General features: G+C 67.6%; 43 protein-coding genes (1 of these 43 only partly in view). 23 read left to right on the forward strand and 20 right to left on the reverse strand.

Annotated elements, in window-relative coordinates; genetic code table 11:
- Both rho and trxA read right to left on the reverse strand, forming a co-directional pair.
- Nucleotides 1–1,576 carry the 5' portion of a transcription termination factor Rho gene (gene rho / locus AC13GI_RS16635; protein ID WP_482996863.1) on the reverse strand. The gene continues 203 nt to the left of window position 1, outside the view, so 1,576 of the gene's 1,779 nt are visible here — the first part of the coding sequence; its start codon is at nucleotides 1,574–1,576; its stop codon lies off the left edge, out of view.
- Nucleotides 1,577–1,805: 229 nt separating this feature from the next.
- On the reverse strand, nucleotides 1,806–2,135 hold the full coding sequence (trxA, locus tag AC13GI_RS16640) for a thioredoxin (protein ID WP_025878607.1): 330 nt from the start codon (nucleotides 2,133–2,135) through the stop codon (nucleotides 1,806–1,808).
- A gap of 512 nt (nucleotides 2,136–2,647) precedes the next feature.
- Here trxA and rhlB point away from each other — a divergent pair.
- The 6 genes from rhlB (at nucleotide 2,648) to rpoH (ending at nucleotide 8,934) form a co-directional block, all read left to right on the forward strand.
- Nucleotides 2,648–4,378: an ATP-dependent RNA helicase RhlB gene (rhlB, locus tag AC13GI_RS16645; RefSeq protein WP_099820456.1), complete on the forward strand. Its 1,731-nt coding sequence runs from the start codon at nucleotides 2,648–2,650 to the stop codon at nucleotides 4,376–4,378.
- Between the two features lie 204 nt (nucleotides 4,379–4,582).
- On the forward strand, nucleotides 4,583–5,269 hold the full coding sequence (ftsE, locus tag AC13GI_RS16650; RefSeq protein ID WP_025878609.1) for a cell division ATP-binding protein FtsE: 687 nt from the start codon (nucleotides 4,583–4,585) through the stop codon (nucleotides 5,267–5,269).
- 2 nt (nucleotides 5,270–5,271) lie between these two features.
- A complete protein-coding gene (gene ftsX, locus AC13GI_RS16655; RefSeq protein WP_099820457.1) occupies nucleotides 5,272–6,219 on the forward strand; it encodes a permease-like cell division protein FtsX in 948 nt (315 codons plus the stop codon).
- Between the two features lie 7 nt (nucleotides 6,220–6,226).
- Nucleotides 6,227–7,069 (forward strand): response regulator, encoded by an 843-nt coding sequence (locus tag AC13GI_RS16660; protein WP_025878611.1) that lies wholly within the window; start codon nucleotides 6,227–6,229, stop codon nucleotides 7,067–7,069.
- Nucleotides 7,070–7,078: 9 nt separating this feature from the next.
- Nucleotides 7,079–7,804, forward strand: a complete 726-nt coding sequence (ung, locus tag AC13GI_RS16665; RefSeq protein ID WP_482996864.1) for a uracil-DNA glycosylase — start codon at nucleotides 7,079–7,081, stop codon at nucleotides 7,802–7,804.
- 254 nt (nucleotides 7,805–8,058) lie between these two features.
- Nucleotides 8,059–8,934 carry an RNA polymerase sigma factor RpoH gene (gene rpoH / locus AC13GI_RS16670; RefSeq protein ID WP_025878613.1) on the forward strand — a complete coding sequence of 292 codons (876 nt, stop codon included), beginning with the start codon at nucleotides 8,059–8,061 and terminating at the stop codon, nucleotides 8,932–8,934.
- Between the two features lie 202 nt (nucleotides 8,935–9,136).
- On the opposite strand, the gene purD is transcribed toward rpoH, so the two are convergent.
- From purD to purH, 3 genes are read right to left on the reverse strand one after another with little or no spacing between them, the layout of a single operon-like run.
- On the reverse strand, nucleotides 9,137–10,420 hold the full coding sequence (purD, locus tag AC13GI_RS16675) for a phosphoribosylamine--glycine ligase (protein WP_482996865.1): 1,284 nt from the start codon (nucleotides 10,418–10,420) through the stop codon (nucleotides 9,137–9,139).
- 58 nt (nucleotides 10,421–10,478) lie between these two features.
- A complete protein-coding gene (locus AC13GI_RS16680) occupies nucleotides 10,479–11,357 on the reverse strand; it encodes a hypothetical protein (RefSeq protein ID WP_482996866.1) in 879 nt (292 codons plus the stop codon).
- A 17-nt stretch (nucleotides 11,358–11,374) separates the two neighbouring features.
- The gene (purH, locus tag AC13GI_RS16685; protein ID WP_099820463.1) at nucleotides 11,375–12,958 is read right to left on the reverse strand and encodes a bifunctional phosphoribosylaminoimidazolecarboxamide formyltransferase/IMP cyclohydrolase; all 1,584 of its coding nucleotides are present in this window, start codon (nucleotides 12,956–12,958) and stop codon (nucleotides 11,375–11,377) included.
- 213 nt (nucleotides 12,959–13,171) lie between these two features.
- Here purH and AC13GI_RS16690 point away from each other — a divergent pair, with 213 nt between their 5' ends.
- The 6 genes from AC13GI_RS16690 to AC13GI_RS16715 are packed head-to-tail and all read left to right on the forward strand — an operon-like array spanning nucleotide 13,172 to nucleotide 18,982.
- Nucleotides 13,172–13,789: a CDP-alcohol phosphatidyltransferase family protein gene (locus AC13GI_RS16690; RefSeq protein WP_380652947.1), complete on the forward strand. Its 618-nt coding sequence runs from the start codon at nucleotides 13,172–13,174 to the stop codon at nucleotides 13,787–13,789.
- A gap of 39 nt (nucleotides 13,790–13,828) precedes the next feature.
- Complete coding sequence (locus AC13GI_RS16695; RefSeq protein WP_099820465.1) at nucleotides 13,829–15,580, forward strand: bifunctional alpha/beta hydrolase/class I SAM-dependent methyltransferase; 1,752 nt, start codon at nucleotides 13,829–13,831, stop codon at nucleotides 15,578–15,580.
- Nucleotides 15,580–16,914: a phosphatase PAP2/dual specificity phosphatase family protein gene (locus tag AC13GI_RS16700; protein ID WP_482996867.1), complete on the forward strand. Its 1,335-nt coding sequence runs from the start codon at nucleotides 15,580–15,582 to the stop codon at nucleotides 16,912–16,914. The genes AC13GI_RS16695 and AC13GI_RS16700 overlap by 1 nt, the downstream gene beginning before the upstream one ends.
- The gene (locus tag AC13GI_RS16705; RefSeq protein ID WP_482996868.1) at nucleotides 16,911–17,348 is read left to right on the forward strand and encodes a hypothetical protein; all 438 of its coding nucleotides are present in this window, start codon (nucleotides 16,911–16,913) and stop codon (nucleotides 17,346–17,348) included. The genes AC13GI_RS16700 and AC13GI_RS16705 overlap by 4 nt, the downstream gene beginning before the upstream one ends.
- Nucleotides 17,349–17,360: 12 nt before the next feature.
- Nucleotides 17,361–17,990: a lysophospholipid acyltransferase family protein gene (locus tag AC13GI_RS16710; RefSeq protein WP_099820468.1), complete on the forward strand. Its 630-nt coding sequence runs from the start codon at nucleotides 17,361–17,363 to the stop codon at nucleotides 17,988–17,990.
- Nucleotides 17,987–18,982, forward strand: a complete 996-nt coding sequence (locus AC13GI_RS16715) for a phosphatidate cytidylyltransferase (RefSeq protein WP_099820469.1) — start codon at nucleotides 17,987–17,989, stop codon at nucleotides 18,980–18,982. The genes AC13GI_RS16710 and AC13GI_RS16715 overlap by 4 nt, the downstream gene beginning before the upstream one ends.
- 92 nt (nucleotides 18,983–19,074) lie before the next feature.
- Here the strand turns inward: AC13GI_RS16715 and fis are convergent, their stop codons facing one another.
- From fis to prmA, 3 genes are all read right to left on the reverse strand, one after another.
- Nucleotides 19,075–19,350, reverse strand: a complete 276-nt coding sequence (gene fis / locus AC13GI_RS16720) for a DNA-binding transcriptional regulator Fis (protein WP_006397198.1) — start codon at nucleotides 19,348–19,350, stop codon at nucleotides 19,075–19,077.
- A 115-nt stretch (nucleotides 19,351–19,465) separates the two neighbouring features.
- Nucleotides 19,466–20,215, reverse strand: a complete 750-nt coding sequence (locus AC13GI_RS16725) for a DUF3426 domain-containing protein (RefSeq protein WP_099820470.1) — start codon at nucleotides 20,213–20,215, stop codon at nucleotides 19,466–19,468.
- 42 nt (nucleotides 20,216–20,257) lie between these two features.
- Nucleotides 20,258–21,178: a 50S ribosomal protein L11 methyltransferase gene (gene prmA / locus AC13GI_RS16730; protein ID WP_380653013.1), complete on the reverse strand. Its 921-nt coding sequence runs from the start codon at nucleotides 21,176–21,178 to the stop codon at nucleotides 20,258–20,260.
- Between the two features lie 163 nt (nucleotides 21,179–21,341).
- Between prmA and AC13GI_RS16735 the strand changes: the two genes are divergently transcribed.
- Together AC13GI_RS16735 and AC13GI_RS16740 are read left to right on the forward strand one after the other, a co-directional pair.
- Nucleotides 21,342–22,307 (forward strand): hypothetical protein, encoded by a 966-nt coding sequence (locus tag AC13GI_RS16735; protein WP_482996869.1) that lies wholly within the window; start codon nucleotides 21,342–21,344, stop codon nucleotides 22,305–22,307.
- Nucleotides 22,304–22,678 carry a hypothetical protein gene (locus AC13GI_RS16740; protein ID WP_099820473.1) on the forward strand — a complete coding sequence of 125 codons (375 nt, stop codon included), beginning with the start codon at nucleotides 22,304–22,306 and terminating at the stop codon, nucleotides 22,676–22,678. Before AC13GI_RS16735 ends, AC13GI_RS16740 begins: the two co-directional genes overlap by 4 nt.
- A 136-nt stretch (nucleotides 22,679–22,814) precedes the next feature.
- On the opposite strand, the gene accC is transcribed toward AC13GI_RS16740, so the two are convergent.
- Genes accC through aroQ form a run of 4 tightly spaced genes read right to left on the reverse strand, consistent with a single transcriptional unit; the run spans nucleotide 22,815 to nucleotide 25,612 of the window.
- Entirely contained in the window at nucleotides 22,815–24,182 is a 1,368-nt protein-coding gene (gene accC / locus AC13GI_RS16745) for an acetyl-CoA carboxylase biotin carboxylase subunit (RefSeq protein ID WP_099820474.1), read from the reverse strand.
- A gap of 12 nt (nucleotides 24,183–24,194) precedes the next feature.
- The gene (gene accB / locus AC13GI_RS16750) at nucleotides 24,195–24,686 is read right to left on the reverse strand and encodes an acetyl-CoA carboxylase biotin carboxyl carrier protein (protein WP_180165303.1); all 492 of its coding nucleotides are present in this window, start codon (nucleotides 24,684–24,686) and stop codon (nucleotides 24,195–24,197) included.
- A 54-nt stretch (nucleotides 24,687–24,740) separates the two neighbouring features.
- Complete coding sequence (locus AC13GI_RS16755; protein WP_346579800.1) at nucleotides 24,741–25,163, reverse strand: lysozyme inhibitor LprI family protein; 423 nt, start codon at nucleotides 25,161–25,163, stop codon at nucleotides 24,741–24,743.
- Entirely contained in the window at nucleotides 25,160–25,612 is a 453-nt protein-coding gene (gene aroQ, locus AC13GI_RS16760) for a type II 3-dehydroquinate dehydratase (RefSeq protein WP_380652972.1), read from the reverse strand. Before aroQ ends, AC13GI_RS16755 begins: the two co-directional genes overlap by 4 nt.
- A gap of 292 nt (nucleotides 25,613–25,904) precedes the next feature.
- Here aroQ and AC13GI_RS16765 point away from each other — a divergent pair, with 292 nt between their 5' ends.
- On the forward strand, nucleotides 25,905–27,245 hold the full coding sequence (locus AC13GI_RS16765) for an acetamidase/formamidase family protein (RefSeq protein WP_482996870.1): 1,341 nt from the start codon (nucleotides 25,905–25,907) through the stop codon (nucleotides 27,243–27,245).
- A 46-nt stretch (nucleotides 27,246–27,291) separates the two neighbouring features.
- A complete protein-coding gene (locus tag AC13GI_RS16770; RefSeq protein WP_482996883.1) occupies nucleotides 27,292–28,119 on the forward strand; it encodes an isocitrate lyase/PEP mutase family protein in 828 nt (275 codons plus the stop codon).
- A gap of 11 nt (nucleotides 28,120–28,130) precedes the next feature.
- On the opposite strand, the gene AC13GI_RS16775 is transcribed toward AC13GI_RS16770, so the two are convergent.
- A complete protein-coding gene (locus AC13GI_RS16775) occupies nucleotides 28,131–28,532 on the reverse strand; it encodes a response regulator (protein WP_482996871.1) in 402 nt (133 codons plus the stop codon).
- Between the two features lie 190 nt (nucleotides 28,533–28,722).
- Between AC13GI_RS16775 and AC13GI_RS16780 the strand changes: the two genes are divergently transcribed.
- Together AC13GI_RS16780 and AC13GI_RS16785 are read left to right on the forward strand one after the other, a co-directional pair.
- Nucleotides 28,723–29,319: an NAD(P)H-dependent oxidoreductase gene (locus tag AC13GI_RS16780; RefSeq protein WP_482996872.1), complete on the forward strand. Its 597-nt coding sequence runs from the start codon at nucleotides 28,723–28,725 to the stop codon at nucleotides 29,317–29,319.
- Nucleotides 29,320–29,367: 48 nt separating this feature from the next.
- On the forward strand, nucleotides 29,368–29,931 hold the full coding sequence (locus AC13GI_RS16785; RefSeq protein WP_482996884.1) for a TetR/AcrR family transcriptional regulator: 564 nt from the start codon (nucleotides 29,368–29,370) through the stop codon (nucleotides 29,929–29,931).
- 20 nt (nucleotides 29,932–29,951) lie between these two features.
- Here AC13GI_RS16785 and AC13GI_RS16790 read toward each other — a convergent pair whose 3' ends face one another.
- Nucleotides 29,952–30,485, reverse strand: a complete 534-nt coding sequence (locus AC13GI_RS16790) for a hypothetical protein (RefSeq protein ID WP_482996873.1) — start codon at nucleotides 30,483–30,485, stop codon at nucleotides 29,952–29,954.
- Nucleotides 30,486–30,553: 68 nt separating this feature from the next.
- Nucleotides 30,554–31,351, reverse strand: a complete 798-nt coding sequence (locus tag AC13GI_RS16795; protein ID WP_482996874.1) for a D-alanyl-D-alanine carboxypeptidase family protein — start codon at nucleotides 31,349–31,351, stop codon at nucleotides 30,554–30,556.
- A gap of 83 nt (nucleotides 31,352–31,434) precedes the next feature.
- Between AC13GI_RS16795 and AC13GI_RS16800 the strand changes: the two genes are divergently transcribed.
- The gene (locus AC13GI_RS16800; protein ID WP_482996875.1) at nucleotides 31,435–31,989 is read left to right on the forward strand and encodes a GIY-YIG nuclease family protein; all 555 of its coding nucleotides are present in this window, start codon (nucleotides 31,435–31,437) and stop codon (nucleotides 31,987–31,989) included.
- A gap of 243 nt (nucleotides 31,990–32,232) precedes the next feature.
- Nucleotides 32,233–33,135, forward strand: a complete 903-nt coding sequence (locus AC13GI_RS16805) for a LysR substrate-binding domain-containing protein (RefSeq protein WP_482996876.1) — start codon at nucleotides 32,233–32,235, stop codon at nucleotides 33,133–33,135.
- Between the two features lie 36 nt (nucleotides 33,136–33,171).
- On the opposite strand, the gene AC13GI_RS16810 is transcribed toward AC13GI_RS16805, so the two are convergent.
- From AC13GI_RS16810 to AC13GI_RS16820, 3 genes are all read right to left on the reverse strand, one after another.
- A complete protein-coding gene (locus AC13GI_RS16810) occupies nucleotides 33,172–33,888 on the reverse strand; it encodes a transporter substrate-binding domain-containing protein (protein ID WP_482996877.1) in 717 nt (238 codons plus the stop codon).
- A gap of 61 nt (nucleotides 33,889–33,949) precedes the next feature.
- Complete coding sequence (locus AC13GI_RS16815; protein WP_099820487.1) at nucleotides 33,950–35,473, reverse strand: carotenoid oxygenase family protein; 1,524 nt, start codon at nucleotides 35,471–35,473, stop codon at nucleotides 33,950–33,952.
- A 26-nt stretch (nucleotides 35,474–35,499) separates the two neighbouring features.
- A complete protein-coding gene (locus AC13GI_RS16820; protein WP_482996878.1) occupies nucleotides 35,500–35,922 on the reverse strand; it encodes a DUF2141 domain-containing protein in 423 nt (140 codons plus the stop codon).
- A 148-nt stretch (nucleotides 35,923–36,070) separates the two neighbouring features.
- Here AC13GI_RS16820 and AC13GI_RS16825 point away from each other — a divergent pair, with 148 nt between their 5' ends.
- Together AC13GI_RS16825 and AC13GI_RS16830 are read left to right on the forward strand one after the other, a co-directional pair.
- Entirely contained in the window at nucleotides 36,071–37,171 is a 1,101-nt protein-coding gene (locus AC13GI_RS16825) for a sensor histidine kinase (RefSeq protein WP_482996879.1), read from the forward strand.
- Nucleotides 37,168–37,806 (forward strand): response regulator transcription factor, encoded by a 639-nt coding sequence (locus tag AC13GI_RS16830; protein WP_099820490.1) that lies wholly within the window; start codon nucleotides 37,168–37,170, stop codon nucleotides 37,804–37,806. The genes AC13GI_RS16825 and AC13GI_RS16830 overlap by 4 nt, the downstream gene beginning before the upstream one ends.
- 15 nt (nucleotides 37,807–37,821) lie before the next feature.
- Here the strand turns inward: AC13GI_RS16830 and AC13GI_RS16835 are convergent, their stop codons facing one another.
- Nucleotides 37,822–38,655 (reverse strand): arylamine N-acetyltransferase family protein, encoded by an 834-nt coding sequence (locus AC13GI_RS16835; protein ID WP_482996880.1) that lies wholly within the window; start codon nucleotides 38,653–38,655, stop codon nucleotides 37,822–37,824.
- 202 nt (nucleotides 38,656–38,857) lie between these two features.
- Between AC13GI_RS16835 and AC13GI_RS16840 the strand changes: the two genes are divergently transcribed.
- Entirely contained in the window at nucleotides 38,858–41,395 is a 2,538-nt protein-coding gene (locus AC13GI_RS16840; RefSeq protein WP_482996881.1) for a methyl-accepting chemotaxis protein, read from the forward strand.
- Nucleotides 41,396–41,481: 86 nt separating this feature from the next.
- Here the strand turns inward: AC13GI_RS16840 and AC13GI_RS16845 are convergent, their stop codons facing one another.
- Nucleotides 41,482–44,007: a PepSY domain-containing protein gene (locus AC13GI_RS16845; RefSeq protein ID WP_482996882.1), complete on the reverse strand. Its 2,526-nt coding sequence runs from the start codon at nucleotides 44,005–44,007 to the stop codon at nucleotides 41,482–41,484.
- Nucleotides 44,008–44,279 lie beyond the last annotated feature (272 nt).

Genomic DNA, 44,279 nt, shown 5'->3' on the forward strand with positions numbered 1-44,279 from the left:
TTTCAGCGATACGACGGCTCAGGTGCACTTCGCTGTTGCCGGTGCCCTTGAACTCTTCGTAGATCACCTCGTCCATCTTCGAGCCGGTATCGACCAGCGCGGTGGCGATGATGGTCAGGCTGCCGCCTTCTTCCACGTTGCGCGCGGCACCGAAGAAGCGCTTGGGGCGATGCAGGGCGTTGGCGTCCACGCCACCGGTCAGCACCTTGCCCGAGCTCGGCACGACGTTGTTGTAGGCACGCGCCAGGCGGGTGATCGAGTCGAGCAGGATCACCACGTCCTTCTTGTGCTCGACCAGGCGCTTGGCGCGCTCGATGACCATTTCGGCCACCTGCACGTGGCGCGCGGCCGGCTCGTCGAAGGTCGAGCTGATGACCTCGCCGCGCACGGTGCGCTGCATTTCGGTCACTTCTTCCGGGCGCTCGTCGATCAGCAGCACGATCAGGTGCACGTCCGGATGGTTGGTGGTGATGGCCGTGGCGACCTGCTGCATCATCATCGTCTTGCCGGCCTTCGGCTGGGAAACGATGAGCGAGCGCTGGCCCTTGCCCTGCGGTGCCATCAGGTCGAGGATGCGGCCGGTGATGTCTTCCGACGAACCGTTGCCGCGCTCCAGGGTGAAGCGGCGACGCGGGAACAGGGGGGTCAGGTTCTCGAACAGCACCTTGTTCTTCGACGCTTCCAGCGGCTCACCGTTGATGGTGTCCACGATCGACAGCGCGAAGTAGCGCTCGCCGTCCTTCGGGAAGCGGATGCGGCCGGACAGGTGGTCGCCGGTACGCAGGTTGAAGCGGCGGATCTGGCTGGGCGAAATGTAGGTGTCGTCCGGGCCGGCCAGGTAGCTGGCCTCGGCCGCGCGCAGGAAGCCGAAACCGTCCGGCAGGATTTCCAGCACGCCGTCGGCGGCAACGCCGTCGCCGTGGCGGGTCAGCACCTTCAGCAGGGCGAAGATCACGTCCTGCTTGCGGGCACGGGCCACACCTTCGGAAATCTGCAGCTGCTCGGCGATCTCCAGCAGCTTCTGGGCCGGCATGCGCTTGAGGTCGCTCAGCGAATAGACCGGGAAGCCTTCAGGCACGTTGGCGTGCGGACGCGGCACGAACGGCTGCTGTTCGCCGTTGTCGTTGGGCATGCCGTCGTCGCGGAAGCGACCGCCGTTGCCACCACCGCCGCCGCCGCCGCCATTGCGATCACGGTCGCGGCGGTTGCGGAAACGGTCACGGCGATTGCCCTGGCCCTGCTGGCCCTGCTGGCCGCCCTGGTTGTAGGGGTTCTGGTTCTGGCCGCCGCCCTGGTTGTTCTGCTGCGACTGCCGCGGCTGGCCGGATTCGCGGCCCTCGCCACCGTCGCCGCCGCCACTGCTGGCAGGGGCCTCGGCGGCGGGTGCGCTCGGCGCGGAAGGCGCTGCGGCCGGTGCCGGCGCTTCGGGCGCGGCTGCCAGCGGCAGGGCAGGCTGCGCCGGAGCGGCGCTGGTTTCGGCGGCGGCCGGAGCGGCAGCCTTGGTTACGCGGGCTTTGCGCACGCGCTTTTCGGCGGGCGCATCTGCGCTACCGGTTTCGGGAGTGTTATCGGACAAGAGCGTTATTCCTCGCTTGAAGGTGCGAGCGCCCGGCTGGGGCGGCGAACATTGGGAATGGGTCTGGAAGAAACTGCGTCCAGAAGATGCGGCACGCGAACGCGGCCGGATGTGCCGACACTATCATCGGCCCGCGGCGCCACGCAAGGGTCGCCGGATACGGTATTCAGTCAGGCGCCGGGGCGCCCGCCCGGCAGCCGTGGAAAACGGCTGCCGGTAACGCGCAGGATCAGGCCAGGGCCTTGTCCAGCAGGCCGGCCAGCTGGGCCTTGCCAACGGCACCAATCTGCTCGCCGACCTTCTCGCCGTCCTTGAAGACGACCAGGTAGGGAATCGAACGCACGTGGTACTTGGCGGCCAGCGCGCGGTTGTTGTCCACGTTGACCTTGGCGATCTTGGCGCGGCCCTGGTAGGCATCGGCCAGTTCGTCCAGCGCCGGCGCGATCATCTTGCAGGGGCCACACCATTCGGCCCAGAAATCGACCAGCACCGGTTCCTTGGAATTCAGTACGGCGCTATCAAAGTCGGCATCGCCGACGTGTACAACCTTGTCGCTCATCTTGGTTTCTCGTCTTGGATTGCACCCGGCCAGGCCGGAGGTGGGTGAACTGGGCCATGCCCGGTAGCGTGACCCTCGTCGTTGCCTCGCGGCGGACTGCCACGGTGCGTTCGGCGGGATGCCTGGACGCTCACGGCCGGCAGTGTACCCCTATCGCAGGGCGGGGACAGGTGCTGGCTGGAACCCAGCGTATCGTGACCGGGATGCAACCCGGTATGTGTCCGATTTCACTGTCCATGGCTGAAATGGGGGTGCTGGCGCGATACGCCATGGGGGCCGGCGCCGCTGTTCAAGCGCGGTACTGCGGGGTGAAGAGGCCCGTCTCCGTAAGCTCTGAGACGCCTGGTTCCGGTTTGCCGGCCCGAGTGCGGTAAACTGGGGCATTGTGCGGCGCGCGGACCCGAGGGGTCCCGGCCAGCCCGACCCGCCGCAGGGGCCGCAGTTTGCGACGGAGCCCCAGACAGATTTCAGTGCCGCCGCCCGCAGGCGCGTGGCCATACCAAGACGGACACATGAGCGACAAACCGCTGACCGATTTGACTTTTTCCTCCTTCGATCTGCATCCGGCCCTGCAGGCCGGTCTTGAAGGAGCCGGATTCACCCGCTGCACGCCCATCCAGGCGCTGACCCTGCCGGTCGCGCTGCCCGGTGGCGACGTCGCCGGCCAGGCCCAGACCGGCACCGGCAAGACGCTGGCCTTCCTGGTCGCTGTCGTGAACCGCCTGCTGACGCGCCCGGCGCTGGCCGATCGCAAGCCGGAAGATCCGCGCGCGCTGATCCTGGCCCCGACCCGCGAGCTGGCCATCCAGATCCACAAGGATGCGGTCAAGTTCGGTTCCGACCTCGGCCTGCGTTTCGCGCTGGTCTACGGCGGCGTGGATTACGACAAGCAGCGCGAGATCCTGCAGCAGGGCGTGGACGTGATCATCGCCACCCCCGGCCGCCTGATCGACTACGTCAAGCAGCACAAGGTGGTCTCGCTGCACGCCTGCGAGATCTGCGTGCTGGACGAAGCCGACCGCATGTTCGACCTGGGCTTCATCAAGGACATCCGCTTCCTGCTGCGCCGCATGCCGGAGCGTTCCACCCGCCAGACCCTGCTGTTCAGCGCCACCTTGAGCCACCGCGTGCTCGAGCTGGCCTATGAGCACATGAACGAGCCGCAGAAGCTGGTGGTCGAAGCCGAGACCATCACCGCCGCGCGCGTGCGCCAGCGCATCTACTTCCCCGCCGACGAAGAGAAGATCCCGCTGCTGCTGGGCCTGCTGTCGCGCAGCGAAGGCGCGCGCACCATGGTCTTCGTCAACACCAAGGTGTTCGTCGAGCGCGTGGCCCGTTCGCTGGAGCGTTCCGGCTACCGCGTCGGCGTGCTGTCCGGTGACGTGCCGCAGAAGAAGCGTGAGAGCCTGCTCAACCGCTTCCAGAAGGGCCAGCTGGAAATCCTGGTGGCGACCGACGTGGCCGCCCGCGGCCTGCACATCGACGGCATCAAGTACGTCTACAACTACGACCTGCCGTTCGATGCGGAAGACTACGTGCACCGCATCGGCCGTACCGCCCGCCTGGGCGAGGAAGGCGATGCGATCAGCTTCGCCTGCGAGCGTTACGCGATGGGCCTGCCGGACATCGAGGCCTACATCGAGCAGAAGATCCCGGTTGAAGCGGTCACCAGCGAGATCCTGACCTCGCTGCCGCGCCCGGAGCGTGCCGCCCCGGCACCGGGTGAGGAAGGCGACGAGAACGAAAGCGTCGGCCAGATCTTCCGCGAAGCACGCGAAGCGCGTGCCGCCGAGGAAGAGCGTCGTGGCGGCGGCCGCAGTGGCGGTCGTTCCGGCAGCGGTGCTGGCGCCGGGCGTGGTGGCCGTGATGGCGAGCGCAGCGGCGAACGCCGTCCGCGTGGCCCGCGCAAGCCGCGTGTGGAAGGCGAGCAGGTTGCCGCCGCAGCCGTCGAGGGTGCGGTGACGGCTGAAGCCGCTGCCGTGCAGGCCCCGCGTCCGCCGCGCGCTGACGCGGCGCCGGAAGCGGCGGTGGACGGCGAGCGCAAGCCGCGCAAGCGTCGTCGTCGTCGCCACGGCCGTCCGGTCGAGGGTGCCGAGGGCGTGGCAAGCAACGCCGGCAACGGCAGCAGCCCGGTCACCCCGGTGCAGGTCGTGGCCAAGCCGGTGCGCACCAGCGCCGATGCCGGCGACTCGTTCCTGACCCGTATCGGTCGCAAGATCCGCCGGATGCTGTCGGGCAACTGATCCGGTAGCACCCGACCGTTGGTCGGGCGACCAAGCCGGTAGCACCCGACCGTTGGTCGGGTGACCAAGCCGGTAGCACCCGACCGTTGGTCGGGTGGCCTTGAAAGGTGTGCCGACCAACGGTCGGCACCCACCAGCAACGGTCGGCACCCACCAGCGCCCCGGCATCTCCACGCCGTCGCGCCGGTCCTGCATAATCGGGGCATGAGTGTCCTGCGCTTCGACAATGTCAGCAAACAGTACGCCGGTGGCCACGAAGCCCTGACCGATGTCAGCTTCGAGGTCGCGCCGGGCGAAATGCTGTTCGTCACCGGTCACTCCGGGGCGGGCAAGAGCACCCTGCTCAAGTTGATCCACCTCGACGAGCGGCCCAGCCGCGGCGCGGTGATGTTCGACGAGCGCAACCTGCTGAAGGTGCGCGGCGGCGATGTGCCGCGGCATCGACGCGCGGTGGGCGCGGTCTACCAGGACCACCGCCTGCTGATGGACCGCTCCATCGCCGAGAACGTGGCCCTGCCGCTGATCCTGCGCGGCACCCGCCGTGGCGACATCAACAAGCGCGTGCGTTCGGTGCTCGAGCGCATGGGCCTGGGCCACCGCGAGAAGGCGCTGCCCTCGCAGCTGTCGGCCGGTGAGCAGCAGCGCGTCGGCATCGCCCGTGCGATCGTCGGCGAGCCCAAGCTGCTGGTGGCCGACGAACCGACCGGCAACCTCGACCCGACCCTGGCGGCGGAAATCATGTCCCTGTTCGCCGAGCTGCCCGCGCGCGGCACCAGCGTGCTGGTGGTCAGCCACGACCTGCCGCTGCTGCGCCACATGCGCAAGCGCGTGCTGATCCTCGACCACGGCCGGCTGGTGGACGACATCTCGCCGCAGGATCTGGCGGAGTAACCATGGCCAAGAACGAAAACACCGAAGCCGCTGCGCCGTCGCGCCTGGGCGTGTGGTTCCAGCATCACGTGCACAGCGTGGTGTTCAGCCTCGGTCGTGCCTGCCGCAAACCGTGGGCGACGCTGCTGACTGTGATGGTCATGGCGCTGGCCCTGGCGTTGCCGCTGGGCCTGTCGATCGCGCTGGACAACCTCAAGCAGTTCGCCGGCAGCGTGCAGCAGTCGCGCGACATCAACGTGTTCCTGAAGGCCGACGTCGACGGCCCCGGTGCGCTGCGCCTGGCCGGTGAGCTGCGCGATCGCCCGGACGTGGCCAGCGTCACCGTGCGCACGCCGGAACAGGGCCTGGAGGAACTGCGCCAGGCCGGTCTCGGCGAAGCCATCGACGCACTCAATGACAACCCGTTGCCCTCGCTGCTGGTGATCACTCCCGGCCAGGGCCAGGACGATGCGCGGCTGGCGCGCGCGCTGGAAAGCCTGCCCGGGGCGGACCTGGTCCAGCATGACGCGTTGTGGCGCCAGCGCCTGGACGCGTGGCTCGCGTTCGGCGCGCGGCTGGTGCAGGTGTTGTCGGTGCTGCTCGGCGCCGGTGCGGCGCTGGTGGTCGGCAACACCGTGCGCCTGGACATCCAGGCCCGCCGCGAGGAAATCGGCGTGCTGCAGCTGCTCGGCGCCAGCGATGGCTTCATCCGCCGCCCGTTCCTGTACCTGGGCGCCTGGTATGGCCTGGGCGCCGGCGCGGTCGCGCTGGGCCTGATCGGTATTGCCGGTGCCGCCCTGCGCGCGCCGCTGGCCGAACTGTCGCGCAGCTATGGCAGCCCGTTCGTGCTGCATGGGCTGGACCTGCTGCATGGCAGCCTGGTATTGCTCGGCACCTTGCTGCTGGGCTGGCTCGGTGCATGGCTGGTGACCGGCCACTTCCTCCGCCAGACCCGCCCGACCGACACCTGAGACCGGCATGCAACCGCAAGCGCTGAAGCACCTTGAAGGGCCCGCGACGCGGGTGATGGTGGTTGACGGTTCCAAGCTGGTGCGCAAGCTGATCGCCGACGTCCTGCAGCGTGATCTGCCGGGCGTGGAGGTGATCGGCTGCGACAGCATCGAAGACGCACAGCATGCGCTGGCGCAGGGCCCGGTCGATCTGGTCACCACTTCGTTGACCCTGCGCGATGGCGACGGCCTGGCGCTGGCACGGATGGTGCGCGAAGCCGCCGGGCAGGCCTATGTGCCGGTGATCGTGGTCTCCGGCGACGCCCAGCAGCACCTGGAGCAGCGCCGCTTCACCGAGTACGTCACCGATTACTTCGACAAATCGCTGGGCCACGAGGCCCTGGCGACGTTCGTGCGCGGCTACGTGCAGCCGCAGACCATTCCCGGCGCGACCATCCTCTACATCGAGGACAGCCGGGTGGTGGCCGAGGCGACCAAGCGCATGCTCGAGCGCCAGCAGCTCAACGTGATGCATGTGGTCAGCGCCGAAGAAGCGTTTACCCTGCTCACCGCCGAATCGCTGGGGCGCAGCCGCCATCGCATCGATCTGGTGCTGACCGATGTGACCCTGAAGGGGGAGCTGAGCGGCCGCGACGTGGTGCAGCGCGTGCGCGTGGACTTCGGCTACGGCAAGCGCCGGCTGCCGGTGCTGGTGATGACCGGCGATGGCAATCCGCACAACCAGACCGGTCTGCTGCAGGCTGGCGCCAACGACCTGGTGCTGAAGCCGATCGAAGAGCGGCTGCTGATCACCAAGGTGCTGTTCCAGCTGCGGCTGGCCCGGTTGAATGATGGACCCCTGTTGCGATGACGTGTTGCGATGATCGATGAAGTAGTGGACACCCCGGCGATCCAGCTGGAACCGAGCTGGAAACAGCGTGTGGGCGATTACCTGCTGCAGCCGCAGATGCGCGAGCTGTCCAGCTTCCTGCGGCAGCGCAAGGCCAGCGGTGCGGCGGTGTTCCCGCCCGGCCCGCAGATCTTCGCCGCGTTCGATGCCACCCCGTTCGATCAGGTGAAAGTGGTCATCCTCGGCCAGGACCCGTACCACGGCCGTGGACAGGCCCATGGCTTGAGTTTCTCGGTGCAGCCGGGCGTGCCGGTGCCGCCGTCGCTGTTGAACATCTACAAGGAGATCGAGGGCGACCTGGCCATTCCGCGCCCCGATCATGGCTGCCTGATTCCCTGGGCACAGCGCGGCGTGCTGCTGCTCAACGCGGTGCTGACGGTGGAAGAGGGCAAGGCCGGTGCCCACCAGGGGCGCGGCTGGGAAGGCTTCACCGATCACGTGGTGGACGTGCTCAACCGCGAGCGCGAGGGCCTGGTGTTCATGCTCTGGGGCGCCTATGCGCAGCAGAAGGGCAAGGTCATCGATACGGGCCGCCATCGCGTGCTGAAATCGCCGCATCCGTCGCCGCTGTCGGCCCACCGTGGCTTCCTCGGCTGCCGTCATTTCTCGATGGCCAACGAGTACCTGCAGCGCTGCGGGCAGGCCCCGATCGACTGGTCGCTGCCGCCGCGGGCGTCGCCGGCGCCATCGGGCTGAACGGCGGGCAACGCTGCCCGGCGATCGAGGGGCGAAACCGCTGCCTGTTCAGCTCCCTTTGACTCGGAATGGCCGTGTTTTCCGGGCCAGGGGATTGAATTGCAAGGGATTGTGTATCCCGAAAAGCGCGCTCGCCACTGTCATCAAATCGCGTTACGGTAGGGCTCTGTTTGGGACCAGTGTTTCATCAGTGGGATGCTGGAACTTTTTCCTCCTTTAGCAGTCCAAATCCCAGACTGCTAAGATGGGTGCCTATGAGCCAGAACACCTCTACTGCCCTTGTGGCAAACAATCTGCCGATTCCCAGTGCGCTCGGTTCGCTGGACGCCTACATCGGTGCCGTGCACCAGATCCCGGTGCTGTCGGTCGATAACGAACAGGACCTGGCCCGTCGCTTCCGCGACGGCAATGATCTGGACGCTGCCCGCGAGCTGGTGCATTCGCACCTGCGCTTCGTGGTGCACGTGGCCCGCGGTTACAACGGCTATGGCCTTGCGCTGGGCGACCTGATCCAGGAAGGCAACATCGGCCTGATGAAGGCGGTCAAGCGCTTCGACCCCGACATGGGCGTGCGCCTGGTGTCCTTCGCCGTGCATTGGATCCGTGCCGAGATGCACGAGTTCATCCTGAAGAACTGGCGCATCGTCAAGGTCGCCACGACCAAGGCACAGCGCAAGCTGTTCTTCAACCTGCGCAAGTCGAAGAAGCGGCTGGGCTGGATGAACGCTGCCGAAGTCAGCGCGGTGGCCAAGGACCTGAACGTGTCCGAGCGCGAAGTGCTGGAAATGGAATCGCGCCTGTCCGGCCGCGATATCGGTTTCGATGCGCCGACCGATGAAGACAACGACCACGCGCCGCCGTCGCCGGCTGCGTATCTGGTGGCCAATGACGAGGACCCGTCGATGGCCTACGAGCGCGAGGACAGCGAAGACAACCAGATGCAGCTGCTGCGCGAAGGCCTGGCGGAACTGGATGCGCGTTCGCGCGACATCATCCGCCGCCGCTGGCTGGATGCGGACAGCAAGGTGACGCTGCAGGAACTGGCGGACGAGTACGGCGTGTCCGCCGAGCGTATCCGCCAGGTCGAAGCGAACGCGCTGAAGAAGATGAAGGCGCTGTTCACCGCGTAAGGCGGCGAGGCGTTTGAGTGACGAAAAGGCCCGGCATTGCCGGGCCTTTTCTGTTTGTGGGGCTGTCATCCACGCATGGCGTGGATCTACCACGGGGCACACCCTGCATGAACGAATCGCAGCGTAGATCCACCCCATGTGTGGATGCGGCAAGATCCAGTAGATCCACGCCATGCGTGGATGTCCCGATGCCGCGTGGACCTCAACCCTCGCGCGCGATCGCCCGCCAGCCGATGTCGGTGCGGTGGAACTCGTTGGCCCAGCCCACCTTGGCCACGCCGGCATACGCGTTCGCCTGCGCGTCGCGCACGCTGTCGCCCAGTGCGGCCACGCACAGCACGCGGCCGCCGGCGCTGAGCACCTGGCCCTGCGCATCCAGCGTCGTGCCGGCATGGAACACCTTGGCCGTTGCCGGCACCTCATCCAGGCCGGAGATCACCTCACCGGTGATCGGCGATTCCGGGTACGGCTTCGCGGCCAGCACTACGCCCAGCGACGGGCGCGGATCCCACTGCGCGTCCACCTGGTCCAGGCGACCATCGATCGCCGCTTCCACCAGCTCCACCAGGTCCGACTGCAGGCGCAGCATCACCGGCTGCGTTTCCGGGTCGCCGAAACGCACATTGAACTCGATCACCTTCGGCGCACCGCTGGCATCGATCATCAGGCCCGCGTAGAGGAAGCCGGTGAACGGAATGCCATCGGCGATCATGCCCTGCACGGTCGGGTTGACCACCTCGCGCATCACCCGGGCATGCACCTCGGGCGTGACCACCGGCGCCGGCGAGTACGCGCCCATGCCGCCGGTATTCGGGCCGGTGTCGCCGTCGCCGACGCGCTTGTGATCCTGCGAGGTGGCCATCGGCAATGCATGCACGCCGTCGACCATCGAAATGAAGCTGGCTTCCTCGCCGTCGAGGAATTCCTCGATCACCACGCGCGCGCCGGCATCGCCGAAGGCGTTGCCCGAGAGCATGTCGCGCACTGCGTCTTCAGCCTCGGCCAGGGTCATCGCCACGATCACGCCCTTGCCGGCGGCCAGGCCGTCGGCCTTGACCACGATCGGTGCGCCCTTCTCGCGCAGGTAGGCCAGTGCCGCGTCCACCTCGGTGTGCACCGAATAGAACGCGGTGGGGATGTTGTGGCGGGCCAGGAAGTCCTTGGCGTAGGCCTTGCTGCCTTCCAGCTGCGCGGCGGCAGCCGTCGGCCCGAAGATGCGCAGGCCGGCGGCGCGGAAGCGGTCGACCACGCCGGCCACCAGCGGCACTTCCGGGCCGACCACGGTCAGCGCCACGCCTTCGGCCTGGGCCAGGGCGAGCAGGCCATCGATGTCGGTGACTTTCACCGCGACGTTGCGGCACTTGTCTTCGTTGGCGGTGCCGGCATTGCCGGGCGCTACGAGCACTTCAGTGACACGGGAGGACTGGGCCAGCTTCCATGCCAGGGCGTGTTCGCGGCCGCCAGAGCCGATGACAAGTACGTTCATCACGAGATTCCAGATTGCGTGGGAAGGGAAGGTCGATACCCCCGGCGGCGCGCGTGGTTCACTCGCAGCCTTCGCGTTGCAGCGACTCGGGGAAGGAGTAGGTCCAGGACTTCGGGTCGAGGGTGAAGCGATGTTCCTGCCGTACCTGCTTGCCGCCGCAGGTGCTGCCGGTTTCCTCGATCAGCAGCGGCCAGACGCGCGCGTTGCGGTCGCTGTCGTCGAAGCGCAGCGCGAAGTCGATGCTGAAGCGACGGGTGCGGCAGTCCTCGGCAGTGTCGGGGTCGGCGGCCGCGTCGACGTTCTCGCATTCGTACTGGGCGTCGTTGTCGATATGGCTGCGCACGTTGCCGGTGGCGACCAGTCCCTTCGGCCCCGGCAGGATCAGTGACTGCGAGAGCAGCGAGAAGCCCTGGCCGAACCAGCCATCCTCGACGCGGAAGCCGTAGAAATCGCTGCCAGCGCGGATGATGCTGGCGCTGCCGGGCTGACCGCCACTGCCGAAGCGCTCGCCGGTCAGTTCGCTCACGACTTCGAAGCCTTCGCCCTTGGGATGCAGCACGAAGAAGTCGATGGTTCCCGGGTCGATGTGCGCGCCATCGGCCAGCGCACCGCACACGGCCAGCAGCTGCTGCCAGCTGTCGCCGGTCACCACCGGCTGCTCGGCGCAGACCTGCCAGTCCACGGGACGGGTTTCGCCTTCCTGGGTCCAGGTGCCGCGCCACTCCCCCGACAGCTTGGCGTCCTTGCCGTAGCGCCCGGTCAGGAATGCCTGCAGCCGCGTAGTGCGGCTGACATGGGCGGTGGCCTCGGCGGCGGCGGCCTTTGCAGGCTCCGCCTGCGGGCCAGAGGTGGGCTCAGCGGCCGGCTTGCAGCCGGCCAGCAGGGCCGTGCCAACAAGGGCGAGCACGGCAAGCGGTTTCAAAGAGACTGCAGACATCCGTGTCGCTCCATCAATCAGTGGCGGAAGTGGCGGACGCCGGTGAACACCATCGCCAGGCCGTGCTCGTCGGCGGCGGCGATCACTTCGGCATCGCGCATCGAGCCGCCCGGCTGGATCACCGCCTTGATGCCGGCCGCGGCTGCAGCGTCGATGCCATCGCGGAACGGGAAGAACGCATCGGAGGCCATCACCGAACCCTCGACCACCAGGTTCGCATCGGCCGCCTTGATGCCGGCGATGCGCGCCGAGTACACGCGGCTCATCTGGCCGGCGCCGACACCGATGGTGCGGTTGTCCTTGGCGTAGACGATCGCGTTGGACTTCACGAACTTGGCGACCTTCCAGGCGAACAGCAGGTCGGTGAACTGCTTGTCGGTCGGCGCCAGCTTGCTGACCACCTTCAGTTCGTCACGGGTCATGCCGCGGTTGTCCGACGACTGCAGCAGCAGGCCGGAGCCCACGCGCTTGTTGTCGAAGTTGTTCAGGCCATCGCCGTGCGGGATGCGCAGCACGCGCACGTTGGCTTTCTTCTGCGCGTACTCCAGCGCGGCCGGCTCGTAGTCCGGGGCGATCAGCACTTCCACGAACTGGCGGTCGAGGATCACCTGCGCGGTAGCAGCGTCGAGCGGCTTGTTGAAGGCGATGATGCCGCCGAACGCGCTGGTCGGGTCGGTGGCGTAGGCCAGCTCGTAGGCATCGCCGTTGCCGGCACCAACGGCCACGCCGCACGGGTTGGCGTGCTTGACGATGACGCAGGCCGGCGCATCGAACTGGCGCACGCATTCCCACGCCGCATCGGCATCGGCCAGGTTGTTGTAGCTCAGCTCCTTACCCTGCAGCTGCTGGAACGTCGCCAGCGTGCCCGGCACCGGATGCAGGTCGCGGTAGAACGCGCCGCTCTGGTGCGGGTTTTCGCCGTAGCGCAGGTCCATCACCTTCACGAAGGTGGAATTCATCTGCGCCGGGTACTCGGCCCGTGCCGGCACGGCAGCGTCGGTGGCGGTGACCGCAGACAGGTAGTTGCTGATCGCCGCGTCGTACTGGGCGACACGATTGAACGCGGCCACCGAGAACGCGAAACGGGTGCCGGCCGACAGCTGGCCGTTGTTGGCGTCGAGCGAGGCCAGCAGTTCGGCGTACTGCGACGGATCGGTGGCCACCGCCACGCGGGCGAAGTTCTTGGCCGCCGAGCGCAGCATCGCCGGGCCGCCGATGTCGATGTTCTCCACTGCGTCGGCCAGGGTGCAGTCGGCCTTGGCGGTGACCGCTTCGAACGGATACAGGTTCAGCACCAGCAGGTCGATGGCGCCGATGCCGTGCTCGGCCATCACGGCGTCGTCCAGGCCGGAGCGGCCCAGCAGGCCGCCATGCACCATCGGATGCAGGGTCTTGACCCGGCCATCCATCATTTCCGGGAAGCCGGTGACCTCGGCCACGTCCTTCACGGCCAGGCCCGCGTCGCGGATCGCCTTGGCGGTACCGCCGGTGGACAGCAGTTCCACGCCGCGTGCAGCCAGGGCGGTGGCCAGCTCGACCAGGCCGGTCTTGTCGGAAACGGAAAGGAGGGCCCGGCGGACGGGCAACAGATCAGCGGTCATGGGGACAGGGCAATCGGCAGCGGAGCGGGGCCGATATTGTAGGCGGTGGGGGCCGGTGGCGGGCGCTGGTGGGGGAAATTGGCCGCTGCAGACCCCCGTCGCGGTCCGCTCGGCAGCGCCTGCATGGACCGGCATTGGGAGCGATTCGATACGTGGCGCTGTCGCAATCAGGTAGGCTGTGCCCGCACTGCCAAGGATTAGCGGGTTCAGATCGTGTCGATCTATGCATTGAAAGGACGTTTCCAGGACCTGCTGCGTCCGGCCGTACGCGGCCTGTACCGCATGGGTGTCACCGCCAACACGGTGACCGTGGCCGCCGCCGTGGTCTCGCTGCTGGTGGCTGCCGCAGTGTGGTGCTGTGCACCCGCGCAGCCGCTGCTGTATCTGGCCCTGCCGCTGTGGATGCTGCTGCGCATGGCGCTCAACGCGGTCGACGGCATGCTGGCCCGCGAGTTCGGCCAGCAATCGCGGCTGGGCGCCTATCTGAACGAGTTGTGCGACGTGATCGCCGACGCGGCGCTGTACCTGAGCCTGCTCAGCGTGCCGGGCGTGCGTGCGGAGGCACTGTGGCTGCTGGCCTGGGCCGCCGCGCTGAGCGAGTACGCCGGCGTACTGGGCCTGATGGTCGGCGCCAGCCGCCGCTATGACGGCCCGATGGGCAAGAGCGACCGCGCGTTCGTGATCGGCGTGCTGGGCCTGTTGCTGGCGTTCGGCTGGGGCGGTGCGATGACGGTCAGCGGCGTGGCCGCTGCGATGGCGGTGCTGTGCGGGGTGACGATGGTCAACCGCGTACGCCGGGGATTGAAGGAATCGGCGGTTTCGCCGCAGTAAACACAACACGACCACACGCCATTCCAATACGGAGATTGCATGCGTCAGGCGCAGGAACGGGAATTCCACAGCTTCGACCAGGTACCGCTGTTCTACCGGTACTGGCCGAGCACCACGGCAACCACGCCGGCCAAGGCCATCGTGCTGCTGCATCGCGGCCATGAACACTCCGGCCGGGTCACCCATCTGGTCGACGAACTGGACCTGCCCGACACGGCCTTCTTTGCGTGGGACGCGCGCGGCAATGGCCGCTCGCCCGGCGCGCGCGGCGACGCACCGGGCTTCCCGGCGCTGGTACGCGACCTGGACAGTTTCATCGCCCATATCGGTGCCGAGCACGGCATCGCGATCGAGGACATCGTGGTCATCGCGCAGAGCGTGGGTGCAGTGGTTGCCGCCACCTGGGTGCACGATTACGCGCCGCGCCTGCGCGCACTGGTGATGGCCTCGCCTGCGTTCAAGGTGAAGCTGTACGTGCCGTTCGCACGCGCAGGGCTGGCGCTGATGCAGAAGCTGCGCGGCAACTTCTTCGTCAACAGCTACGTCAAGCCGCAGTGGCTGACCCACGACCCGGCGCGGGTGGAAAGCTACCGCACCGATCCGCTGATCACCCGGCCGATCTCGGTGCGCGTGCTGCTGGGCCTGTACGAAGCGGCCGACCGCATCGTGGCCGACGCACAGGCGATCAGCGTGCCGGTGCAGTTGCTGGTGTCCGGTTCGGACTTCGTGGTGCATCGCGGCCCGCAGGACCGTTTCTACGAACGCCTGTCCAGCCCGATCAAGGAGCGCGTGCACCTGCCGGGCTTCTTCCACGACACCCTGGGCGAGCGCGACCGTGCACCGGCGCTGGCTCGCGTCCGCAGCTTCATCCAGGCACGCTTTGCCGAGCCGCTGCAGGAACTGTCGCGGCGCGATGCGCATCGGCATGGCCCGACCTTCGAAGAATCGGAGATCCTGTCGTGGCCGCCGGAGCGCAACAGCCTGGCCGACCTGCGCTGGCGCGTGGTGCGCGGTGGCCTGCGTTTCGGCGGCACGCTGTCCGAAGGCATCGCGCTGGGCCTGCAGACCGGTTTCGACTCGGGCAGCACGCTGGACTACATCTACCGTGATGAGGCGCGGGGCAAGGGCCCGCTGGGCCGGATGGTCGACCGCAACTATCTGGATGCGATCGGTTGGCGCGGCATCCGTGTGCGCGGCAAGCACCTGCAGGAGCTGCTGCGCGATGCCGCCCAGCGACTGCGCGGGCAGGGCGCGCCGGTGCGCGTGCTGGACGTGGCTGCCGGTCATGGTCGTTACGTGCTGGAAGCACTCGGCCAGGGCGAACAGCGTGCCGACCGCATCGTGCTGCGCGATTTCAGTGATCTGAACGTGACCCAGGGCAAGGCCTTGATCGAGCGCCTTGGCGCGGCCGACATCGCCCGCTTCGAACAGGGCGATGCGTTTGATCCGGCGCAGCTGGCGGCAGTGGACCCGGCGCCGACGCTGGCGGTGGTGTCCGGCCTGTACGAACTGTTCCCGGACAACGATGCGGTACTGCGTTCGCTGCAGGGCATCGCCGCGACGGTGCCGGTGGGCGGTTACCTGGCCTATACCGGGCAGCCGTGGCATCCGCAGCTGGAGTTCATCGCGCGTGCGTTGACCAGCCACCGTGGTGGCGCGGCATGGGTGATGCGTCGCCGTACCCAGCACGAGATGGACGAACTGGTGCGCCTGGCCGGCTTCCAGAAGGTGGCCCAGCGTATCGATGACTTCGGCATCTTCACCGTATCGCTGGCACGCCGGATCGCGTGATGGCGACACTGGTGGCAACCGCATCACCCAACGAGGCGCGCCCGTGGCGGCGCGCCCTGCTGTGGCTGGCCCTGCTGGGGCCGTTCTTCTTCGCCAGCTATGGCTTCGCCAACTGGATGGCCGGCCGCCATGCCGAACTGCCGGTGCTGGCGTTCGCCTGGGAAACGCGGATTCCGTTCGTGCCGTGGACGATCGTGCCGTACTGGTCGATCGATCTGTTCTATGCGATCTCGTTCTTCCTGTGCCGGCGCCGGCTGGAGCTGGACCGGCACGCGCTGCGCCTGCTCAGTGCGCAGGTGATCGCGGTGGCGTGCTTCCTGCTGTGGCCACTGCGCTTCAGCTTCGAGCGGCCGGAAATCGGCGGAGTGTTCGGCTGGTTGTTCGACGTGCTGCTGGGCTTCGACAAGCCGTTCAACCAGGCGCCGTCGTTGCACATCGTGCTGCTGATCGTGCTGTGGGTGAAGTTCGCGCAGTACCTGCACGGTGCCTGGCGGCTGCTGCTGCATGTATGGGCGCTGCTGATCGGCATTTCGGTGCTGACCACCTTCCAGCATCACTTCATCGATATTCCCACCGGGCTGCTGGCTGGCTGGTTGTGCGTGTGGCTGTGGCCGGAGCAGGGCACGCCGCCGTTGCGCGCCTGGCAGGCCACGGGTGACCCGAAACGTTGGCGGCTGGCGGCGTTGTATGCGCTGGGTGCCGGCCTGCTGCTGGTGCCGGTGGTGATGCTGCGCGGCGCTGCGTTGTGGCTGCTGTGGCCGATGGTGTCGTTGCTGCTGGTGTCGTTGGCCTATGCGGGTCTGGGCACGGCGGCGTTCCAGAAGCGCGCCGATGGCCGGTTGACGATGGCCGCGCGCTGGCTGCTGGCACCGTACCTGGCTGCCGCGTGGATCAACTCGCGGTTGTGGACGCGGCGCGCGCCGCAGCCGGTGCCGGTCGTCGACGCGATCTGGCTGGGTCGCCTGCCCAGTGCTGCACTGCCCGTGCCCTTGGTGGGGGTGGTCGACACCTGTGCCGAGCTTTCCTGTCGTGCGCCGGGGGCAGCGTATGCCAGCGTACCGATGCTGGACCTGGTGCTGCCATCGGCGGCGCAGTTGCGTGCGGCGGCGGACGCCATCGAACGCCTGCGCGACCATGGCCCCGTGCTGGTGTGCTGTGCACTGGGCTATTCGCGCAGCGCGGCCAGTGTGGCGACCTGGTTGCTGCGCACCGGCCATGCGCACGATGTGGCAGAAGCGGTGGCGATCGTGCGCGCCGCGCGGCCGGGCATCGTGCTGCATGACGTCCATCTACAGGCGATCGCGGCCGCTGCCGCGCAGGAGACCGTTGCATGAGCGCTGTGCCCGATCTGCCGATGATGCATCTGCTGCTGCGGCAGGGACGCCTGCCTGCCGCGTTGTCGCTGGGCCTGCTGCTGGTGGCCCTGTTGCTGCTGGGCATCGAACCGGGGCTGGCGATGTTCGCCGCAGGCCTGCTGCTGTTGAGCCTGGTTGCAGGCGTCGTGCAGGCGTACTACGCGGTACGGGTGCAGTTGGATGCCAGCCTGCTGCGCCTGCTGCAGCAGGAAGGCCTGCAGGGCGAAGACGCGGCACAACGGGTGGACCAGGCACTGCACACGGCCGGCCTGCGCAGGCGGGACGCACAGGCGCCGACGCGTGGCTGGGATGCGCGCTGGATCGGCATGCGTCGCCTGCTGGTGAGCCAGTACGCCGCCACCCTCCTGCAGTTCGCTGCCCTGCTGCTGGCCGTGTTGTGGCCGCAGACCTGACCGGAGGTGCCGATGTTCGCTGAACTGATCGCCCGCGCCTGCAGTGCGGCCATCCACGTCGTGACCGGCGCACGCGCGCTGTGGGTCGGCTGCGCGCCGTCCAGCGAGCACCGCGTCTACTACGGCAACCACGCCAGTCATGGTGACTTCGTGCTGATCTGGTCGTCGATGCCGCCGGCACTGCGGCGCCAGGTGCGGCCCGTCGCCGCCGCCGAGTACTGGCAGCGCGACGGCCTGCGGCGCTATCTGATCGACGCGGTGTTCAATGGCGTGCTGGTGGAACGCGAGGCGGGCAACCGCCACCAGGATCCGCTGCAGGTGCTGCGTGACGCGGTGGATGAGGGCTGTTCGTTGATCCTGTTTCCGGAAGGCACGCGCAACATTGGTGACGAGCCGCTGCTGCCGTTCAAGAGCGGCATCTACCATCTGGCGCGGCAACGCCCGGAGCTGGAGTTCGTGCCGGTATGGATCGACAACCTGAAGCGGGTGATGCCGAAGGGGCGTTTCCTGCCGCTGCCGCTGCTGTGCACGGCGACGTTCGGTACGCCGCTGCGCCTGCAGGCCGATGAGGACAAGGCGGCGTTCCTGTCGCGCAGCCGCCAGGCGCTGCTGGCCCTGGCCCCGAACGGAGGCCGCGCATGAGCTTCATGATCGATATGTCCGGTGATCTGGCCGCGCGCAGCGTGGGCCAGCAGACCGGCCTGCTGTTTGCCGGCGTAGGCGCGGTGCTGGTGCTGGCCACGCTGGTGTCCGAAACCCTGCGCTGGCGCCAGCGCGGCACGCCCAGCGCAGTGATCGCCAATCTGGTTTCGCGCATCCGCGCGTGGTGGGTGATGGCCATCGTGGTGGGGCTGGCGCTGTTCTTCGGTCGCGCCGGCGTGATCGTGCTGTTCGCGATCATCTCGCTGTTCGCACTGCGCGAATTCATCACCCTGGCACCGACACGATCAGGCGACTACTACGCGTTGCTGGCCGCGTTCTACATCGTGCTGCCGTGGCAGTACTACCTGGTGTGGATCGACTGGTATGGCATGTACACGCTGCTGATCCCGGTGTACGCGTTCCTGTTCCTGCCGATCCTGGCCACCATCGGCGGCGATACCACTCACTACTTGGAGCGCACGTCGAAGGTGCAGTGGGGCCTGATGATCTGCGTGTTCTGCATCTCGCACGTGCCGCTGCTGCTGAACCTGCGTGTGCCGGGCTACGATCCGGCGCGCAACGTGCTGCTGTTCGCCTTCCTGGTGATCGTGGTGCAGTCGTCGGACGTGCTGCAGTACATCTGGGGCAAGCTGCTGGGCAAGCACCTGATCGCGCCGAAGCTGTCGCCGTCGAAGACGGTGGAAGGCTTCGTCGGCGGCGTGCTCTGTGCCAGCGCGTTGGGTGCCGCGCTCTGGTGGATCACCCCGTTCACGCCGCTGCAGGCATTCGGCCTGTCGCTGCTGATCAACCTGATGGGGTTCTGGGGCGGCCTGGTGATGTCGGCGATCAAGCGCGACCGCGGCATCAAGGACTGGGGCAACATGATCGAGGGCCATGGCGGCATGCTCGATCGGCTGGATTCAGTGTGCTTCGCCGCGCCGGTGTTCTTCCACGTGGTGCGGTACTACTGGAAGGCGGGCGGCGGCGGGTGATCCGGCGGACTTCCATCCACGCATGGGGTGGATCTACGGGAACCAGGTGGACCCGGAATCGGTAGCGCCGGGCCATGCCCGGCGGGCGGCGCTTACGCGCTGATGCCGTATTCCTTCAGCTTCTTGCGCAGGGTGGCACGATGGATGCCCAGCATCGCCGCCGCGCGGCTCTGGTTGCCTTCGCAATGGTTGAGCACTTCCACGAACAGTGGAATCTCCATCTCGCGCAGCACGATCTCGTAGACATCGTCCGCATCGCAGCCATCGAGGTCGCGCAGATAACGGCGCACGGACTGGGCCACATGTTCGCGCAGCGGTGGCCGGGCAGCGCCACGACTGTTGTCAGGACGAGAAAGGACAGCGTTCAAGGGGGTTCCCGATCTGGTTGGTCCATGCACGCGGGGCGCCGGACCGGATGAGGTGATGGCGGTCAGTCTAGCGCGAGCGTGCCCGACCTGCCACGGCCGGGCGGCCCGGCCCAGGTCAAAGGAACTCGAAGGTGAATGCGACCGTGGATGCGGCAGGCTCCTGCACGCGGAAGGCGATGCGTGCGCTTTGTCCCGGTTCCAGCGCGGCCGCACCCGGGTTTTCACCGAGGTACTGCGCCGGTGCGAACACGCCGGTGCCGATCACCCGACCATCGGCATCGGACAGCGACAGGCGCAGATCCGGCCATGCCTGCGGCCAGCGCGCGTCGTTGCGGATGCTGGCCTGGATCTGCAGCACGCCGGCCTGGGCCGGCAACGGGCGGATTTCACGGCTGGTCATGGTGAATGCAGTGGGCTCGCGCCAGGCCGGCAGCGTGCAGCGCAGCACGTTGCACAGCGCGCTGATCCACGGCCGGGTGCCGGCATCGGCGGCCAGCCGTGCACGATCGGCCAGCACGCTCTGCAGCAACAGCAGCAGCGCCAGTGCGGCCACCAGCAGCCAATGCCAGCGAGGGGTTGGCAGTGCGCGCGGGCGCACGCCGAGGAAGCTGGGCGCATCGGTGGCGGTGACGGCGATGCCGGGCGTGGCAGTGGGCGCCGGCTCGATGATTGGATCATCGGCGGGCGGCGGTTCTGTTGCTGTTGCCGCCGCGATGTCCGTTGCCGGGTCGAGGTCGTCGATCACCGGCGCTGCATCGGGCGGCCCCGGTTCTCGCGGTGCCGTGGTCTCAGGCGCGACATCGCGCCCCGGCGCGGTGCGCAGGAACGTGGCCAGGGGACGGCGCGGTGGGTTCGGCTCGGACATGCTCAGGGCGCGGGCTCGGATCCAGCGGTCATTCAACCACGATCAGGCGCGGCGTACGCCGGTGATGCGCATCCAGTCGCCATCCTGGGTGGCCTGCAGGTCGTCGAACCATGCCGCATAGCGCTGCAGCAGTTCGTCTTCCTGGCCATGCAGGATGCCCGACAGGGCGATGCGGCCACCGGTGGCGACGCGGGCGGCCAGCAGTTCGGCCAGTGCATCCAACGCGGAGGCCAGGATGTTGGCGACCACGATCGGGTAGGTGGCGACCGGTTCGTCCTGCGGCAGGTACACCTGCATGCGTGCCTGTTCGCCATTGCGTTCGGCATTGTCGGCGGTGGCGATCAGCGCCTGCGGGTCGTTGTCCACGCCGATGGCCTGGGCGGCACCGAGCTTCAGCGCGGCCAGGGCGAGAATGCCCGAGCCACAGCCGAAGTCGAGCACGCGCTGGCCCTGCAGCTGGCCATCAACGGCCAACTGGTCCAGCCAGCGCAGGCACAGCGCGGTGGTCGGGTGGGTGCCCGAGCCGAAGGCCAGGCCCGGATCCAGGCGCACGATGGCGGCGTCGGCAGCCTGCGCGGCCTCCGGCAGCTCATGGTTCCACGGCACGATCCAGGTACGGCTGCCGAAGTCCATCGGCTGGAACTGGTCCAGCCACGCGCGCTCCCAGTCTTCGTCTGCCACGGCGCGGAAGCTGCCGTTGCTCCAGTCCAGTTCCGGGTCGAAGGCTTCCAGCGCGGCCAGCAGCAGCAGGGCGTTGCTGTCGGCCGGGAACAGCGCGCTGAGCACCAGGGTATCCCACAGCGGGGTCTCGCCCACGCCGGGCTCCAGGATGGCCTGCTCGTTGCTGGTGTCGGCTTCGGCATCAAGCAGGGTCACCGCCAGCGCGCCGATGTCCTCCAGCGCATTCTCATAGCGGGGCTGGGTGGCTTCGGTGCAACGCAGGGTCAGTTCCAGGAACGGCATGGCGGTGAGGGCAATCGCGGGAAAGGGGGCCATGCTAGACCATCGGGGCGTCTCCGTATTGCCTGAGATGCCACCCCGGGATGAACGAAGCCGATTCAGACAGGCCTCACGGGCCTTGCTAAACTCGGCGCTTTCCTGTGCGCCGTACCACCGACCGTTGCCGATGGCTTTCGCCCCGACCCTGAAAACCTGGTTGCTCGTCCTGCCGGCCGTGGCCGTGCTGGGCGTGGCCGGTTATCGGGCCAATGGCCACGGCCGGGACATGGACGCGCGCGTCGACGTGCCGCTGGCTACCCAGGCCAGCGATGCGCAGGGGGCGCTGGCACCGGTGATGCCGGAAGCGCTGGCACGCCGCCTGGCTGCTTTCGAACGGGGCACCGCGCTGCCTTCAGGCCTGCCGCTGGATATCCGCGCCGACATCGAAGATGCCACCGATCTGTACGCCTACGCGCAGCGACTGCGCGTGCAGGCCGACCAGGGCAACCATGAGGCGCGGTGGATGCTCAGCCGGGTCTATGACTACTGCGCGCAGTACGCCGTTGATCCGGGCGGCTATCGCCTGGACAACAACGTACTGGCCGGCCTCGGCCTGGGTGCCGCACCGGTGATGGTGGCGGCGCGCGAACGAGTGGCGCAGCGCTGCGGTGGCTTCGTGCCCGGCGACAAGCTGGGGCCGGCGCTGGTGCTCGGTGAGCGTCGTCGTGCGGCCCAGCAGGGCAACCTCGCTGCCGAAGCGGCGCTGTTTGCCGAAGGTGAGCCGTTGCACGACAACGAGCAGTACCGCCGTGATCTGGTCGAGCGCGTGCGTACCTCGCGCGATCCGGAAGCCTATATGGCGATCGCGCCGGGCATGGGATTGCGCGCGGCCGGCGACAAGGCGCTCACCGGCATGGTCGCCGGTGAACAGCTGAGTGAACTGGCATGGCGGGTTGCGGCCTGCGAACTCGGTCTTCCCTGTGGAGCCGACAGCGTGCTGGTCAACAGTTTTTGTGCGAATGGAGGGATCTGTTCGCCGGATGGAACGCAGGACTTCCGTGAATTTGTGTATGACGCCGCGGTTTCGCGGCAAGGTGCGGGGAAAATGAAGGAATGGATCAAGCGATTGATTGGAACGAGGGACGGGCGATGAACTACCGTCGATTCCTGCATGGGGCCAAGTTCTGGTTCTGGGTGGTGTTGTTCGTGGCGTACTCGGCCGGTGCCGTGGGCCTGCTGATGATCGACACCTACGAGGACCGCTACCGGCGCCTGTCGAAGGTGGAACTGACCTCGGTGAAGACACAGGAAGACGTGCGCCGCGCCGGTGCCAGCCAGGTGGCCGCCGTCTACCGCGCGCAGAGCGGCGTGCCGTTCTCGTCGTTGCCGGCCGGCAGCACCTTCCAGGTGGTGTGGCCCGATGGCTCCAGCGAGACCATGGTGATCGTCGATCCGACCTCGCCGAACGGTGTGCGTCCCTTGGCGAACTCGCAGATTCCCGCGGAAGTCGCCGGCAAGCGTTGAAGCGGATCCAGCAGGGCCGGGCCATGCCTGGCTTGCCGGAAAGCAGCCGAGCATGGCTCGGCTCTACAGAAAGCAAAAAGCAGAAAAGGGCGGGGAAATCCCCGCCCTTTTCATGTGTGGCAACAACCGCAGCCGATCAGGTCAAGGCGATCGGCTTGCTCTTGCGCTCGGCAAGGCGCTTTTCCAGATAGTGGATGTTCTGGCCACCGGCCTGGAAGCCCTTGTCGCGCATGATTCGCTGCTGCAGGGCGATGTTGGTCTTGATGCCATCGACCACCATCTCGCTCAGCGCCACCCGCATGCGGGCGATGGCGGTCTCGCGGTCCGGACCGTGCACGATCAGCTTGCCGATCATCGAGTCGTAGTTCGACGGCACGCGGTAGCCACTGTAGATGTGGGTATCGACGCGCACGCCGGGGCCGCCCGGTGCGTGGAAGCCGGTGATGGTGCCCGGACTCGGCACGAACGTTTCGGCGTCTTCGGCGTTGATGCGGCACTCGATCGCATGACCGCTCAGCACCACGTCGCTCTGCTTGATCGACAGCTTCTGGCCGGCAGCGATCTTCAGCTGTTCGGCGACCAGGTCGATGCCGGTGACCATCTCGGTGACCGGATGCTCCACCTGGATGCGGGTGTTCATTTCGATGAAGTAGAAGCGGCCGTCTTCGTACAGGAACTCGAAGGTGCCGGCGCCGCGGTAGCCGATGCGGATGCAGGCTTCCACGCACACCTTGCCGATCTGCTCGCGCTGCTCGGTGGTGATGCCCGGTGCCGGTGCTTCCTCGACCACCTTCTGGTGACGGCGCTGCATCGAGCAGTCGCGCTCGCCGAGATGGATGGCATTGCCCTGGCCGTCGGCCAGAACCTGGATCTCCACGTGACGCGGATTCTCCAGGAACTTCTCCATGTAGACCTCGCCATTGCCGAACGCGGCCTTGGCCTCGCTCTTGGTGGTCTCGATGGAGGTCTTCAGCGAGGCTTCGGCATGCACCACGCGCATGCCGCGGCCACCGCCGCCACCGGCGGCCTTGATGATGACCGGGTAGCCGATCTCACGGGCGATCTTGGTGTTGGCGACGATGTCATCGCCGAGCGGGCCGCCCGAGCCGGGCACGCACGGCACGCCGGCCGACTTCATGGCGCGGATCGCTTCGACCTTGTCGCCCATCAGGCGGATGGTGTCTGCCTTCGGGCCGATGAAGATGAAGCCGGACTCTTCCACGCGCTCGGCGAAGTTGGCGTTCTCGGACAGGAAGCCATAACCCGGGTGGATGGCCTGGGCGTCGGTGACCTCGGCCGCGGCGATCAACGCCGGGATGTTGAGGTAGCTTTCCGCCGACGGCGCCGGACCGATGCAGACCGATTCATCGGCCATGGCCACGTGCTTGAGGTTGCGGTCGACCGTGGAGTGCACGGCCACCGTGCGGATGCCCAGGGTATTGCACGCGCGCAGGATGCGCAGCGCGATTTCCCCTCGGTTGGCGATGACGACTTTGTCGAGCATGGCAGCCGCCCCTTAGCCGATCACGAACAGCGGCTGGTCGAATTCCACCGGCTGGCCGTTCTCGCCGAGGATGGCGACGATGGTGCCCGACGCATCGGCTTCGATCGGGTTGAACATCTTCATCGCTTCGATGATGGCCAGGGTCTCGCCGGCCTTGACCTGCTGGCCGATGCTGACGAACGCCGGCTTGTCCGGAGCGGACGAGGCGTAGAAGGTGCCGACCATCGGCGAGCGCAGCACGTGGCCTTCCGGCAGGGCGTTGCCCGGCTTGGCGGTGCCGCCGGTGGAGGCTTCGGTCGGCGACTGCATCGGCATTGCCGGGGTGGCCGGCTGGGCGACGGCCGGGGCGGCCATCATCATCTGCGGCTGGGCCTGCATCATGCCGTAGCCGGACACCGGAGCGCGCGACAGGCGCACCGACTCTTCGCCTTCCTTGATTTCGATTTCAGCCAGGTTCGACTCTTCCAGCAGGTCGATCAGCTTCTTGATTTTGCGGAGATCCATGGTGGCCTCTTTGCTCTTTGATGTCAGTGTGGTGGGAAGCGCGTTGCGCTCGGGTCAAAGCAGTTCGTAGAAGTCACGCAGCTGCCGGGTGCGGTCGCGCGCGAGGGTGATCAGGCAGCGCATCTGCGCGCCGTTGCGCGCGGTGCCGTCGGAATTGAGGGCATACACCGCCTGGCAGTCGTGGTCGCGCAGCTGCATCCATGCGCGCTGGGCCAGCACCAGTTCCTGCTCGGCGTTGCCGCAGTAGCTGCAGCTGCCGCCGTTGGCCGGCGTGCGCAGCTGCCTGCGGGCCTGGGCGTAGACGGCGTTGAGTTCGACGTCGGCGGCCGCTGCCACGTCCGAGGCGCACAGGTCGCTCTCCATCGTGGTGGTCGGGTGCGCGCAGTCGATGCCTTCGGCCTCACGGTCGGACGCGGCGGCGATGCCGCACAGGCCGGCCCACAGCACAACGCTGGCGAGGACGCGCGACAGGCTCATGACGCGGCGGCAGCCTGCACGCGTGCCAACGCCGCATCCATCGCATAGCGGTAGCTGTCGGCACCGAAGCCACACACCACGCCAACGGCCTTGTCGCTGAAATAGCTGTGCTGGCGGAAGGGCTCGCGGGTATGCGGGTTGGACAGGTGGATCTCGATGAACGGCACGGCCACGGCCGCCAGCGCATCGCGCAGGGCAACCGAGGTATGGGTGAAGGCGGCCGGGTTGATCAGGATGAAGGCGGTTCCGTCGTTGCGTGCGGCCTGAACACGATCCACCAGCACGTGCTCGGCGTTGGACTGCAGGCTCTCCAGCGCATGACCTGCGGCAGCGGCCTGGGCGGCCAGCGCCTGGTCGATGTCGGCCAGCGTGGTGTGGCCGTAGACCTCCGGCTCGCGGGTGCCGAGCAGGTTGAGGTTGGGGCCATGCAGGACCAGCAGCTTCGCCATGGGATCCGATTGACGGGAAAGGGCGGCAGTCTGGCGGAAGCTGAGGATGCTGTCCAGTTCGGCGAAATTAGTGGTGTTTAAAGCGGTCGTTTGAAAAATGCCATCGTCCGCTTGGTTGCATGGCGGACGCGTGCTGGAAGGCTGCCTATAGATAGTGGAAATTGCGCCTGCCGACCATCCCCCTTGCCGGGGCGATGCCGCCGGGCCGCATTACGTTCGACACTGCGGAGGTTGCCAGGGTGTTCCTACACTGCGTCAACCCGCCATGTCGGCGCTCCTGGATGCCTGCGCCGTGCCTATTTCCCCACGCTTGCCCGCACTGCTGCTGGCACTGCTGCCTTTGAATGCGCTGGCTGCCGAACAATGGATCGTTGCCACCGACCTGTGGGGCAACAGGAACTACCAGACCCTGCATCTGGACGTGCATGACGGGCGTATCGTCGGCCGGATGGACGCCGACCCGGTCATCGGCACCCTCGGCGCCGGGCAGATGCTGTTCACCGCCACCGACAGCCAGGGCCAGCGCTACCAGTTCGATGGGCGCATTGACGGTACACGGATGCAGGGACAGAGCGATCAGCCGGACACCAACAACCGCGACGCGCGTGCCGTCCACGCCTTCAGTGCCTGGAAGGTACCGGCGCGGGGCTCGACCGCACCGCAGCGCCATGTGTTCACGCCGACCGACTATTCCAATACGTTCAGCGCCGACCGCGCGCCGGTGCTGGTGATCTGGCCGGGGGACTCGGTGCAGACCCGCACGCTGGATTCCGGCGGCGTCGACGAGAAGGGCATTACCCGTGCGCTGTTCGGCAACCCGCAGGTCGGGCCGTTCTTCGTGGTCGGTGCAGAACGGGGCGATACGCTGGCGATCACGCTCACTTCGCTGAAGCTCAACCGCGACCACGCCGACAGCCTGGATGGCCTCGTGGGGCGCTTGAAGACGCCGCGGGTGGCCGCCGAAGCCAGCGAGCTGGGCAAGCCCGTGCGCTGGCAGCTGGACCGCAGCAGGGGCGTCGCCCGTCCGCAGGGAGCCAGTGGTGGCCTGCGGCATTTCGAAGTGCCGGTGAAGCCGATGCTCGGTGGCCTGGCGCTGGCGCCCGGCTTCGGTTACCCGCCGTTTTCCACCGGCGATACCGCCGATTTCGGCGGCAACATGGATTTCAACGCCGTGGTTGAAGGCAATACGGTCTACCTGCCCGTGCAGCAGCCTGGCGCCCTGATGTACCTGGGCGATGGCCACGCGCTGCAGGGCGATGGCGAAACCACGCAGTGGGCGCTGGAGACGTCGCTGGATGTGGAGGTGAAGGTCGAGCTGCTGAAGCAGCATGCGATCGCAACGCCGCGGGTGGAATCGGCAACGCAGATCATGACCCTGGGCCAGGGCGGCTCCAGCGATGATGCGCTGCGCATCGCCACCTCGGGCATGCTGCAGTGGCTGCGCCAGGCCTATGGATTGACGTTGTCCGAGGCGACCCAGGTGCTGGGCGTGGCGGTGCAGTACCAGGTGGCCAACCTGGCCGGGCGCAGTGTTGGCGTGGCGGCGAAGGTGGACAAGGCGGTGCTGCAGGGGCTGCCGTTGCAGACGACGGCAGAACCGGGTGGCGGCGCCGCGAAGCGCGCTGCCAAGTGACCGTTGCCCTGTTGGCAGTTTGGGAAGGCGTATGAACCAGGAGTCCGTGATGAGTGTCGACGCGATCCAGAACCGCCGGGCTGCCTTCAGGGCACTGCATGCATCCGGTTGCTTCCTGCTGCCCAATCCCTGGGACGTCGGCAGCGCCGTGGCGCTGGCGCGGCTGGGTGCGCAGGCACTGGCCACCACCAGCTCCGGCCATGCCTGGGCCCACGGGCAGCCTGACGGGGCGATGGGGCGCAGCGAGATCCTGGCCCATCTGCGCACGATGGTGGCGGCAACCGATCTGCCGGTGAACGCCGACTTCGAAGATGGTTTCGGCAGCAGCCCGGAGGCGGTGCACGAGAGTGTGTCGATGGCGATCGCCACCGGCGTGGCCGGCCTGTCGATCGAGGATTCCACCGGCGATGCGGAACATCCGCTACGCAGCATCGAAGACAGCGTGGCCCGCCTCCGCGCAGCGCGCCGTGCCATCGACGAAAGCGGGCACGACGTGATGCTGGTGGGGCGCGCGGAAAACTTCTTTGTCGGGCGCCCCGATCTGGACGATACGTTGGCCCGCATCCGCGCCTATGCGCAGGCGGGTGCCGATTGCCTGTATGCGCCTGGCATCCGCAGCGCAGCGCAGATCCGCGCCGTGGTGGATGCCGCCGGTGGTAAGCCGGTCAACCTGCTGATTGCTTCGCCCGGGCAGATGACGCTGCAGCAGGCGGCCAGCCTCGGCGTGCGCCGGGTCAGTGTCGGCGGTGCGCTGGCCCGCAGTGCGTGGGCGGGTTTTCTCAGGGCATCGGAGCAGATGCTCGGCAGCGGATCATTCGACGGGCTGCCGGGCACCCCGTCAGGTGCCGAGCTCAACGGGTTGTTCAAGCCGTAGTTACGGGCCGGTCAGTGCGACGGTGCAGGTGAGGGGGGCGTCCTGCCGAGCGCTTCACGTACCGCGCGCTGCAGGCCCTGCACATGGAACGGCTTGGCCAGGAACGGCGCACGCCGATGCCTGACTGGCACCAGCTGGTCGTATACCGCCGAAGCGAAAAGATAGGGGATGCCGAGCTCGAGCAGCCGATCGGCAACGGGAAACACCACGCCGTCACGAAGTTCCACGTCCAGCACGGCGCCATCGAAGTGGTCACTGTCGAGCATGCCCAATGCCTCGAAGACACTGTTGGCGTGGGCGATCTCATTGCCTTCGTCGGTCAGGGCCTGTTCCATCAGATCGGCCAGATCGAGCTGGTCTTCCACAAGGAGCAGGCGCGGAAGCGTCGTGGGTCGTTCATTGTTGCTTTGCATGGTGTGATGTCGTGCGAATGCTGCGGTGGTGCGGCAAGCATCCCCTGACAGGCATCAAGACGATGGCAGCCCGGCGTGGCTGTAATGTGCACAAGCGTGGCCGCGATGCGCGACAGCATTCCACCGATGGTGCTGGTGCTGGCGGCAATCATAGTTACCATTGGTAACTAATGAACTGCCAGAGCCCGTCATGCATACCCATATCGTCGTAGCCCACCCTGAACCCTCCTCGCTCACCCATGCCGTGGCCGCGCGGATCGGCGAGGCGATCGTCAACGCCGATGCCGGCAACACGGTCACCACCGTGGATCTGATGGCGGAAGGCTTCGATCCACGCTTCAATGCGCAGGACCACGCGTTCTTCCGCAGGACCACCACGCTGCCGGCCGATGTGGCCGCCGAGCACGCGCGGCTGGATGCGGCCGACACGCTCGTGCTGGTCTACCCGCTCTACTGGTGGTCGTTCCCGGCGCTGCTGAAGGGCTGGATCGATCGCGTGTTCACTCAGGGCTGGGCCTATGAGGAAGGCGCCGATGGCAAGGTGGAAAAGAAGCTGCAGCGGCTGCAGGTGCATCTGGTGGGGCTGGGCGGCGCCGGCCAGGAGATGATCGACCGGCGTGGCTATGGCGAGGCGATGAAGGCCCAGATCGACCAGGGCATCTTCGATTACTGCGGAGCGCCGGTGCTGTCATCCACGCTGCTGCTGGATGCCGACAGCGGCATGGCCGAAACGCATCTGCAGACGGCGGTGGACATCGGACGTAAGATCGGAACCCCCGCGCCCTGACGATCTCCCTTGCCTTCCAGACCTGCCGCGCCCGAGCCCCGTCGCCGCCTGACCCGCGAACAGCGTGCCCGCCAGCTGCTGGACGTGGCGTGGGCGCTGGTCGGCGAAGAGGGCACCGATGCGCTGACCCTGGGCCGCCTGGCCGAGGCGGCCGGCGTCGCCAAGCCGCTGGCCTACGACCATTTCGAAACCCGCAACGGTTTGCTGGCTGCGCTGTATGCCGACTATGACCAGAGGCAGACCGTGGTCTTCGATGAGCGCATCGGCAGCGCGAAGGCGCGGCTGAAGGATCGCGCGCACGCCATCGCCTCCGGCTACATCGATTGCGTGCTGTCGCAGGGCAGCGAGATCCAGGACATTCTCGCCGCGCTGGCGGGATCACCGGAACTGCGTGCGGTGCGCCGTTGCTATCAGCAGGATTTCATCGACAAGTGCGCGCAGTGGCTGGGCCCGTTCGCAGCGGGAGAGGTCGTGCCAGCCGCCGGCTTCTGGGCCATCCTTGGTGCCGCCGAAACCCTGTCTGAAGCGGTTGCGGCCGGTGCGGTGGAACATGCGGCCGCCGAGGCCGAGCTGGAGCGCGTGATCGTCGCCATCGTCAAGCGCAGCGCCTGAATCGTGTGGACGAAGCCCGCCTAGAGTCGCTCGACGCTGAGCGGTGGCAGGGGCACGTCGGGCTGCAGGTCCGGCAACAGCTGTCGCAGCAGCTCCGGCATCGCCTGCATCGCGGCACCATCGATGTAGCGCCACTGCGTACCGCCCACCGGGCGGATGGCGATCATGAAGGCGAGGCTTTTCACGGTCTGCGCGTCGACGGTGAATACCGTGGTCCGCGGCACGAAGCAGACTTCTTCGTCGCCGGCAGCATAGGTGCGGGTCGGTTCGCCGATATCATCGCTGATGATCTTCAGGCCCAAGTCGTCGAGCGCCTTCATCGTTTCGCGCGTGGCCTTCACATACGCCGCATCGCCGCCGGCAAACCGCTTCACGCTGGGATGCGTGCGCTCGATCATGGCATCGGTATCGCTGCGGGCGAACGTGGACAGCAGCGATCGCACATCCTGCTGCAACGCGTCGGTCTCGGCAGGGCTGAGTTCACCGGCATGGGTGAGTGCCGCAGAGAACGTGCAGAACAGCGCAAGCATCCAGCACAAGAGACGTCGATCCATCGATGGGGTACTCCTTCGGGCGCTGGACTATAGAGCGCATTGCCCGTGGTGTCTGCCCGGTCTGCCCGTCACACACGCTGGGCCTCGGCCGCCGCGGCAATGGCAAAGCCCGCATCAAGCTGCGCCCGCACCTGCTCATCGCGCGACGCACGGGAATCAGCGCCCAGCACCACGTTGATCAGGCGCAGCGGCAGGGCGTGTCCAGCGCACCTGCGACGGGCGGTGGCCGCCAGGCAGAAACCCGCAGCCTGGGTGTAACCGGTCTTCAAGCCATCCACACCGTTCTCGCCGAGCAGGGCGTTCTGGTTCGCCTTCTGCAGCGTGCGGTGCGCGAAGCTGCGCTGTGCGGTGATTGCCAGCAGATCGGGGTAGCGGGCAAGCAGGTGGGCGGCCAGCATCGCCATGTCGCGCGCGGTCGACAGATGGCCCGGGGTGGTGATGCCGGACGCGGAGATGAAGTGCGTATCGTGCAGGCCCAGCGCCCGCGCGTGGTCGTTCATGTGCTGCGCGAACGCCGCCTGCGATCCGGCCAGGTGACGGGCCAGGGCGAGCGCGGCATCGTTGCCGGAAACCACCATCAGGCCCTCCAGCAGTCTGCCGAGGGCGATGCGTTCGCCGGGCACCAGGCCCATCCGCGTTTCATCGTCGGCCACCTCGTGTACGTCGCACGGATCGATGGCGATGGTGTCCGACCACGAACCACCCGACTGCGCGAGCAGGTCATACGCGGTGTAGGCCGTCATCAGCTTGGTCAGCGAGGCCGGCGGTCGTCGCAGTTCCGCATGCTGCCGCTGGAGGATGTCGAGGGAGAGGGCATCGATCGTGATCGATGACACCGGCAGGCGAGGGGCGTGTGATGAAGGCATGGCGTGCAAGCGTAGCCGGAAGCCTGCCTGTCATGGGCATTGGCTGCACATCCTGCGAATGCCCGTCAGGTGATCCTGTGGCCATGGACTCCGATATCCGCATCGATGGCCGCGTGTTCGCCTACGTCTTTCCCTGTGCCTGGGAGGACTACGCGAAGATTGGTTTCTCGCGCGATCCGCTGGGCCGGATCAGTGCGCTGCATCGGCGCTGGTTCGAGTTCTTCGATCTGGAAGCGGGGGCGCTGGTCGAAGCGGAATCCGAGCGCGATGCGCGTGATCTGGAACTGCAGTTGCGGCGGCCCTTCAAGCTGCATCGTGCGCCGGCGCCGATGACGGTGCAGGACAAGGCTGGCGGGCGCACCGAATGGGTGCGCGGGGCCAACGCCGCATTGGCCGAGGCGGTACGTGCGCTGGCACAGCAGGGCTATCGCACGTATCCGCTGCGGCCGTGGCTGCGGGCGGCGATGGTCCAGCGTCTGGACCGGCTGCATGACTGGGCCGCAGCGCAGGTGCCGGAAGAGGAAAGCCTGCGCTCCCCCGTCGGAGTGGCCGCACTGCGCGACGCCATCGATGCATATCGCGCGCTCGCTATCGATCCCGAGCCGTGGTTGCCGGAGCACCTGCAGCGCGGGTGGTGACACTTCCCGAGGTGGCCGGGACGTTGGCCGGTCGCGGTGCCCGGCGCGCATCGGGCGCTGCGGGAACTGGTTCGGCCAGACGCTGGGCCAGGGCGACGTTGGTCACGTGACCCTGCAGGAACAACAGACCGCTGAAGATGTTCATGATCGTTCCTCCACTTGAGTGGAATGCACGATACGGGCAGCATGGGGGTGCAAAAAGCGACATTTCCGCAAGGTCGACTTGAGAGGAATTCAAGGCTTATGTCCCGCCCCCCGCTGCATGCCCTGCAGGGCTTCGTCGCTGCCGCACGCCTGGGCAACCTGTCCCGCGCCGCCGCGTCGATGAACCTGACGGTCAGTGCGCTCAGCCATCAGATGCGCCAGCTCGAAGAGCGCCTGGGCCAGCCGCTGCTGATACGGCAGGCGCGGGGTGTGGCCTTGACCCTGGAAGGGCAGCGCCTGCTGGATCAGGTCGGCCCCCACCTGGATGCGATCAACGACGCCTTCCAGCCCTACGCTGCGCGACCCGAGCATGTGCTCACCCTCAGCGCCGTGCCGTCGATGGCCAGCGCATGGCTGGTGCCACGGCTGGGCAACTTCGTGGCCGCGCATCCACAGATCGAAATCAATCTGCAGTCGAGCGAGCGGCTGATCGACTTCGACCGGCAACTGCAGTTCGATGCAGCGCTGCGGCTGGGCAGCGGACAATGGCCGGGACTGGTGGTGGAACCGTTGTTCGACGAATGGCTGCTGCCCATGGCCAGCCCGGCACTGATCGAGCGCATGGGCGGCATCGGCCACGTCCCGTTGGCGCAGTGGCCGCTGCTGGGAGACCCCGACGGCGCGTGGGGCGCATGGTTCGCGCTGATCGGCGAACGCCCGCCTGCGCGGTTCGTGGCGGTGCTGGATGATTCCGAAGCCCACCATCGCGCGGCACTGGACGGCGTTGGTGTTGCACTGGGGCGGGTCACGCGGGCGCGGCTGCTGCTGGATTCCGGCCAGTTGGTTGCGTTGTCGGACCTGCGCCTGAAAACCGCGTGGCCGCATTGGCTGGTGTATCCGCAGCGCTCGGTGCGGCACCGTGGTTTCCTGGCTTTCCGCGATTGGTTGCATGCGCAGGCCGCCGAGCACGTGCGGCACATGCAGGCCGCAGACGCGGGTTAGCGCCCGTCGCGCAGGCGCGATGCTGTGGCGTGTGCGTCAGCGCACCAGCGTGACCGCCTGCCCGGCACGTGCGAAGGCCTCGCCCAGCAGCGGCCCGGCCTTGATCGTTTCCACTTCGGCGAACAGTGCCTGCAACGCCGCCGCGGATCGTGCAACGGGCGCTGCGACCGCCTGCTGGATGACGGTGAAGCGATCTGCCAGCACGCGATGGCCGGGGTGTGCCTGTGCCCAGGCCTGCAGGGGCTGGCGTACGCCGGCCGCGGCATCCAGCCGCTGCTGGTCGAACAGGGTGATGGCGGCGGCCGAGGTGTCGGCACGTTCAATCGTTGCCTGGCGCAGCTCGCGGCTGAGGAACAGATCGTAGGCGGCGCCGCGTCCCACCGCGATGCGCAGCCCGCTGCGATCGAGGTCTGCAACCTGTCGTGCTGGACTGTCATCGCGCACCAGATAGGTGCCTTCGATCTCCACATAGGGCTCGCTGAAGGCAATGCGGTCGGCGCGCGCCGGGTCCACTGCCAGGAAGGCCAGGTCCCACGCATCGTCGCTCGCTGCTGCCACCACCGATGCGGCCGCGTCGTGGCAACTGAAGCGGGCCTGCACACCCAGCCGCTGCGCCAGCGCGGTGGCCAGTTCCACCGATGGCCCGCGTGGTGCATCGGCGTCGCCCTGGGCCAGCACCGGGTTGCCGAGGTTGATGGCAACGCGCAGGTAGCCGAGTGGGGCCAACGCATGACAGTGATCGGCCAGGGACATGGTGGACTCCGTTACGGCGGGCGGTCCAGCATGCCATCAGGCCCGTGCGCGCGGCGTCGGCTCAGCTGCGTGCCACGAACGTTCCGTGGAAGCCCAGTGGCACCGCGTAGGGCAACCATGCCTGCACTACAGGGCCGTCCTGCACATGCCGTGCATCGAGGACGGCGATGCCGCTGCGCGCGTTCACCGGGTCCAGCAGGGTGCCGACCAGCCAGCCGTCATCGGCATCGCGGCTGCCCGGTCGCGGCACGAAGACATGTTCCTCGGCCAGGATGTCGGTACCGTAGCGCCAGACCTGGCGGCGACCACGGTCGACATCGAAGGCCGCGACCGCATTGAAGTACGGCGCCGTTGCCGGGCCCTCGACCGTCGGTGCATACAAGCGTGCGCCGCGGTTGCCCGCCGTACGTGGATCGAACAGCGGAAACTCGATCGTGCTGATGCCGGTGTCCTGCCAGTGCGCTTTGCCACGGCGCATGTCCAGATGCAGTTCGACCAGCGAGGTGCGTCCGTTGCTGGCATGTGCACCGTCGCCGGCCATCGCCTCCTTCATCGGCGAGCGTGCTTCATCCATGTTGTCGCGGCGCACGGCGCGCAGCACGATGCCGTCCCCGCGCTGGTAGGCATCGCCAAAGTGATAGATCGCCGCGAACGGAGCTTCGAACCACTGTGCCTTGTCCGGGGCATCCTTGGCTACCACGGCAATGCGCGCGGGGCGCTGTGGAGCGAACTGCATGCGCTCGAAGAAGCTGCCGCCAGCCGCGTTGAAATCGAACGGCGCCAGCACGAACACCAGGTGCTGATCAGTCATCGCAAACGCATGCAGATAGCCGCGCTCCGGCGTCTGGATCACGTTGGCGCTGCGCAGCTGGCCATCCTTGCCGATGTGCCAGACCAGCAGGCCGGCGCCGCCGAGCAGGCTGATCGAGCCGAAGTTCCAGAGGCTGCCGTCGCGGTCGACCAGCGGATGCGCCGAGAAGGGCAGCGCCGCCAGATCCGGCCGCCAGGTGACCGGGCCGAGGGTGTCGAGCGTATCCGGGTGCACCTCGAACGCCGAGCCCGACTCGCACAGTGCGAACAGGCGGCCGTTGATGCCGATGACCGACGTATTGGCGACGTTGGCATCATCGTTGTTGCGCACCGCCTGGGCATTGGGAATGCTGGTGCCGGTGGCGGGATACAGGAAGCGCCCGGCCTTCTGTTCACGGGTGAACTTGGGCGTGGCCACCATGCGCGCGCGATGGCTCAGGGTGCCGTCGCCGTTGAAGTGCCAGCCGTGGACCATGCCGTCACCATCGAACCAGTGGTCGTAGCGCAGGCCGTTGCGCTCGCTCCAGGCCGGGCCATTGCGGTACAGCGTTCCCGCCAGTCCGGTCGGCAACCGTCCCTGCAGATCCACCGTGGCCGGCCCCAGCGTTTCGCTGGTCACGCTGCGCCATCCCAGCAGCCACGGATGCGCCTGTACGCCTTCGGCGAACTGTGCAGGGTCGTTGGCGAACGCGGGCGCGCTGCGCAGGGCCGCCGCGCCCAGGGCCAGGCCGGCGGTGCTGCTGATCAGGGTACGGAGGAAGCGGCGACGGTCCATGGCAGGTCTCAGGCGGAGTGGAAGGATCAGCGCAGGCTGATGTCAATGGCGGTGCCGCTAGCCGGCACGCTGAAACGCGCTTCATCGAAGGTCGGCTTGCGCATCACCTGCGGGTTGTTGCTGAAGCCATAGCCCTCCACCGGCATGCCCACCAGGTTCGTGTCGAGCGTGCCGTTGTCGTTCTCATCATGGGTCAGCAGCACGGCGTAGTCGCCGGCCGGCAGGTCCTTGAAGGTGAAGTGCGCGCTGTCGCCCTGTGGGCGTGCCTGCTGCGCCTGAACCGGCGCAGCCTTGCCGTCCCAGGCCGCAGTGGTATTGACCAGCGCGACACGCAGGGTGCCGGTCTGGGCGCGGACGTCATGCACGTTGACGGCCAGCTCGGCGGCGGCGGCATTGGCGGCCAGCGACAGGCCGGCGAGGGTGGCGGAAAGCAGGATGGTGCGGATCATGGCGGTGGCTCCGTGGGCGGTGTGTGGCCAGTCTGTGCGGCCGCACGCGCAGCGATCAGGGCCAGTGGTCATCGATTCGACGTGCCAGAAGTCACTTTATGCGCCGCACCCATTGCCGAGCGGCCACCGCTGCCCGCAGCATGCAGTCATGCCCACCTTCTTCCGTCATCTGCTGCGACCGCTCAGCCTGGCTGGCCTGGTCACCATCCTGGTGGTCGGTCTGACCCTGGGCGTGCACACCCAGGGTGCGGGCCTGCGCTGGGCGGTGCTTGGCCTGTTCCTGCTGTTGTTTGCTGCGCATTCGCAGCTGCCCACCCGCCAGGGCGTGCGATTGATCGCCGGTATCGTGCAGGCCGGGCTGGCGGTGGCCATGGTGGCGCTGGAACCGCGTACCGGCACCGCGCCGATCCTGCTGGTGGTGCTGGTTGCACAGCTGGCCGAGCACTGGCCGCCGCGGGTGGTGCTGGTCATTGCGCTGGCCGCCAACATGGCGCTGTATGCGGTGCTCAGGCAGGCGGCCTTTCCGCAGCCGTTGATGATCGTGCTGCTGTACGGCGGCTTCCAGGTGTTCGCTGCGCTCACGGCGCACTACGCGCGCAGCACCGCACTGGCCCGCGATGCGTTGGCCCGGGTCAATGCGGACCTGCTGGCCACGCGCGCGCTGCTGGCCGACAGTGCGCGTGATGCCGAGCGCCTGCGGCTGGCGCGTGAACTGCACGACGTGGCCGGACACAAGCTCACCGCCATGCGCTTGAACCTGCGCGCGCTGGCCGCCGATCCGGCGCTGGCCGGATGCGATGGTCTGCTGTTGGCCGAACAATTGTCCGGTGAGCTGCTGACCGACATCCGCCAGGTCGTGCAGTCGATGCGTGATGATCGTGGCCTGGACCTCGACACCGCGCTGCATGCGCTGGCTGCGCCATTTCCACGCCCGCGCCTGCAGGTGCAGATTGCCGAAGGCCTGCGGGTGACCGACCCGCAGCTGGCCGAGACGGTGCTGCGCCTGGTCCAGGAAGCATTGACCAATGCCGCACGCCACGCCGATGCCGGCACCGTGTGGTTGACGATGACCGAAGAGGATTCCCGCTTGCGTGTTGATATCCGCGATGACGGCCAGCGTGCCGAGCGCATCAGCGAAGGCAATGGCATTGCTGGTATGCGCGAGCGTCTGGCCGTGATGCAGGGCGAGCTGCAGCTTGCGCGCACCGAGCAGGGCGGCATGCACCTGATTGCACGGTTGCCGGCATGAGCACCGCGGCGATCCGCATCGCACTGGCCGACGACCAGGCACTGGTGCGCGCCGGCCTGCGCGCGTTGCTGCAGGGGCTGGGGATGCAGGTGGTGCTGGAAGCCGAGGATGGCCAGGCACTGCTGCAGGGGCTTGCCACGCACCAGGTGGACGTGGTGCTCAGCGATATCCGCATGCCCGGCCTGGATGGCATCGAGGCACTGCGCCAGCTGCGTGCGCGTGGCGACAGAACGCCCTGCCTGCTGCTGACCACCTTCGACGAGAGTGACCTGCTGCTGCGTGCCAGCGAGGCCGGCGCGCAGGGTTTCCTGCTCAAGGACGCAGCGCCGGCAGACCTGCGCGAGGCCATTGAGCGGGTCGCTGCCGGCCAGACGCTGCTGTTGCCGGTCAGCACCGAACCGGTACGGGCACGTTATCGATTCCATGACGAAGCGCCGCCCAGCGATACCTTCGGTGAACGCGAAGTGGCGATCCTGCGGTTGCTGGCCGGTGGCTACAGCAACAAGGAAATCGCGCGCAGCCTGTTCCTGGCCGAGGGCACGGTGAAGAACTATGTATCCAGCCTGCTGGACAAGCTGGGTACGCGTGATCGCACCCGTGCGGTGCTGAAGGCGATCACCCTGCGCATCATCTGAGCGCCGACAACGGCGCTACACGGACGCGGCCCGCGACCGCTGCAGCCAGTCGGCGATGGCCGGATCCAATCGCGGATCATCCGGAAGGCGCATGCCGAAGCCCTGCTGCAGCACCTCGCGCACGTCCTGTACATCACGCAGCGGGCGCTTGGCCGGCACCTGGCCCGGGCGATATTCGGTGTAGTTGCCGCTGCCGATGGTGCGTCGCCAATCCGGCCCGGTCAGTGATGCACGCAGTTGGCCGGGGAAGCTCGACTGCGGATGCGTACACACGTACCAGTTGCCCACTTCGTTATCGATCGGCGCCGGTGGCTGCAGGTCGAAACGGTACAGCGGCCGCCAGTCGTCACCGGCCTCAGAGGCGAGCATGTAGTCGCCATCCTCCAGCCGCTGCACGCGGTAGCGCTCATGCGGTGTCTCCTGGACTGCGGTCTCATGCAGGCGCAGTGGCACGGTCGGGGTCAGGCTGCCGAAGCCGGTATCGACCAGCCAGTCCTCGCCCAGCAGATGCACCCGCAGCAGCAGGTGCGTACGCGCGGTCAGCTCGCCATCGGCGGCTGACAACAGCACACGTGCGCTCAGTGGCTGCGCATCGAAACCCAGGGCCTGCAGCAGGGCCAGGAACGCGCCATTGAGTTCGAAGCAGTAGCCACCGCGCTGCGCGTGCAGCAGCTTGTGCTGGACGCTGTCCAGGTCGATGGCGACCGCGTCGCGCAGCAGGCTGGTCAGGGTCTCGAACGGCAGCAGGGCGTTGTGGCGCTGCTGCAGCAGGGTCAGCCCGGCCAGGGTAAGCGGTGGTGGGGCATCCAGCTGCAGGCGCTGCAGGTAACGGGAGACGTCGACGGACATGGCAGGCACCACGGGCAGGGGTCTCCACTGTGCTACCGCAACCGGGGTTGAGGTCAAGCGCGGCGCGCCGGTGTCATCCCCCGGTCGCCTGCGGCCGGTACAACAGCGACGACTGGCCACTGCCCGCGGCAGGATTCAATCCACCGCTAAAGTTCTGTTGAAACCGGCCGATACAGGTGCGTCCTTCCGCCTGGAGCCTGTCATGTCGGCCGTCGTTCCCCACCTTCGGTCCCTGCGTAGCCGCGTTGTCGGGTTGCGCTCCCGTTTCCCTGGCCTGCTGCGCTGGCTGCAGCCACATCGGCTCAGCGTTGCCGACAAGCTCAAGGCGACGTTGCTGGTCTGCAGCCTGGGCCTGGTGGCCATTGCCGCCGTCCATGCCTGGACCAGCCATGCGAGTACGCAGGCGGCCCGTGACCAGGCCAGCTACCAGCACGGCAGTGACCGCGTTGCTTCGCTGGCGGCGCGGGTGGCCGAGGCCAGGCGCCTGCAGACCCAGTATGCGCGCAGTTTCGATGCTGCGGACCGCAGCCAGTTGCTGGCCACGCAGCAGATGTTGAAGCAGGACCTGCAGGCGTTGCGCGGCATGCCGATGGATGCGGGCCGGCGCAAGGCGCTGCAGGCGATGGCCGAGGCGGTCGATGCCTTCTCACAGGGCATCGCCGCATTGTTCGAGCGGGTGGATGAGATGGGACGCGGCGACGCCGGCCTGGCCGCGCAGCTGCAGCAGGCTGCCGACGCGCTGCAGGCGCAGGTGGATGCGCTGGAGCGGCCAGCGCTGTCCCTGCATGTGCAGCGGATGCGGCGCCAGGAAGCGTTGCTGCTGCTCGATGGCGATTCCACCCACGCCGATCGCGCCAGCGAAGAAAAGCTGCCCTTCGACCTGGCATTGGCTGGCCTGCCCGCCGAGGTGCAGGAACGCATACGCAATGGCATGGAGGCCTACCAGGCTGCATTGCTGGGCTATACCGCCGCGCGCGTCGGCCTGGACGTGGAGGCGCAGTCGCTGCTCGAGACCGCAGCGGCCGTCGGCCCGGCACTGGCCGCGTTCCAGCAGGCCCAGGTTGCGGCACTGGAACAGGCACAACTGCGTCAGCGATCGGGCGCAAGGATGGCCAGCGTGCTGTTCGTGGCTACCCTGCTGCTGGTGGCCGGTGTGCTGATCACCAGCCTGGTGCTGGTGGTACGTGCGGTGCGTCGGCCGATCCAGGACACCCTGCGCTTTGCAGGCGATATCGCGGATGATCGGCTCGACACCACGCTGCGCGTGCACAACGCCAATGATGAGATCGGTCAGCTCGCGCAGCGCCTCGTCGATATGCAGCAGCGCCTGCGTGCGCGGACCGAGACCGAACGCGCGGTGGCACGCGGCAACACGCGCGTGCGGCAGGCGCTGGACAGCGCCCAGACCGGCCTGATGGTGGTTGATGCGGAAGGGCGGGTGGCCTACGCCAACCCGGCGCTGCTGCAGTTGCTGGATCATTCCGCAGAGACATTGCTCGGCAGTGACGCGGTCCGCCTGCATCCGGCGCTGGCGGGACTGATCGGCGTCCGTCAGCGCGAAGAGCGTGAGATCGGCCACGCCGGCACCCGCTACCAGTTGATCGCCAATGCCATCGTCGAGGACGAGCACTTCCTTGGTGTCGCGGTGGAATGGCGCAGCCGCGCGCTGGAAACGCTGCTGGAAACCGAAGTGGCGGCGCTGGTTGATGCGGCGGCGCATGGCGAGCTGCAGGGTCGCATCGCGCTGGAGGGCAAGCAGGGTTTCGTACGCACGCTGTCGACCAGCATCAATCGCCTGCTGTCCACCTTCGAGACCAACCTGGGCGACCTGCAGGCGCTGCTGGCCGCGCTGGCACGCGGCGACCTGAGCGTGCGCATGGAGGGCGACCTGCAGGGCGTGTTCGCGCGCATGCGGGATGATGCCAACGCCACTGTCGCGCAGCTGGGCCACATCGTCACCCGTATCCAGCAGGCCACTGTGCGCCTGGATGTGGGCGTGGGCGAGATCGTTTCCGGCCATCACGATCTTTCCCAGCGCACCGAGCAGCAGGCGGCCAATCTGGAGGAAACCGCGGCATCCATGCATGAGCTGACCGACACCGTCGGCCGCAATGCCGACGCGGCGGGGCTGGCCGATGGACTGGTACGCGACGCCGCCAGGGTTGCCGAGCGTGGCGGCACTGCGGTCGGCCAGGTGGTGGCGACCATGCAGGGCATCAGCGCGTCGTCGCGGCGCATCGGCGACATCATCCAGCTGATCGATGGCATCGCCTTCCAGACCAATATCCTGGCCCTCAACGCGGCAGTGGAGGCCGCGCGTGCAGGCGAGCAGGGCCGCAGCTTCGCGGTGGTGGCGGCCGAAGTGCGCCTGCTGGCCCAGCGCAGTGCGGATGCGGCCAAGCAGATCAAGGGGCTGATCGAGGATTCGGTGGCGCAGGTTGGCCAGGGCAGTACGCAGGCCGAGCAGGCGGGCACGACGATGGACGAGATCGTCAGCAGCGTGCAGCAGTTGGCCGGGCTGCTGGCCGGTATCCGCAGTGCCTCGCACGAACAGCACGCGGGCATCGCCCAGGTGAACCAGACCATCGTGCAGATGGAGGCCAGCACGCAGCGCAATGCGAGCCTGGTGGAAGAAGCCGGCGCATCGACCGCGCAGATGCAGGCCCAGGTGCAGGCGCTGGCCGAAGCGGTGGGCGTGTTCCGAATACAGCCCGAGCGTCGGGCGCGGGCGGCGGCGTGATGGCCTGATCGCCTTCGCCGGGCATGGCCCGGCGCTACCGTTGAAACCCAGGACGGGTAGCGCCGGGCCATGCCCGGCGAACGGACTCAATACACGTCGCGCCGGTAACGTCCGTTCTCAAGCAGCGTTTCCACCGCGTCATCGCCCAGTGCCTCGCGCAGCACCTGGTCCACGCCTTCGGCCATGCCGTGCAGCGATCCACAGACATGGATCACCGCACCGCGTGCCAGCCACGCGTGCAGCTCATCCACCGCGGCGCGCAGTCGATGCTGCACGTAGCTGCCATCGTCGATATCACGCGAGTACGCCTGATCCAACCGCCGCAGGTGCGCGTCAGCCTGCCATCGGATGATGTCCTCGGCGAACAGGAAGTCGTGCGCGCGCTGGCGCTCGCCGAACAGCAGCCAATGACCGTGCTCACCGTGATGCGCCGCTTCGCGCAGCAGGCTGCGCAGGCCGGCGATGCCCGTGCCATTGCCGATCAGCACCATTGGTGCACCTGGCTGCCGATGAAAGCCCGGGTTGCGATGCACGCGGGCCGCAACCGCACCGTCCAACGGCGCATGCAGCGCCAGCCAGCCCGAGCCCAGGCCGGCGCGGCCGGCTGCGTCGTGGACCAGCCGCACCACCAGCTCCACTTCGCCATCGGCGGCGCATGAGGCGATGGAGTACTCACGCCCGGGCAGTGACGGCAGGCCTGACAGCCACAGCCCTGCATCCTGCACCTGCAATGCGTTGCCGGGTTCGGGCAGCACCCGTTCGCTGGCCAGTTCCCGCAGCGTTCTGGTACCACCGTCGATCAGTACCGGTTGCAGGGGATCCAGGCCATGCGCCCGAAGCACCGCGTGCACATGCAGCGCGTCGTGGCGTGGTGCGATGTGCAGGATGTCGCCGGCCCGCCAATCGACGTCGGCCGGAGGTGCCAGGCGGATCTTCCAGATCTGGCCACCGACGCTGCCGGCGTTGAGCAGGGTGCGGCCGAGCAGACGCCAGTCATGCATCACCGTGGCCGCTGGCAGCACGTTGTCATCGGTGTCGATGCCGGTCAGCGCGGCCAGTTGCAGCTGCCACTGGCGCAGTGCCGTCACCGAAGCCGCATCGACATCGATTCGCGCGAACAACGGCTGCGCACCCGCGCGGGTCAGCCAGTCATCCATCTGCATGCCGAACCCGCAGAACCGTTCGTACTGGTGGTCACCCAGCGCGAGCATGCCGTAACACAGCCCGGCAAGGTCCGGCAGCTGTGCCAGCAACTGGCGTGCGCTGCGCCGTGCGTTGTCCGGGGGTTCGCCATCACCGAAGGTGCTGAGCACGAACAGCGCCTGTGTGGTGGCCTGCAGCTGCGTGGCAGTCACGCGCGCAAGCGGCAGTACCTGCACCCCGTGGCCGGCCGCCTGCAGCTGTGCCGCCGCACGCCAGGCCAACTGTTCGGCCAGGCCGCTCTGGCTGGCATGCACCACCAGCCACGGCGTGCCGCCGGTGTGGTGTGTTGCTGCCGGAACGGTCTGCCGCAGCGCGCGCGCGGCGCGCTGGCCGCGGCGGCGGTCCAGGTACAACAGCCAGCCGGTGATGAAGAACAGGCACATGCCCAGGCTGCTGAGCATCACCACGATGCGTCCGGGCATGCCGAAGAAGCTGCCCGAATGCAGGGCGAACATGCTGGTGGTGAGCTGGCCGCCGGCCCCCTGGCGCGCGTAGGGGCGCGCGTCGAGAACGGCGCCGGTGGCCGGGTCGAGCTGCAGCAGGTCATGTGCGCGGTCATGGTGGCCGCCGCGCTGCGCGGGATCCGCCGACATCACCCGCACGTTGAGTGCTTGGCCGGGCTTCTCCGGCAGCCGCAGGTCGATGAAGCCCTGGCGCACACCCGGCAGCGCATACAGCGTGGCCTCGACGTTGTGCAGATCGAGGGACAGATCGGTGGCGAGTGTGTGCTTGGCGGGGGGCGCGACACCCAGCAGCTGGGTCAGCCCGTTGCGGTACCAGTCGAACGACCACCACAACCCGGTCAACGCGCTCATCAGGTAGATCAGCAGCACCCAGGTGCCGATCACCGAATGCAGGCTCCACAGGAAGCCGCGGCCCGTGCGCGCCCACTCCACCGCCAACCAGCTGCGCCAGTGCCACCAGCGACGTGGCCAGCGCAGGTACAACCCGGACAGAGCGAAGAACAGCAGGGCGATCGCGCAGCTGCCGGTGATCCACGAGCCGCGCTCGCCGGCAACCAGATGACGGTGCAGGTCCTCGACGAAATCGAAGAAGGCCTGCCCGCGCAACGCGCTGAAGCGCTCGCCGCTGTAGGGGTCGAAATACACCCAGTGGTCCTTGCCACCGGCAAAGCGTGCAACAGACGGCCGCTGGCCGCTGGCATCCACCCGCAGGCGCTGCAGCGGCCGCTCGCTGCCTGCCTGCAGCAACGGCACCAGTTCACTCAGGGCGAGCGGCTGCTGGTTGTCGGCATGGTGTTCGGCGATGGCGGCGAAGCCGGGATTGGCTGCGCGCAGCAGCTCATCCTCGAATGACAGGACGGCACCGCTCAGGCCCATCACGGCCAGGATGGCGCCAGCGCTGATGCCCAGCAGCCAGTGCAGTTGGAACAGGACGTTCTTGAACATCGGGATCGAGGGCCGTCGAGGCTGCCGCCCGCATCCTGCGCAACAGCAAATGAGAATTAATCTCGTAATTCTCCGGGGCTCGGGCCGCTGCGGTCAAGGAGGGGTTGCCGGCAGGGCTGCGCCCTGCACCTGCAGAGGCAGGGGCCACTGCAACAGCAACAGCAACAGCCGAAGCTGGTTTCCTGAGGGTAGGCGGGGTGGGTCCGGTTGCGGGGGCCGCTGCAAGTACGTCCATGTAAGCTCGGTCGCCGCATCCATGCGGCTCACGCCCC

Source organism: Stenotrophomonas sp. 82F1 (assembly GCF_056861525.1).

What these genes read in the sequence shown, in the direction of transcription:
- trxA (WP_025878607.1), bottom strand. Translation starts at nt 2,135, where the DNA reads ATGAGCGACAAGGTTGTACACGTCGGCGATGCCGACTTTGATAGCGCC.
- rhlB (WP_099820456.1), top strand. Translation starts at nt 2,648, where the DNA reads ATGAGCGACAAACCGCTGACCGATTTGACTTTTTCCTCCTTCGATCTG.
- ftsE (WP_025878609.1), top strand. Translation starts at nt 4,583, where the DNA reads ATGAGTGTCCTGCGCTTCGACAATGTCAGCAAACAGTACGCCGGTGGC.
- ftsX (WP_099820457.1), top strand. Translation starts at nt 5,272, where the DNA reads ATGGCCAAGAACGAAAACACCGAAGCCGCTGCGCCGTCGCGCCTGGGC.
- AC13GI_RS16660 (WP_025878611.1), top strand. Translation starts at nt 6,227, where the DNA reads ATGCAACCGCAAGCGCTGAAGCACCTTGAAGGGCCCGCGACGCGGGTG.
- ung (WP_482996864.1), top strand. Translation starts at nt 7,079, where the DNA reads ATGATCGATGAAGTAGTGGACACCCCGGCGATCCAGCTGGAACCGAGC.
- rpoH (WP_025878613.1), top strand. Translation starts at nt 8,059, where the DNA reads ATGAGCCAGAACACCTCTACTGCCCTTGTGGCAAACAATCTGCCGATT.
- purD (WP_482996865.1), bottom strand. Translation starts at nt 10,420, where the DNA reads ATGAACGTACTTGTCATCGGCTCTGGCGGCCGCGAACACGCCCTGGCA.
- AC13GI_RS16680 (WP_482996866.1), bottom strand. Translation starts at nt 11,357, where the DNA reads ATGTCTGCAGTCTCTTTGAAACCGCTTGCCGTGCTCGCCCTTGTTGGC.
- purH (WP_099820463.1), bottom strand. Translation starts at nt 12,958, where the DNA reads ATGACCGCTGATCTGTTGCCCGTCCGCCGGGCCCTCCTTTCCGTTTCC.
- AC13GI_RS16695 (WP_099820465.1), top strand. Translation starts at nt 13,829, where the DNA reads ATGCGTCAGGCGCAGGAACGGGAATTCCACAGCTTCGACCAGGTACCG.
- AC13GI_RS16700 (WP_482996867.1), top strand. Translation starts at nt 15,580, where the DNA reads ATGGCGACACTGGTGGCAACCGCATCACCCAACGAGGCGCGCCCGTGG.
- AC13GI_RS16705 (WP_482996868.1), top strand. Translation starts at nt 16,911, where the DNA reads ATGAGCGCTGTGCCCGATCTGCCGATGATGCATCTGCTGCTGCGGCAG.
- AC13GI_RS16710 (WP_099820468.1), top strand. Translation starts at nt 17,361, where the DNA reads ATGTTCGCTGAACTGATCGCCCGCGCCTGCAGTGCGGCCATCCACGTC.
- AC13GI_RS16715 (WP_099820469.1), top strand. Translation starts at nt 17,987, where the DNA reads ATGAGCTTCATGATCGATATGTCCGGTGATCTGGCCGCGCGCAGCGTG.
- AC13GI_RS16725 (WP_099820470.1), bottom strand. Translation starts at nt 20,215, where the DNA reads ATGTCCGAGCCGAACCCACCGCGCCGTCCCCTGGCCACGTTCCTGCGC.
- prmA (WP_380653013.1), bottom strand. Translation starts at nt 21,178, where the DNA reads ATGCCGTTCCTGGAACTGACCCTGCGTTGCACCGAAGCCACCCAGCCC.
- AC13GI_RS16735 (WP_482996869.1), top strand. Translation starts at nt 21,342, where the DNA reads ATGGCTTTCGCCCCGACCCTGAAAACCTGGTTGCTCGTCCTGCCGGCC.
- AC13GI_RS16740 (WP_099820473.1), top strand. Translation starts at nt 22,304, where the DNA reads ATGAACTACCGTCGATTCCTGCATGGGGCCAAGTTCTGGTTCTGGGTG.
- accC (WP_099820474.1), bottom strand. Translation starts at nt 24,182, where the DNA reads ATGCTCGACAAAGTCGTCATCGCCAACCGAGGGGAAATCGCGCTGCGC.
- accB (WP_180165303.1), bottom strand. Translation starts at nt 24,686, where the DNA reads ATGGATCTCCGCAAAATCAAGAAGCTGATCGACCTGCTGGAAGAGTCG.
- AC13GI_RS16755 (WP_346579800.1), bottom strand. Translation starts at nt 25,163, where the DNA reads ATGAGCCTGTCGCGCGTCCTCGCCAGCGTTGTGCTGTGGGCCGGCCTG.
- aroQ (WP_380652972.1), bottom strand. Translation starts at nt 25,612, where the DNA reads ATGGCGAAGCTGCTGGTCCTGCATGGCCCCAACCTCAACCTGCTCGGC.
- AC13GI_RS16775 (WP_482996871.1), bottom strand. Translation starts at nt 28,532, where the DNA reads ATGCAAAGCAACAATGAACGACCCACGACGCTTCCGCGCCTGCTCCTT.
- AC13GI_RS16780 (WP_482996872.1), top strand. Translation starts at nt 28,723, where the DNA reads ATGCATACCCATATCGTCGTAGCCCACCCTGAACCCTCCTCGCTCACC.
- AC13GI_RS16790 (WP_482996873.1), bottom strand. Translation starts at nt 30,485, where the DNA reads ATGGATCGACGTCTCTTGTGCTGGATGCTTGCGCTGTTCTGCACGTTC.
- AC13GI_RS16795 (WP_482996874.1), bottom strand. Translation starts at nt 31,351, where the DNA reads ATGCCTTCATCACACGCCCCTCGCCTGCCGGTGTCATCGATCACGATC.
- AC13GI_RS16800 (WP_482996875.1), top strand. Translation starts at nt 31,435, where the DNA reads ATGGACTCCGATATCCGCATCGATGGCCGCGTGTTCGCCTACGTCTTT.
- AC13GI_RS16805 (WP_482996876.1), top strand. Translation starts at nt 32,233, where the DNA reads ATGTCCCGCCCCCCGCTGCATGCCCTGCAGGGCTTCGTCGCTGCCGCA.
- AC13GI_RS16810 (WP_482996877.1), bottom strand. Translation starts at nt 33,888, where the DNA reads ATGTCCCTGGCCGATCACTGTCATGCGTTGGCCCCACTCGGCTACCTG.
- AC13GI_RS16815 (WP_099820487.1), bottom strand. Translation starts at nt 35,473, where the DNA reads ATGGACCGTCGCCGCTTCCTCCGTACCCTGATCAGCAGCACCGCCGGC.
- AC13GI_RS16820 (WP_482996878.1), bottom strand. Translation starts at nt 35,922, where the DNA reads ATGATCCGCACCATCCTGCTTTCCGCCACCCTCGCCGGCCTGTCGCTG.
- AC13GI_RS16825 (WP_482996879.1), top strand. Translation starts at nt 36,071, where the DNA reads ATGCCCACCTTCTTCCGTCATCTGCTGCGACCGCTCAGCCTGGCTGGC.
- AC13GI_RS16830 (WP_099820490.1), top strand. Translation starts at nt 37,168, where the DNA reads ATGAGCACCGCGGCGATCCGCATCGCACTGGCCGACGACCAGGCACTG.
- AC13GI_RS16835 (WP_482996880.1), bottom strand. Translation starts at nt 38,655, where the DNA reads ATGTCCGTCGACGTCTCCCGTTACCTGCAGCGCCTGCAGCTGGATGCC.
- AC13GI_RS16840 (WP_482996881.1), top strand. Translation starts at nt 38,858, where the DNA reads ATGTCGGCCGTCGTTCCCCACCTTCGGTCCCTGCGTAGCCGCGTTGTC.
- AC13GI_RS16845 (WP_482996882.1), bottom strand. Translation starts at nt 44,007, where the DNA reads ATGTTCAAGAACGTCCTGTTCCAACTGCACTGGCTGCTGGGCATCAGC.